General features: G+C 58.7%; 43 protein-coding genes, 4 pseudogenes and 1 riboswitch (1 of these 48 running past the window's edge). Of the genes and pseudogenes, 29 read left to right on the top strand and 18 right to left on the bottom strand.

The features are described from left to right. The 3 genes from ALC15_RS06575 to ALC15_RS06565 all read right to left on the bottom strand — a co-directional run. On the bottom strand, window positions 1-727 hold the 5' portion of the coding sequence (locus tag ALC15_RS06575; RefSeq protein ID WP_128089447.1) for an aminotransferase class III-fold pyridoxal phosphate-dependent enzyme. The gene continues 581 nt to the left of window position 1, outside the view; 727 of the gene's 1,308 nt are visible here — the first part of the coding sequence; it begins with the start codon at window positions 725-727; the stop codon falls past the left edge of the window. Between the two features lie 20 nt (window positions 728-747). Further along, on the bottom strand, window positions 748-2,259 hold the full coding sequence (locus ALC15_RS06570; RefSeq protein WP_063695554.1) for an FAD-dependent oxidoreductase: 1,512 nt from the start codon (window positions 2,257-2,259) through the stop codon (window positions 748-750). A gap of 1,644 nt (window positions 2,260-3,903) precedes the next feature. Continuing rightward, window positions 3,904-4,554 (bottom strand): Crp/Fnr family transcriptional regulator, encoded by a 651-nt coding sequence (locus tag ALC15_RS06565; protein WP_244485955.1) that lies wholly within the window; start codon window positions 4,552-4,554, stop codon window positions 3,904-3,906. Window positions 4,555-5,449: 895 nt separating this feature from the next. Here ALC15_RS06565 and ALC15_RS41525 point away from each other — a divergent pair. After that, window positions 5,450-5,623: a hypothetical protein gene (locus tag ALC15_RS41525; protein ID WP_244485954.1), complete on the top strand. Its 174-nt coding sequence runs from the start codon at window positions 5,450-5,452 to the stop codon at window positions 5,621-5,623. Between the two features lie 163 nt (window positions 5,624-5,786). Further along, complete coding sequence (locus tag ALC15_RS06555) at window positions 5,787-6,032, top strand: hypothetical protein (RefSeq protein ID WP_050404883.1); 246 nt, start codon at window positions 5,787-5,789, stop codon at window positions 6,030-6,032. A 49-nt stretch (window positions 6,033-6,081) separates the two neighbouring features. Here the strand turns inward: ALC15_RS06555 and ALC15_RS06550 are convergent, their stop codons facing one another. From ALC15_RS06550 to ALC15_RS06540, 3 genes are all read right to left on the bottom strand, one after another. Continuing rightward, a complete protein-coding gene (locus ALC15_RS06550; RefSeq protein ID WP_050626563.1) occupies window positions 6,082-7,200 on the bottom strand; it encodes a branched-chain amino acid ABC transporter substrate-binding protein in 1,119 nt (372 codons plus the stop codon). Window positions 7,201-8,002: 802 nt separating this feature from the next. Further along, window positions 8,003-9,715, bottom strand: coding sequence for an MFS transporter (locus ALC15_RS06545; RefSeq protein ID WP_050626562.1), 1,713 nt, complete (start codon window positions 9,713-9,715; stop codon window positions 8,003-8,005). A gap of 612 nt (window positions 9,716-10,327) precedes the next feature. After that, complete coding sequence (locus tag ALC15_RS06540) at window positions 10,328-11,494, bottom strand: acyl-CoA dehydrogenase family protein (RefSeq protein WP_050626561.1); 1,167 nt, start codon at window positions 11,492-11,494, stop codon at window positions 10,328-10,330. 2,180 nt (window positions 11,495-13,674) lie between these two features. Between ALC15_RS06540 and ALC15_RS06535 the strand changes: the two genes are divergently transcribed. Beyond that, window positions 13,675-14,826: an 8-amino-7-oxononanoate synthase gene (locus ALC15_RS06535; RefSeq protein WP_050626560.1), complete on the top strand. Its 1,152-nt coding sequence runs from the start codon at window positions 13,675-13,677 to the stop codon at window positions 14,824-14,826. A gap of 551 nt (window positions 14,827-15,377) precedes the next feature. Then, entirely contained in the window at window positions 15,378-15,626 is a 249-nt protein-coding gene (locus ALC15_RS06530) for a hypothetical protein (RefSeq protein ID WP_050404878.1), read from the top strand. Between the two features lie 691 nt (window positions 15,627-16,317). On the opposite strand, the gene ALC15_RS06520 is transcribed toward ALC15_RS06530, so the two are convergent. After that, the gene (locus ALC15_RS06520; RefSeq protein ID WP_050626558.1) at window positions 16,318-17,061 is read right to left on the bottom strand and encodes a carbonic anhydrase; all 744 of its coding nucleotides are present in this window, start codon (window positions 17,059-17,061) and stop codon (window positions 16,318-16,320) included. An 11-nt stretch (window positions 17,062-17,072) separates the two neighbouring features. Then, complete coding sequence (locus ALC15_RS06515; RefSeq protein WP_050404925.1) at window positions 17,073-17,798, bottom strand: thermonuclease family protein; 726 nt, start codon at window positions 17,796-17,798, stop codon at window positions 17,073-17,075. On the opposite strand from ALC15_RS06515, the gene ALC15_RS43125 reads away from it, so the two are divergent. Further along, window positions 17,761-18,180: a hypothetical protein gene (locus ALC15_RS43125; protein WP_128089446.1), complete on the top strand. Its 420-nt coding sequence runs from the start codon at window positions 17,761-17,763 to the stop codon at window positions 18,178-18,180. The two genes, ALC15_RS06515 and ALC15_RS43125, sit on opposite strands and share 38 nt — an antisense overlap. A 471-nt stretch (window positions 18,181-18,651) precedes the next feature. Next, a complete protein-coding gene (locus ALC15_RS06505; RefSeq protein ID WP_244485953.1) occupies window positions 18,652-18,828 on the top strand; it encodes a hypothetical protein in 177 nt (58 codons plus the stop codon). Between the two features lie 452 nt (window positions 18,829-19,280). On the opposite strand, the gene ALC15_RS06500 is transcribed toward ALC15_RS06505, so the two are convergent. After that, window positions 19,281-20,114 carry a hypothetical protein gene (locus ALC15_RS06500; protein ID WP_050404874.1) on the bottom strand — a complete coding sequence of 278 codons (834 nt, stop codon included), beginning with the start codon at window positions 20,112-20,114 and terminating at the stop codon, window positions 19,281-19,283. Between the two features lie 219 nt (window positions 20,115-20,333). On the opposite strand from ALC15_RS06500, the gene ALC15_RS44035 reads away from it, so the two are divergent. Next, window positions 20,334-20,489, top strand: coding sequence for a hypothetical protein (locus ALC15_RS44035; protein WP_157113598.1), 156 nt, complete (start codon window positions 20,334-20,336; stop codon window positions 20,487-20,489). 782 nt (window positions 20,490-21,271) lie between these two features. Continuing rightward, window positions 21,272-21,473: riboswitch (cobalamin riboswitch) on the top strand. 98 nt (window positions 21,474-21,571) lie between these two features. Continuing rightward, entirely contained in the window at window positions 21,572-23,917 is a 2,346-nt protein-coding gene (gene metE / locus ALC15_RS06495; RefSeq protein ID WP_050626614.1) for a 5-methyltetrahydropteroyltriglutamate--homocysteine S-methyltransferase, read from the top strand. 715 nt (window positions 23,918-24,632) lie between these two features. Here the strand turns inward: metE and hemN are convergent. The 8 genes from hemN to ALC15_RS45410 form a co-directional block, all read right to left on the bottom strand. After that, entirely contained in the window at window positions 24,633-25,985 is a 1,353-nt protein-coding gene (gene hemN, locus ALC15_RS06490; protein WP_050404873.1) for an oxygen-independent coproporphyrinogen III oxidase, read from the bottom strand. Window positions 25,986-26,052: 67 nt separating this feature from the next. Next, window positions 26,053-26,346 carry a hypothetical protein gene (locus ALC15_RS06485; RefSeq protein WP_050404872.1) on the bottom strand — a complete coding sequence of 98 codons (294 nt, stop codon included), beginning with the start codon at window positions 26,344-26,346 and terminating at the stop codon, window positions 26,053-26,055. A 137-nt stretch (window positions 26,347-26,483) separates the two neighbouring features. After that, a complete protein-coding gene (locus ALC15_RS41520) occupies window positions 26,484-27,113 on the bottom strand; it encodes a hemerythrin domain-containing protein (protein WP_050404871.1) in 630 nt (209 codons plus the stop codon). 146 nt (window positions 27,114-27,259) lie between these two features. Continuing rightward, on the bottom strand, window positions 27,260-27,940 hold the full coding sequence (locus ALC15_RS06475) for a helix-turn-helix domain-containing protein (protein ID WP_063781793.1): 681 nt from the start codon (window positions 27,938-27,940) through the stop codon (window positions 27,260-27,262). Between the two features lie 627 nt (window positions 27,941-28,567). Next, complete coding sequence (locus ALC15_RS06470; RefSeq protein ID WP_050404869.1) at window positions 28,568-29,398, bottom strand: universal stress protein; 831 nt, start codon at window positions 29,396-29,398, stop codon at window positions 28,568-28,570. Window positions 29,399-29,678: 280 nt separating this feature from the next. Then, window positions 29,679-30,284: a response regulator FixJ gene (gene fixJ / locus ALC15_RS06465; protein ID WP_050404868.1), complete on the bottom strand. Its 606-nt coding sequence runs from the start codon at window positions 30,282-30,284 to the stop codon at window positions 29,679-29,681. Then, window positions 30,281-31,711, bottom strand: coding sequence for a PAS domain S-box protein (locus ALC15_RS06460; protein WP_050404867.1), 1,431 nt, complete (start codon window positions 31,709-31,711; stop codon window positions 30,281-30,283). Before ALC15_RS06460 ends, fixJ begins: the two co-directional genes overlap by 4 nt. Window positions 31,712-31,819: 108 nt before the next feature. Beyond that, window positions 31,820-32,047 (bottom strand): hypothetical protein, encoded by a 228-nt coding sequence (locus ALC15_RS45410; protein WP_094193710.1) that lies wholly within the window; start codon window positions 32,045-32,047, stop codon window positions 31,820-31,822. Window positions 32,048-33,038: 991 nt separating this feature from the next. On the opposite strand from ALC15_RS45410, the gene ALC15_RS06450 reads away from it, so the two are divergent. The 12 genes and pseudogenes from ALC15_RS06450 to ALC15_RS41500 all read left to right on the top strand — a co-directional run bounded on the left by ALC15_RS06450 (window position 33,039) and on the right by ALC15_RS41500 (window position 43,607). Next, the gene (locus ALC15_RS06450) at window positions 33,039-33,257 is read left to right on the top strand and encodes a hypothetical protein (protein WP_128089445.1); all 219 of its coding nucleotides are present in this window, start codon (window positions 33,039-33,041) and stop codon (window positions 33,255-33,257) included. A 465-nt stretch (window positions 33,258-33,722) separates the two neighbouring features. Next, the gene (locus ALC15_RS41510) at window positions 33,723-33,950 is read left to right on the top strand and encodes an LYR motif-containing protein (protein WP_094193730.1); all 228 of its coding nucleotides are present in this window, start codon (window positions 33,723-33,725) and stop codon (window positions 33,948-33,950) included. 257 nt (window positions 33,951-34,207) lie between these two features. Beyond that, the gene (locus ALC15_RS43115) at window positions 34,208-34,636 is read left to right on the top strand and encodes a hypothetical protein (protein WP_128089444.1); all 429 of its coding nucleotides are present in this window, start codon (window positions 34,208-34,210) and stop codon (window positions 34,634-34,636) included. A 98-nt stretch (window positions 34,637-34,734) separates the two neighbouring features. Further along, window positions 34,735-36,358, top strand: a pseudogene (gene ccoN, locus ALC15_RS06440) (cytochrome-c oxidase, cbb3-type subunit I). Between the two features lie 8 nt (window positions 36,359-36,366). Next, a pseudogene (ccoO, locus tag ALC15_RS44740) lies at window positions 36,367-37,088 on the top strand (cytochrome-c oxidase, cbb3-type subunit II); the annotation flags it as partial. A 22-nt stretch (window positions 37,089-37,110) separates the two neighbouring features. After that, complete coding sequence (locus tag ALC15_RS06430) at window positions 37,111-37,266, top strand: cbb3-type cytochrome c oxidase subunit 3 (RefSeq protein ID WP_050404864.1); 156 nt, start codon at window positions 37,111-37,113, stop codon at window positions 37,264-37,266. Window positions 37,267-37,272: 6 nt separating this feature from the next. After that, a pseudogene (ccoP, locus tag ALC15_RS06425) lies at window positions 37,273-38,141 on the top strand (cytochrome-c oxidase, cbb3-type subunit III). A 76-nt stretch (window positions 38,142-38,217) separates the two neighbouring features. Continuing rightward, window positions 38,218-39,682 (top strand): annotated as a pseudogene (gene ccoG, locus ALC15_RS06420) (cytochrome c oxidase accessory protein CcoG); the annotation flags it as partial. A gap of 25 nt (window positions 39,683-39,707) precedes the next feature. Next, window positions 39,708-39,914, top strand: a complete 207-nt coding sequence (locus tag ALC15_RS06415) for a FixH family protein (RefSeq protein WP_083992268.1) — start codon at window positions 39,708-39,710, stop codon at window positions 39,912-39,914. Window positions 39,915-40,130: 216 nt separating this feature from the next. Then, window positions 40,131-41,309, top strand: a complete 1,179-nt coding sequence (locus ALC15_RS43110) for a hypothetical protein (protein WP_210168579.1) — start codon at window positions 40,131-40,133, stop codon at window positions 41,307-41,309. Further along, window positions 41,216-42,382 (top strand): Ulp1 family isopeptidase, encoded by a 1,167-nt coding sequence (locus ALC15_RS47520; protein ID WP_050626553.1) that lies wholly within the window; start codon window positions 41,216-41,218, stop codon window positions 42,380-42,382. The genes ALC15_RS43110 and ALC15_RS47520 overlap by 94 nt, the downstream gene beginning before the upstream one ends. Window positions 42,383-43,421: 1,039 nt before the next feature. After that, the gene (locus ALC15_RS41500) at window positions 43,422-43,607 is read left to right on the top strand and encodes a hypothetical protein (RefSeq protein ID WP_083992266.1); all 186 of its coding nucleotides are present in this window, start codon (window positions 43,422-43,424) and stop codon (window positions 43,605-43,607) included. Between the two features lie 666 nt (window positions 43,608-44,273). On the opposite strand, the gene ALC15_RS06395 is transcribed toward ALC15_RS41500, so the two are convergent. Further along, window positions 44,274-44,807 (bottom strand): MarR family winged helix-turn-helix transcriptional regulator, encoded by a 534-nt coding sequence (locus ALC15_RS06395; RefSeq protein ID WP_050626613.1) that lies wholly within the window; start codon window positions 44,805-44,807, stop codon window positions 44,274-44,276. 699 nt (window positions 44,808-45,506) lie between these two features. On the opposite strand from ALC15_RS06395, the gene noeE reads away from it, so the two are divergent. From noeE to queD, 9 genes are all read left to right on the top strand, one after another. Continuing rightward, entirely contained in the window at window positions 45,507-46,766 is a 1,260-nt protein-coding gene (gene noeE / locus ALC15_RS06390) for a nodulation protein NoeE (protein WP_050626552.1), read from the top strand. Window positions 46,767-46,997: 231 nt separating this feature from the next. After that, on the top strand, window positions 46,998-47,933 hold the full coding sequence (cysD, locus tag ALC15_RS06385; protein ID WP_283806250.1) for a sulfate adenylyltransferase subunit CysD: 936 nt from the start codon (window positions 46,998-47,000) through the stop codon (window positions 47,931-47,933). Continuing rightward, a complete protein-coding gene (gene cysN, locus ALC15_RS06380) occupies window positions 47,933-49,819 on the top strand; it encodes a sulfate adenylyltransferase subunit CysN (protein ID WP_050626550.1) in 1,887 nt (628 codons plus the stop codon). Before cysD ends, cysN begins: the two co-directional genes overlap by 1 nt. 1,099 nt (window positions 49,820-50,918) lie before the next feature. Next, window positions 50,919-51,974: a HoxN/HupN/NixA family nickel/cobalt transporter gene (locus ALC15_RS06370; protein ID WP_050626549.1), complete on the top strand. Its 1,056-nt coding sequence runs from the start codon at window positions 50,919-50,921 to the stop codon at window positions 51,972-51,974. A 1,329-nt stretch (window positions 51,975-53,303) separates the two neighbouring features. Then, entirely contained in the window at window positions 53,304-54,368 is a 1,065-nt protein-coding gene (locus ALC15_RS06365) for an NAD(P)/FAD-dependent oxidoreductase (protein ID WP_244485952.1), read from the top strand. Further along, the gene (locus ALC15_RS45930; RefSeq protein WP_244485951.1) at window positions 54,365-54,892 is read left to right on the top strand and encodes a flavin monoamine oxidase family protein; all 528 of its coding nucleotides are present in this window, start codon (window positions 54,365-54,367) and stop codon (window positions 54,890-54,892) included. The genes ALC15_RS06365 and ALC15_RS45930 overlap by 4 nt, the downstream gene beginning before the upstream one ends. A gap of 2 nt (window positions 54,893-54,894) precedes the next feature. Beyond that, a complete protein-coding gene (locus tag ALC15_RS06360) occupies window positions 54,895-55,215 on the top strand; it encodes a hypothetical protein (protein WP_128089442.1) in 321 nt (106 codons plus the stop codon). Window positions 55,216-55,368: 153 nt separating this feature from the next. Then, on the top strand, window positions 55,369-56,550 hold the full coding sequence (locus ALC15_RS06355) for an MFS transporter (RefSeq protein ID WP_050626548.1): 1,182 nt from the start codon (window positions 55,369-55,371) through the stop codon (window positions 56,548-56,550). Continuing rightward, window positions 56,537-56,929, top strand: a complete 393-nt coding sequence (gene queD, locus ALC15_RS06350; protein ID WP_050404855.1) for a 6-carboxytetrahydropterin synthase QueD — start codon at window positions 56,537-56,539, stop codon at window positions 56,927-56,929. Before ALC15_RS06355 ends, queD begins: the two co-directional genes overlap by 14 nt. The last annotated feature ends 742 nt before the right edge of the window (window positions 56,930-57,671 follow it).

Here is a 57,671-nt window from a genome sequence, read left to right as displayed (position 1 = left end):
GGCCGACCGCCATGTGGTACCCGCCAGGCGCGTAGCGGAATCCGGTCATCACCTCGTCAAGGACAAGCAGGGCGCCGTGCCGATGCACCAGTCTCTGCAGTTCCTGATGGTATTCTGGCGGGAAGAAGTTGACCTCCGGGGTGACGATCACCGCGGCGACGCGCTGGACACTTGCCAGCTGATCGAGCAAGTCGAGGTTGTAGCGGAAGTCCACGCTGTCGCGGTCCCGATTGGGCAGCCCCATCTCGGGGCGGTCCTGCAACTGCCAGTCATGCCAGCCGTGATATCCGCTGGTCAGTACATGGTTGATGCCCGTGAACGCGCGGGCAAGGCGCACGGCTGCGGTGGTAGCGCAAGATCCGGTGCGGAAAAACATTGAGCGTTCCGCGACGGGGAAGATCTCCGCCAGCCGTTCGGCCAGTTCGACCCGGTGCACGGACAGCGGTCCGGGCAGAATCCCGCCGGTGCGGCGCATCTCAGCGGCTGCGTGCGCCACGACCGGCTCGTATCCGGCCCCAAGCGGTGCGGCACCGCTACAGGAAGTGAAATCGACGTATTGCTTTCCATTGATGTCCCATGCATGCGCGCCTGACGCGCGCGTCATCACGACCGGAAAACGCTTGTTGAGGTCCCACTTCTGCGAAGCGGTGACGCGCAGGGCGCGTCGCAGTGCCGATCCATGCCCGTCGGTCGCGGTCACGGCGGCAGTAGGCGTGCTGATCGACAAAACCCTCTCCGTTGCGCTCGTTACGTCAGCTGCGTGACTATTCTTCGAGCGATCCGCAGCGCGTTCGCCTGAATGGTGAAGGTCGGGTTGACGCCCCCGGCATAGGGGAAGAAGCCGCCATCCGCGACATAGAGATTGTCGATGTCGTGCACGCGGCCCCAAGGGTCAACCACCGATTGTGTCGGATCTCTTCCTGCCCGACAGCCGCCATGCAGATGTCCGCTGCCGAACTGATAATTGGAATCTTGATAATCGACTTGTTTTACCCCTGCCTCGGCCAGCAAGTTCGACGCATGTCGCGACAAGTAGCCTAGTCGGCGCTTGTCGAGGGGGTGGGTCCGGTAATCGAGAATGATCTTGGGCAAACCCAGCCCGTCCCGGCTGGTGGCCAGCCGGACCGTGTTGTTGCGCATGGGCTGATCGGCCGCCAAAAAATGCAGCCGTAGCCTTATCTCGCCGGAATCCGTGCGTTCGGGCTGACTTGCTTCGTAGATCATTCCGCCGAGCCCCGAAGGCGCCTCGTCGTCCAGGTAGTGATCGGACACCGCGACAGTGGAGAAGGGGTGGCCGGACTGGGGCGTGGTCGGCGGATTCAACGTGGTCCTACCGGTCACGTAGCCGCTGATCTTAAACGAGATGCCACTGCCTACCATGCCAGATGCGTTGCCGATGCCGTTGGGCGCTGCCTGTTGCGCCGAGCGTAGGAGCAGGGCGGCAGACTGTACCGCGTTGCCCGCGAGTACAACGCAGCGGGCGCGGACCCGAGCGCGTTGTCGGTTGAGAGTGTCTATCCATTCCACCGCATCGGCGCGACTGACGTTGCCGAGATCGATGCGGACGGCCTTGCTGCCAAGCGCAATCGTCAGCGCGTCCGGCGGCAGGGCGATACCCCTGAACGGCGAGCGTGCGTCGGCCCTCGCGCCGCTCGGGCACAGATGTTCGTTGCATGGTCCCTCGCAGTGACAAGCTGGCCGGCCGCGATATGGGATCGAGTTGATTGCCAATGGAGTGGGGAACGGCAGCCGGCCCAGGCGTGCCCCGGCATCGGCGATCAACTGGCCCTGCACACTGTATTTGTGCGGTGGCAGAACGGGGGGATCGCTCGGCGGCTCGAGCGGATCCGCTCCGGCCAGGCGGGCTACTCCCACGCGCTGTTCCACCTCATCATAGAATGGGCGTAGGTCCGTGTAGTCGATTGGCCAGCTCGGGTCGAGCGCGTCCCTGGCCACATGCGCTCGTGCGTCAAAATCGATGGCGCGACAGCGGAAGGCTATCCCGGCATACAAAGTCATTCCGCCACCGAGCGCGCAGACGGTCCACGGACGCCCGAACGGCGTCAACGTTCCTGCCGCAGACTGCACCAGGGCGCTATCCATGCCATTTTGGACGTTCGCCAGCGAAGCGCCGGGAGGAAGTGTTCGTCCCTGCTCGAGAAGAAGTACTCGCAATCCGCGTTGTGCGATCTCGTGAGCGACCGTCGAGCCGCTGGCGCCACTCCCGATTACACATACATCAACAATATCGGCCGTCATTATCCCATCTTCTGGCAACAAATATCGCCGATGCGCTATCGCGCCGTGTTCATTAGAGAGGAAATGCCATCGAACTAAGTCTCATCGCGGGCGTTGGACGCGCGGCTGATTCATGCGATCGCTCCGGATTTCCGGTTTGGCTTCGCTCGTCCGCTAGGGATCATCGCCGTGAGATCGTACAATATGACGCTGCGTGCGATTCAAGCCCTTCGAGGCAGCAATCGCATAAATATGAGCAAGCGGCTTCCGCGAAATGCGATTTTTGAGAGATCTAAGAGCTCTCAAAGCAAATCGACCCACCAGTGCTCCCGATGCGGGTACTAAACACATATTGTCGTGATCGAGAAGGTGCTCGCAAGCGCAGCTTCGCGACGCCATGTGGAAGTTTTAAGGCCGCAGTCGCTCGAATGCGTCGATCGGTCACCACTGTCGCATATCATCGTACGAATTGTAAGCGGTTTGATCGCGAGAGACTCAGCCGGTCTGATGGACCCACGAGCAATTCAAATTCGTTCTCAACTCTCCGCAATCATTATACGCCGGCTAGAACGCCTCAAATTACGCTCTTCATGGGCAGCAAAAAAAAGCCCGGCCTGATCGATGGCCGGGCGAAGTCCGTCTGGGGGAGCGAGGCTGCTAAGCATCGCGCCAGCTTCCGTCGACAGAGGGAGGCTGCCGACGGATATTTGCGGCAAGGATTTTACCGCAAATTCAAATTGCGAAGGATCATGTCGGGCAGATCTGGTGTCGAGCGTTCCTCCTTCGCGTCATCTCATAGATGATGGTGGCAACAGTGGAGTTGGTCTCTGCTGCACACATACCGATCGCATCAGCGTCTCATCACGGCAGCAACAGGAAGTCCTTTCGGACTCCCTTGTTAGCTACTCTGAGATGATACAACGTGCCGCCGCGTGCGATTCAAGCTCTTTGAGCTGACCCGCATGCAATTCAAGCCGAGGGCCTTTACAATCAGCTAAGTACCTTCGAGAGGAGCAGACGTACGTGTTGCTCTCGTTCTTTGATAGTCGCGTACTACACCGTGATCGAGACGCGTTGTGCGTCATGTTTTCCACGTGATCTCATGCCTTTTGGCCTTTCCAGAAGCTGACGTGCTTGCTGATTGGCGGCAGAGAATCTTCAGAGCAGCGCACTTTTTGAGCGTCTTGTTAGCCGGCCTAATCACACGGTCGGTGTCGACGATCTCAAATGTGCTATGATCATCTTACCAAGATTGGACGGGGGTGGTCCGAGCATGATGGGCTCGGTGCCCGATCCGAGCATCTTTACCGGGGAGTTGCGCGGCGCGGCTCATTCGGCGGGCATATCACAGCCAAGCGCCAAAGCTGTGCTGGCAACACGGAAATCGCTCTCCCGTGGCCGCGAGCTCCCAACGATTGACGATGCAGATTTTGTGGATCTTGCCGGCGTTCCTCGAAATCCGTCGGCGACACACGTTCGCTGCGCGAGATCGCGACGGGGCGCTGGCCGGGCAAAAAAATGCCCTGGGGATTCCGCCCACGAGCAATGCATTCGCCTCAAAGCCAATACATACCAGCGCTCGGTCTTACCTGTCGAAAGGTGAACGCCGCCTGTGATGTCTAGGCAAAGCTGCGCAGGCAGCAACGGCCCAAGAAATTCAGCGCATCAGATAGGAGGGACGGAAATCTGCAAGCAACTCGAGTCGATCTCGCTGAATAAGATCAACAGCATGTCCGTTCCATTCAATGAGCTTCCTGCGCCGAAGCTCCTGGATCGTCCGATTCGCGTGTACCGTCGAAAGCCGCATGCATCGGCGATGTCTTGCTGTGTGAATGGAACATGGAAGCGACCATTGTTCAGAAGCCCGACGAGCTCAAGCCGCGCGGCGATCTCGCAAAGAAGATGAGCAAGCCGGGGCAACGCTTCCCGGGAGCCGAGATTTTCGATCCATTCGCGATAGATCGCCGTGTGAATCAACGTCTCCCGCCAAAACGCATGGGCGAGCGCGGCAGACTTCGCGAGGATTTCCCTGAGGTAGGAGTGGGGTACAAGGGCAATGATGCTGGTGCCGATGCTGCGGAGATCGCGATCCATTTCCGGAAAGTGAAGGGTGTGCAGGTCGGGGATGTCCCCAGGTATATAGAAGGACGTTATCTGGATTCGATCCGATGCCACTCTTTGGCGAGACAGAAAGCCGCCCATCACGACTGCACAGCTCACAGGCCGATCCCCCTGGCGCGCCAGGCACTCGCCAGGAGCGAACCGTTTGATGGTGTGAGGCATGCTTTCGAGCTTAGCTTGGTCTTGCTCGGACAAGCCCGTGACGCTCCGCAGACGCGCAATGAGCATTTGGTGCGGCAAGCAAACCCCGTTCTATCGCCGGGGCACGCCGATATCGACACCTATCCCCACCAGCCATAGCCGCGGCCATTCTGCACGGTTCCCCTTGATGTTCAACGTTTCTCCTACTCCCCTATTCGAGCTTTGCGCGATCTCTAGGGGAGACGCCGGATAGCCCATAAACGCACTGGACGATGACGCTCTGGCTATCCCTGAAAGCTCGACGATAAACCACTTACTTCTGTAGAACGACGAAACATGGTGCGCGATCGCCTGGACCGCCGAGCTGCGGTACCCTCCAACCGGCGTCAAGGCTCACGAGCGTGCAGCCAACGTCGGCTCGACACTGACGCCTTCCGCATCGTGCCTTGGCGGCAGCCGAGCAAAGCAATTGCGGAGCCGGGGCAGCTCATCTGGCTACGCAAGAGTGCATCTGGTTTGCGGTCGATCGTGAGTGAGGGGGGATGCCGTCGAACGGCGGCCGGATCTGAAGCCCCTGAAACACGATCGGCAGACCTTGTCAGCAGGAACGGCGATCGCCTCGTCAGCCTGCGATAGGTTTCGGGGGCGGTGCGCCCTGTCGTCGCCGTGACGTGCAAATCAGGCTGGCAATAGAAATCCGAAGTGATTATTCGCTCCGGCTCCAAGAGGACAAAGCGCGGCCTCCTGGCGCGTCATGCCAGCGAGTTTATGTAAGTACGAAACGGACCGATCTGTAGCGCGGATAACACATTGATCGGCTCGGCGAGACAGTTGGATCGCTTCGTACAGTGTTTCGTGGCGTCGAAAGGCCGATGTTTCCGTACAATTACGGGGCGATAGGGTGTGCTTGAATTGTCGTTCGCGGTTATTTGGTCGGATAGAGGGTCAAATGAATCATGCGGTTGTAAGCCGCTATGAACTGTCGACAACGACAGATGAAGAGCGTGAGCTGCGCTGCAGACGGGAGATAGCGCGTCTCAAACAGCTGGTCGTGCAGCTTTCTGAACTCGTCTTGCGCAATGTCACGCAAAATGCAGAGGGCCGAAAGTCGCAATCCGGCTGACGCGCTCGGCCGTATACCGAATGGTCAATGCGCAGATGATGGACGTTTGACAATAGCCATTATGATCCGCAGCGCGGCGTCCCCCGGGGGAGGGGAGCGGCCCCGCCCTTGTTCTTCTTGGGGCGGGGCCGCGTAATTTCCGGTCGAACCGCTTCATGGATCGATGGACAAGAGTGCGTATCGCACGGAAAATGTGGGTCTGCAGGCTCTCGATCAGCCGTTTCATCTTGTCGATCGCTTGCTCATAGACCTGCGCTATGCAGGTCTAACAAGCTCGATTACCTCCAACCCGGTGGAGGCGTTGAATCTGGAGAGCGCGCCGTGCGTCGATCGGGTAAAGGTCGACGATCAGCGTTTGCAGGCGGTGCCGGCTTTATTTACGGATACCAAGCTGCTCCATCGGCATTGATCATCGCTCCGGGAGACACGCCAGCTTTGATGCGTCGGCCTAAGATGCGTCAAAACGCGCTCGGGTTGGTCTCGCTATAGCCGCCCTTGTCGTCCCACCTGTAAACGACATAGTCGATCTGCTTGATGTCACCCTTGGCATCGTATTCCAGCTTGCCGATCACCGTGTCCCAGGAGCCCGCCTTGATCACGTCCATCACCTTCCTCGGATCCGTGGTGCCGGCTTTGATTGCGGCTTGAACCCAGACCTGCACTGCAGCGTAGGTGTAGAGGGTGTACCCTTCGGGATCGACATTCCTGGCTTTGAACTTACTGACGATGGCAGCCGCCGCTGGCTTGTTGCGTGGGTCTGGCCCGAAAGTGAAAAGCGTGCCCGCTCCAGCTGCGCCGGTGACCGAGGCAAATTCCTTGTCAGCCAGGGCATCACCCGACATCAGTACGGTCTTCAGGCCCTGATCACGCATCTGGCGCAGGATGAGACCTGCTTCCTGATGATAGCCGCCGACATAGACGAGATCGATATTGTCTCGCTTCAGGCGCGAGACAATCGCATTGAAATCCTTGTCGCCCTTGTTATAGGGCTCGTAAATCTTCTCGATGACGCCTGCCTTGTTGAGGGCCCTCTTCGTCTCGTCGGCAAGCCCCCTGCCATAGGTGGTCTTGTCGTTGAGAATGCCGATGTTCTTGCCCTTGAAATGCTTGGCGATATAATCGGCCGCAACCTGCCCCTGCTGGTCGTCGCGGCCGCAGACGCGCGCCACGTTCCATAGCTTGCGCTCGGTGAACAGGGGATTGGTCGAGGCGGGCGTGATCTGCAGTACGTTGCCGTCCGCGTAGGCTTCCGAAGCCGGGATCGACGACGAAGAGCAAAAGTGCCCGGCAACGAATGGAATCTTGGCGGCAGCGATCTTCTCCGCGACAGATCGCGCCTGCTTGGGATCGCAGGCATCGTCCTCGATGTCGAGGACGAGCATCTTGCCGAGTACGCCGCCGGACGCGTTGATCTGCTCCACCGCCATCTCCGCGCCGTTCTTCATTTGCCGGCCGAAGGCGGACTCGCCCCCAGTTATCGGTCCGGCGACGGCGATGGTGATGTCCTCTGCCAATGCCTCGGTGGACAGCGCAATAAGTGCTCCAAGCGCAAAGCCAATCAGCTTGAGTGATGTCATGGATGGTCCTCACAAGGTAAATGCGGCGGCGAGTAAGTCGAGCAAAGCAAAGCGAGCCCGGCGACGGCCAGCGCCTAAAAAGCAGCCGGAGATAAAGTCATGGTCGCGCATCGAACCCCTTCGAGTGCACTGCCATGATGGAGCGACAGCCCACCTTGAGCCGGTGGAGAAACAGTTCCGTCTCGCCGAACCATATAAAGGTTCGAGGAACTATCGGCAGGGAGCTCATCACCCGAAAGCAGTACGAGGACATTTTCCGATGCCGTTCCAGCAGAGTGATAGGCCGGGGCGCGTGCGCAAGGGCGGAGCTAGATCAACGAGCAACGTTAACGTACAAAGCGTCCCGTCTCATTCTCGCAACGCGTTGTCCATTTCATATTGCCCGCCGCTCGTTGAACGCACGGGCTGCCTTGGACGAACACTAGCGGAATCATGCAGTCAGGAAAGTGATAGCTCGGTCCACAACGTACAGAGCCCGCCGCGTCAGGAATGCGTATGCGAGAGGCGGGCTGTCCGGACGGGGAGGGATGAGGCGATCTTTCACACTGTCCCCCATATGAAAACAATCAACATGTGTCACCGATATCGATGGAGGCGGACATAAGCGAGCACAGAGCCGTTTTCGCTGTACTAGCTGCTGGCGCGATCAGTGCTCGAGTGACGCGGCCGGCCTTGGTCATAAGATCGGATTCGCTGGCGGGCCACTCGCACTTTGAACTAGCCGAAGAGCCTGCCCGAAACTCGGCATTCTGCATATTCAAGCACATCCGTTCGCGAAGGTTCCGGGCTTTGGCAAACCGGGTTACTTGGTCGGCCGAAGCGGCCGGCTACGTGCGTTTGCCGCGCTTGCCATCTCGGGCCGCATTTCCGCCCTCGCGTGCTCGGGTGTGTCGTCTTTCCAGCGTACCGAGCCGAATGGCCTTTCCAGCATGCGGCGAACACGTACCGGTGCAGGACCGATGTGGAAGTGAATGGCCCGCCGCTCCAGCGCTCGTTCCGATTGGGTCGGGCGGTTGCGCCAGCGCAAATAATCGAGCCAGGTAGGAAAGTGATAACGTTCGGTCCACAATTCGGGATCAGCGATGTCGCGCGCGATCGACCAGCCATAGGCGCCGTTGCGCTGGCGGGACAATTGCACGTCTTGCATGACGTTGTGAAACGCGCGGGCATTCTCTTGTGCAATCCGGTACTCGACCTCGACGACGAGCGGCCCGCTGCGTCCAGTCAAGGCGAGCCGTACTTCGGGATCGGCGAGCAGCTCGGGCTCTTCGCCGCGCGCGCCGACCCGGGGCATGGGTAGCCAACGGCCGATGAGTGGTGAGGCGAGCATCAGCGCGGCCGACACCAGCAGAGCGGTTTCAACGCCGGCCGCGTCCGTCAGGTGGCCCCACCCCCAGCTGCCGACGGCAATCCCGCCTGAACTCGCCGCCTGATAGGCCGCTAGCGAGCGACCGGTCACCCAGCGTGGCGCCGACAGCTGAACTGCGATGTTGAACACCGCCCATGTCAGCATCCACACGGCGCCTGCCAGGACCAGCGCGGCCGCGGTCAATACCGGCTGACGGCTCAGCGCCACGGCAGCCATCGCCGCGCCCATGGACAATGCACAGGCACGAATCGCAACTTCGCCGCTCATCTGCCTGCGGATCTCGGCAATGTTCAACGCGCCGACCACGGCCCCCACGCCAAAAGCACCAAGCATGATGCCGTAGGTCTGGGCGTCGCCATGCAACACATCCCGCACCACCAGAGGCATCAGCGCTGTAATCGCGCCGGCTCCAACGCCGGTTACAAGGGTACGAAGCAATACGACCTTGATCGATGGCGAATTGCTGATGTAGCGCACGCCAGACACCATTGCGCGGCTCAATCTTTCAGGCGGCAGGCGTGAGGCGGCGCGGACGCGCTTCCAAAGGAACAACGCGGCCATCAGTGGCAGATAGAGCACCGCGTTGAGCGCGAATGCGGCCACTGCACCGGCGCTAGCGACCACGACGCCGCCGATCGCGGGGCCGACGCTCCGTGCGATATTGTAGCTGATGCCATTCAGCGCAATGGCCGCAGGTAGCTGCGCTTCCAGCGGCACTTGTTCGCTTACGGATGATTGCCAGGCCGGTCCCATAAGCGCCATGCCGCTGCCGACCACGAAGCAGAGTACGAGCAAGACGTTCGGCGTCGCCAGGCCAAGCCAGGCGGCCACCGTAAGGCCAGTTGCGCCGGCGAGCGCGATGCCAAGCGAAACCAGTGCCACGATGCGGCGATCGTACATATCGGCGATTGCGCCCGCTGGTATTGAAATCAGCATCACTGGTAGCAACAGCGCGGTCTGCACCAACGCCACCTTGTCAGCTGATGACGTCATCTGCGTCATCGCCCAGGCCGCACCTACGCCTTGTATCAAGCTGCCGACATTGGACAGGAGACTCGCAATCCAGATGCGACGGAAGGTCGCGTGCCGCAGAGGCGCCGTGATACTTTCGGCGCTGTGCGACGGGACTTTGATTGAATCGCTCATGTTGGATCGTGATGATCTATCATGATTTGATTCTGGTGCGGATCACAAGGATGTTCCCGACGTGATATCGCCGCGGAATAAGACGCGTCAATCAGATGGCGACGTTTCGTTGGCTGCCTGTCTTCCATTCCACTCAGCGCTGTTCATTGGTGACTCTATGCTGCATCCAGCGCATAGCTTAATGGACACGTAGAACAGATGCTGTATCGCCCACGCGCAAAACATTGTACGCAGCGTACAAATGGCGAGTTTGACGAGTGCGGAATCGCTTGTCGGTGGGTAGAGTGAACTGTGATCCTCTTTGCTAACAAGCCGAAAGACCCTGTCACAGCACTATCCATAGTTCACGGGCTTCGCAGCGTTTCGGCCCGCGAGTTTTTACCTCAATGGCTAAAAGTTTGTCGCAGTCCGGATGAATTGTCAGCTGCGACATTGCCTCCGTGAACACGCGGATTGTTCCCGTAGCCTGGTTCAAGGCTTCCCGCTTGGCTATCTAGTCGCTCGCATAGGCGTCTCACACTTCCGGACGAGTTCTCGGGCGAGCGAGCATGATGCGAAATTCGGCAATCCGTTGTTGCGGGTCGTGCGGAGGTACTCGTGGATGGCCGGCCCTCATGGAAACCCTGCCGGCGCTAAATTCCCGAGCAGGAGACGACCTACGCTCTGAAGTGTTCCTTCGTTCAAGGCTGCGTGCTGTGCAACCACGAAACTGTCGCACATTGCGCGCGCGAGATTGCTTGTGGTATAAAGTGATTGCGTTCCTGCGAGACCGCTCGCGATCTTGCAGACCTCGGCGCTCTGTCGGGCGGCGTTGGTCGCGGCAAGGCGCATCAGGTTTGTCGTATTCGGCAGGACCGCATCCTGCAACGCTTCGTTCCATAGCTCCTCGGTGGCTTCATAGAAGAAGGAGCGTGCGGAGCGCAGCATGGCTTCGGCTCTGGCGGCCTCCAGCTGGACGTAACCGCGCTCTGCCATCACCGGCGCTCCAGTAATTGAAGCGCGGCTCCGGGCCATGCCGATCACCTCGTCTAGCGCGGAGCGCGCAATGCCGATGCCCACAATCGCATGCGCCTGCGCGGCGAAAGTCACGGAAGGATAACGATGGAGGGGCACGTCGAAAGCCGGTGGACCGCCGCGGATCAGTGTCCATTCCTCTGGTACAATAACATTGTCGACAACGATGTCATGACTGCCGGTGCCTTGCAGGCCGATGACCTCCCAATTGGGACGGATAGTTACCTGGTCGGCTGGCATCACGGCTATACGCGCAAGTCCGCCTGTTGGATCATCGTCTAGAGTGATTCCAACGCCAATTAGCTCCGCGCCGGTTGATCCGCTGGCGAAGGGCCACACGCCGTTCACGACAAACCCGGCAGCACTTCGTTGAGCGGGCTGGAGCGGGAAAACTGCACCCGCGTACACCACGTCGGGTCCGTTGGCATATACGCGGCAAAGCGTGTCTTCGGGGAGAGCAGAGAGGTAGCGAGCCCCGTCGCCGAAGCTGGCGACCCAACCGGCCGATCCGTCCGCTTCGGAAATACGCTCGATCAGGCGACAAAAATCTGCAGGCGTTCTCTCGTCGCCGCCAAAACGTTTGGCGGCCAAAGCCCGGTAGACGCCAACGCGTTTGAATGCCTGAATAACGTCGTCTGGAACCTGCTGCGCGCGGGCAAACTCGTTACGGCGCGCGCGGATATCGGCCAGCAGCGGCGACAGATCATCACTTGTTGCAGCTGAAACGTCCGTTTCTGCTGCGATCGTTTCTGGCGGAGCGTTCATGTTTGTCCTCAGTGATAAGACGACCAGCGGTGTAGCCGGTCATGGACGGAGATTGCGAGTGCATGGCAGAGCCGGCCGTATTGGGTGAAGCCCGAGAAGATCGCCGATTGCCGCAGTTGATATTGATCGTGACCAGCCCGCAAGCTCCTTCCTCTCCAAACCGCTTGCCGAGCGGATCGGGTCAACAACACGGTGTTGAGGGGCCCGAATGCTGAACAACACATGGCCATCGGCGCTGCCCTTGAATTTGGACCGGTAAGCAAACAACTGCGGCGGCAGCATCCGTCCTCACCCGTTTGACCAGGACTGCGAGAGCTGGCGATAGCGCTGGCTTCCCATCTCTTCTCAAACAGGGAGTTGTGAGGCCTCACGAACCTGTTGATCCGTTTATCGTCTCACCAGCAATCGATGTGCCATCAAACAGGGCCTGCTAGCTGTGTTTCCCTAAAAGTAAATCGCGTGATACGAGCCGGGTCAGCGGGGTGTTAGCGCCAACTCTGTCTGGTTCCAGCCACATCGTGTCATCAAGCGGACAGGGCGCGAGGTGAATGCAGCGATTCGCCAAGCAAATGACCGAGGCGGGCGCGTCCTCGGTCGAGATTCATCAACAGGCAAAGGCACCCAAGATACAAACCGAGCCAAGAGACTGCGCGACTGCCCGGTGTCCGACACGGCAGCGTCTGCCGGTCCTTGCTGGTGAGATCAGTGCTATATGACAGCTCAGATAGCGATCGGTGTTGGTGCGTGCGGGTGTCCCTATATGTCGCCGCTGCCCGTTGTAAGGAAGCTCCGTGCAAAGCTAATATTACCGCCCAATGCCAGCACGCGCCCGCATTTGTCGCTGCTTACTCTCGGCGCCAGCCAGAAGAACGACCTAACTCCCGTGCCTCCTCACTGCACGTGCAACGGGCCCTGATTAGAGCTCGCGAGGTGCCCGATGGCAAATGCCAGGCGAGCAGACCTTCAGGCCTCACCATCGGTCAAACCTGTACCGTCGAAAGTCCGAACCCGCGTACCGTACCAACCATTGTACATGCGGCGAGCTCTTCCTTTGCGATTTCCGGAAGCGTTTTGAGTTCGGAAGGAGTGGACGCCTTCCGAATTAATGCGACACATCGGCAGTCAAGTCTGCCAAGTCAGATCATTCGATCTATCCCAGCGAAGCGGTGCGAGTTCCGGTCTGCCGTCGAAACTCGCTTGGATTGAACTCATTCGTGTCGATGAACAAATCACGTCACGAATCCTGAGACATCCGAACTCGCGGCCCAAACCGGTCAGGACGTGACTGTCGCATTGGCTGCACCGCGACGCTGCTCCGGTTGCCGCGATGCTCGCCGCAAGGTTATCAGAGCGGTTGGCGTTAAAATTGGCAGTGGCCTTGGGAACGGTTCGTACGCATCGAACGATTATGATGCAATTGGATCGCACTCACTGTCGTAGTGCGCGGCTGTCCGGTTCGTGCCGAGGTTGCGCGAATGGCAAACGATAATCTGCCAACTTGACTATCCAAGAGTAGAAGAGCGCGCAGCGCAAGGCGCGTCCTCTCATTGGGCCTCCTCGGTGAGGCGTTTTTGGGTGCAAGGGATTAAAGGCACAGGTGTCTTCCTGCGATGTCGCGGATTCAGCTGCGGCGGCAGCAGCGCCGGAGCGGGCGAGCGTACGGAGACCTGGTGGAATGCCGGTTCTACTTGACTGTCGGCGGATGTGGCTCACCTTGAGGGCGGTCATTTGGGAACGTCCTTGAGACATTCGAGCGCGCGCTAGTGGTCGTGATGGTCCATATCGAAAGGTGCCTCAGCAACGCTCCTGGTCATCGCGTCGACCGACCCGACGGAAGCTATCGCGGTGCTTTGCCGTTCTGGCCAGAATGCCGTAGAACGTCCCGCAAATGCGTCGCGCTCCAGTGATCGAGCCAGATTGTTGGACAAAGACTTGATCGATGGCGCGGCCGCGTGGCCAGTATAGCCGTTCAGCGGACAAGATGTAACTTATAGGAGCCGAGACGACGGTGGCTATGTACGTGATCGAAGCGCTCCGAAATCGGGACTGGCGGCTTCGATAGACGGGCTGCAGCCATGGGAAGGCGCAAAGGTCGCGCGTACTCTGCTTGAGGGCAGGCAACTGCGTTCTGCGCGGCGTACCCTCGTCTTCCCGTTCGATGGCATAGGCTGGATCAAGCAATGAACTTAACTCACCAGAGCAAGCTTCATCGGTATTCCGCGGCCGTGGAAGCTATGAGAGAAGAGGGCGGGCGGCCCGGCCTCACGGCACGTGCAGGTGTTGATTTTGCTTCGAGCGATTATCTAGCACTGGCTAGCGCGCCACGTATGAAGGAGGCTCTGTTCGCTGCGCTCAAGGCTGGTACTCCTATCGGAGCCGGCGGGTCACGGCTCCTGCGCCGCAATTGCGGGGAACACGAAGCCCTCGAAACGGAAGCGGCGCGGTTCTTTCGCGCGGAGACAGCGCTATTTTTCGGTAGCGGTTACATTGCAAACTTTGCCATTTTGACAACGCTGCCGCAGCGAGGCGATCTGCTGGTTCTCGATTCGCTCGTGCACGCCAGCATGCATGAGGGGGCGCGCGCGGGCCGAGCTGAGTTCCGGATAGCCGCCCATAATGATCCTCAATCTGTTGAAGACACGATTGGCGATTGGCACGCCAAAGGCGGCGTAGGGCGCGTCTGGATTGCGATCGAGAGCCTCTACAGTTTGGACGGTGACTTTGCGCCGCTTGCAGATCTGGTTGAAATCGCTGAACGGTACGAGGCTTTCCTGGTTGTGGATGAGGCCCATGCTACAGGCATTTACGGCGAGCAGGGGCGGGGGCTCACAGCGCCCTACCAGGGATGCGGATATATTCTGGTGGTCCACACCTGCGGGAAGGCTCTCGGGGCGGCCGGGGCTCTTGTCACTGCATCGAGCGTATTGCGCGATTTCATGGTCTATCGGTGTCGTCCATTTATTTCCGCCACCGCGCCATCGCCCCTGATGGCAGTCGCTGCTCGGCAGGCCCTTTTAATTGTACAGGAGGAGCCTGAGCGGCGGCGACGCCTGATCGATCTTATCGATTTTGCACACCGTCAGCTCGCCATCTGCGGCCGCCCGACCCGTTCGAGCTCACAGATCATTCCTTACAGGGTTGGTGACAACGCACGCACAATCCGGCTAGCCGCTGCGCTGCAGGCGCGCGGTTTTGATGTCCGAGCAATACGACCGCCAGCGCCCCCGGGCAGGGCAAGGTTGCGGATTTCGTTAACGCTTAATGTCGAGCAAGATGATGTATCCGAGATGATCGATGCGCTGGTCGAAGAGACCTGGGGTAAGATACGGTGAGGTCCCACAATCATGATGCTTGTCGGCATCCGGATCGGTCAACGATCTTCCGAGGAATGGGCCGGGGCGCTGCGAATCTTCCCGCCGGTCGGTGATCGCGACGTTCCGTGCGCGTTAGTTCCGCTTTATGCGGCGCAAGTATGAACTCGACATAATTTCGACGAGGTTGCTCTTTCCGACACTGGCGGCTTCGTTGGCTGCCGAAGGAGAAAAAGCATGATGTCGACGCGAGTAGCACTGTTCATATCATCGGTTGGCTGGACAGCCATCTTCGTCGCAATTCTTCTGTATGTAATCTTTAGTCCTGCTTGATAGCCAGGATCGGACGGTACGCATCGTACAGGTTCTGAACCTGTTCGATATTGAAGGCGTACTGAAATCAATATACCCGACCGATCGCCGGATCGTACCCATGTCGCGCGGTCAGCAATCACTTTCACGGCCGCCGATGGAGCAGCGTCGCTGGAATGATCCCTGTTAAGCACAAGTCATCATGCTGCGAAGACAGCCAAGCTCGACAGATGGTTATCATCTGACGATGGAGCAACATCGTGACCGACATCGAGTTCGAGGCCAGTCAGTACGGCGCACTGGAGCAGGTAGAAACGGGTGAGGTTTTGGGTCTCAGCTACGGCGATAGCCAGCAGATGAGCCGCTTCCCCATGTTCTACGAGGCCTTCCACAATCAGATGGTAGCCTTCGATTTGTCGTATCGCCTGTGCTGGTCTTACGAGCCAAATCCGCGCGAATACGATTTTCGGTCATCTCTACAGCGCCTGTCACTACTTGAAGAATCGTGACTTGACCGTAGATTCCCTTTCCATGCTGTTCCGCTCGCTGACGCACTGAAACGGCAGTTCCAAAGAAACGGCCCCAGCGAGGGGGCACACGCTGGGGCGGTGGGCGACGCCTTGGAGGTGGCGAGCGTCACCAGATGAAGAGACAGCTCACACTAGCGATCGGCGCGACGAGTGAATCAGCCAATCCGACGAAGCTGTACTCGACGCCGTCCATGTGATGATCAAATCTGAGCATGTCGTCAGTTTGCGGTGGAGCAGGTGTTCCCGCATTCACTTAGGCACGGCAGCCTACGTGACCTAAAAGAAAACGGCCCCGTAATCGCACGGATAGGCCACCCCAAATCCCATCGGTTACCAAGGAGTGACCGGCGCAGTTTGTGGGGGACGCTCTATGCCGATCAACCGAGCCAAGCATTGGACGCCTGAGGATGACATTGCGCTGATCGCGCTCACCGGCGTACCGGGGCTTACGCTCCGAGAGATAGCCATTCACATGGGCCGCACCGAAGCGGCCGTTAGCTGCCGGCTGACGATTGTCAGGAAGGCGGCTCCATCAACACCGATCCCCCAAGTGTCCTAGTTTGTTCTGTCGAGCGTCCTAACTAGGACAGCACCGTATCCGCGAATGTTGTGTCAGTTGATTGAGGGGGCGAGGGCACACCGGCTGGACGATAGCGCGAAGGCATCAGCGTCAGCCCAATACGTCGACCCTGCCGGTTTCGAGCCGATATAGACCGCCGACGATCGCGAGTGTTTTTTGCTCAACAGCTGGGTTCAGGATCGGGCTGGCGGATTTGAGTTTATTGACGTTATCGATCACATTCTGCCGGATCACATCGGCGGAGCTATCACCTGGTTGGTGGCCGGTCCCTCTTACGGCAGGCGCAAGCGCGCTGACGAGGGAGCGGATATGTCCCGGTGCCGGCTTGCCTTCGTCAAGCGAGTTGATGGTGGCCTCTATCGCGCCGCAGTGATCGTGACCGAGTACCAGGATCAACGGCGTGTTCAGTACGGCGACTGCGTACTCCAGGCTCGCTAGCGTGTCATCGTTGACGAAGTTACCGGCGAGGCGGCATATGAACAAATCACCAAGTCCGCTGTCGAAGGCAAGCTCGGGCGCTACCCGCGAATCGGCGCAGCTCAGAACCGCCGCATATGGATTCTGGCCATCGACTAAAAGTCGGCGCTCGCGTTCCAGATCGCGCCCTCGCGACGCGCTCTGCACATAACGATCGTTACCCTCCATCAGCCGCTTCAGTGCAGCATCGGGCGAGAGCTGATTATCCGGCTTCGGCGGCGCTGTTGCTTGCTTCGCGTCGACAATGTTGCCGGCAAACGGCACGACAAATGCCGAAAGAGCGAACAGTAACAGCGAGCGGCGGGATGGAGGGACCTCGGTCGGATACGGAGTGCCCTGTGGATAGTTTGCACGCATGGATAGGACCTCTATCGCGCGGCTCTATGCCAACCCATGGCTTCGGCCTCGTTTTCGCTACAGAACCAGCGTTCAGCCGGTTTCTTCGTCATGTCGATTTGTCCGTAACTGATTTGTCCCGGAGAGTGATACGTGCGCTCGCCGTTACCGTCGACGGTGCCCTTTATCACGCAGTCGGGGGAGGGCGGGTCAGATAGCAGAGCAGATCCGAGCAGGAGTTCCTGGGCTTTGTTCGGCACCGAGCTCGCGCCGACAATGATCGTGCTCTTGTTGCGGCGGCGCCAGTCCCAAGGGGTGATGAATGCCCCCGACCACAGGCCGGCAAAGGCATTGCTCGCCACCACCTCATTGATGAGGTAAACATGCGCGGATGGACCGGATGACAGTGCCCAGCCGGAGCTTACCATCCAGGCGTTCACGTCCTGGCCCTCGACGAAGCAACTGCCGAGAAACCTGCCGTACTTGTCTACTCCTGCGGTCTGACAATCCCATATTCGTCCATTCGAGTAGTTGATAAGGGCATCACGAGCAGCTACCCCGCAGGCCCATTTCTGACCATGAGTATCCAGGCAAATCTGATCAGTCTCGGGGGCCTCGATACCGGAGAGCCGAATTCGCGTTTGCGCGATCTCTATCGTGTTGGCGTCGAGGATTTGGGGAGCACCGCTCAGTTTCGCCGCGCAAACGGGAGACGCGATGATGGCGAGCAATGCTGCCATCATTACGCGGTACTTCATCCTGATATCCTTTCGCTCTTGGTTCATCGGCTCACAACATCGCAGCGAACTGGTGTCGTCACAGCCGACTGCTGAGCGCACAGGTCGTCGTCTGGTCGGCATCTTTCGACAATGCTTTTGGAAGCGCTTTTGTGGAAGCTTGCTTATACTTTCAGCCTACGACCTGACGCTGGGTGAGATTCAAGAGATTTCTTCGGGGGTATTTTCCGATGCGGCTCTGGGATCCGAAGCTCGCTCCCTCTCTCCCGGACATATTCCCGCATGTTTTCAGCGCTGGACTCACGACCCGGGAAGGGCGCTTGGCACGCTATTTCTCCAAGGGCTCGGAAAAAGCGGTCGTGTGCTAGTCTTCACCGCCGAGCGGAAGAAGCCGCACTGCTAAGTCTCTATCGTTCGACAGGACTGCACGCGGTTAATGGTAAGGAAAGTGGAGGCTTGGCAAGGCACGATTAGAGTGATTGCTCAAAAGAGATCGGCCTCTCGATTGGTTCCACGGCACAGAGCAACCATGCTTCACTTACACGGTGGGCCGCATCCGCGACCGTCATTGCCCTGAAACGCTGCGCGCGAAATGACTTCCATAGGCCTGGCCGGCCGTCGATGCTCGTCGAACGGAAGAAAGCACGGTTCGGCGTAGCGTGCGGAATGATGTGGGACGGCTTTTACGGGCCGCGGTGCAAAGGCGTCCTCGCACTCTTGCGAGTTGCGATCTGGTCGCGATTTCAGAGCGATGAATTAATCCACAACACGTGTCTGCAGTCAGGCATTGCGGCATTCGCGCTGGCGGGACTTGGGCGACTCACGCTAGTCATCATGTTCAACCGCCTCGCCGCACAATGGGATTGAAATGGTTATGGCCACCCCCGAATTGCCGGTCTCTTGTTACGCGCTAGAAGTGGACGGCCGGCTCAAGGCCGAATTCGCAACCAGAGACGGCGCCCGGGCTGGTGGAGCAGAACTAAAGAAGCGTTTTCCCACGCTTCAAATCAAGATCTATGACGCGCAGACGAATGCGCGCGAGGAAATTTAGATTAAGCTCAGTTCGATCTTTCATCCTCGCAGCAAGGCTGCGGAGCTCCTCGCCGGGGGCACTCGGGAAAGGGTCCCGCCGCCATTGAGGATGCCGGCGTCGCTATCACTGCCCCGTTCCCGGGGTCCCTCTTAAACCGGTCTCGTCGCTGCACTCGCTCCCGCGGGTGCTTGTTGGTCGCGCGATGCGCTGCGCGCACGCCGGGTCGGGCTTGGCCTCAGCATCGCCTCGCTTGGTCCGTGAAGCATGACACGTCGCGCTGGCGAGAGCGGATGTGTCTTTTTGTGCTGGTTCCGCCGCCTACTCGTCCGAAGAGGCGAGCGCCATCCTGATGCCTGGCTTTCTCGATTGGGGGCTTGCAGGCCGGAGAAAGACTTGCCTGCTGCTGGCATAGCTGGACGCGTCACTATTTCAGCGTATCGGTCTTGCTGTTGGCCCGACCCGCTCGGTGCTCAAGGAGTAGCGCTGCCGTCCTGATTATTTGCCGAGGCCTTTCGCACCCCCTCCAACGCCTCCCGTTCGTTTGGCTCTATGTGACGGAACCAAGAGCCGGGAGGAGAGGTCGCAATCCTCTTGGCAAGGAAAGATTGCGGCTCCCAATCGTGCCCCTCGCGCTTCTCGAAGGTGATGACGCCATTCTCCGTAAAATAACGCGGGCCTGGTATGTTGCAGTTCACCAACAGCAGAACGCGCCAACGGTTCGCTTTCTCGGTCGGCTTATCATTCGCCGCCGTCACGTAATCCACGACAACAGGTTCGATGATATGACAGCGGCCGCGCCGCAGTAGATCTCCGAGCTTGCCCCGCGCGGTCGTCACAAAGTTGAAATTGACCGGATCATGCAGAAAACGAAGGTTTGCGTCTTTTTCTCCGTCGGTGACTTCACTGGCGATGAGTGAAAGCGCGAGGGCACGCCAGCCGAGTTCGATGGGCTTTGCATAGGGAGACGCAACTTCAATCTTTCCGTCGGTCCCCACCTTCCAGGTAATAACGTAATGTTCGTCTGATATGTTATCCTGGCGTCTGGTCCAGGAAAGATAAACATACTCGGTGTGGTCGATGCCTTCGGCGATTCCCCAGTTTCGAGGGACGAAGTGAGCCACTTTCGAGACTTTGGAAACAATGTGCTCGATTGTCTCACCGTCTCGTGCTCGCCAGGTTGACTTGACTCGCTCGACAAGCGCGTTTTCGCCGGCTCGCGCACTGTTGCCCGTCGCAACCAGGCCAGCAAGGAAAATCAGCAATTGACAGAGACAAAGCGTGGCTCTTGCAGACATTCTCTTCATAGCGGCAGGACCATCGGTTTTGCATCCACACGTCAAAGCGGCAGCCTTCAATGCTATCCTCGATTGGAAGAAGTTAGCGGCAACGTGACGCGGGCGCCTGCCGATGTCCCGCGCGAGCAGGCGCAGCCCACTCGACGTCACGCGCCGCTAACTTCAGTGGGCCAGCGACAACCTCAATTTGCTGTGCTGGACCTGCCCAGGGGGAGAAGCCCGGGCATCTTGAGCCTGCATCCTTCGTGCCAGGAAATACCCGGTAAATCGCGCCGGATTCGTGCAGCGTTTGTCGGCTTTCCGACCTCCGCTCGTTTCAATGTTTCCAATCCGCCGATCAGCGCGGGCTTGCTCAGCTTTGTCGCGCCGATCTTCGAGGCGTAAGCGAAGGGCGCTGCCGGTTTACGGATGAGAAATCGGGAAGCATTTTTAAAGATTGTCGGACCGTCCGGTCGGTGTGGTCACCCGAACGCCCGCGATCTCTACCGGCTCGCAAACGATAATAAGCAAAAAACGCTCATCATCGCCGGGCGTTGGAATCGTTCGGAAGCCTACGCACACGGTCAGTCGTCCAGCTGCCTCGATTACGCATTCATGGTTGGATGAGCCGCTGTTTCCAGTCGCGCCGGCCGGGTAAGCGAAAAGCGATCAAGTCGCGCTAGCTTCCTCTCAAGTTGCTCAACATTCTCGAGAGCGTCTGACTGACGGATTGATTCATGAACGCTGTCAGCAGCCTCCTGAACAGGCTGACCGCAAAGACGGTGACAGCAAATACGCCGACGGCGCTCCAAACAGCCATTTTCATTACGGGCCTCCCCAGTGTGCGTTGAGGCGAATCGATATGCGTGCCCGAGTATTATCGGCATCAGAGACCGCAAGTCGCCTATCAGGATTGGTGGGCTCATAAGTCAACATGCGCGCCGGGCATGCTGATGAATGGTTGCGCAGATGTTTTGCCCCCGGCGGCGATTCTCGACTGTCGAGAGACAGGATGCTGGCGCGTTGGAAGCGCCGCGAATTGCGCCTTCGACAATTCTCTCGACACATGTATCGCAGAGAGCTTCCAATCGTGGTCAACTTTCGGCGTTAAATGGCCATTGGAGTCACCGATGGCGGCATTGAAGTGAGAGTGCCATCTGAGAGGTTGACGGAAGCGGTCTGTAGCCGATAATCCAAGTCGTCGAGGTTCTCCGGTCGCGCTTGATCCGGAGCTAAGAGGGAAGCCGGTGAACAGGCCGGCGCTGCCCCCGCAACTGTAAGCGGCGAGCCGCTGTCCAACAAAGTCACTGAAGCCTGTGCGGCTTCGGGAAGGCCGGACAGCAGCGATGACCCGCGAGCCAGGAGACCTGCCTCGACCACATATACGTCCACGGGCGGGGTGTCCCGGTGGTGCGCCAAGCAACCGCCCTCGGGCGATTGTGCTAGCGTCCGCCATGGCCTTTGCCCCCAACTACGGGGTTAGCGCTATGTCTCTTCTCTCCCTTCCGGTTGCCACGCTTGGAACGCCACGGATCGGTCCAAGGCGCGAGCTCAAACGCGCGCTTGAAAGTTACTGGGCCGGCGCAATCAGCGAACAGCGATTGCTCGAGGACGCAGCTGGCCTGCGCGCTGCCAACTGGGCCCGCCAAAACTCCCTCGGTGTCACTGTCATTCCGTCGAACGATTTCTCGTTGTACGATCAGGTGCTCGACACCTCTGTCATGGTTGGTGCTATCCCGGAAGTCTACGCCTCGGAAACCGAACCGGTTTCGCTCAAGACGTACTTCGAGATGGCCCGCGGTTCACAGTGGGGCCGCCAGACTGCGAGTAGCAGCCACGGATCGGGTGGATATGGCGCACCCGCACAGGAGATGACCAAGTGGTTCGACACCAACTACCACTACATGGTCCCTGAATTTCATCGGGGACAGACGTTCCGCCTGTCCTCGCGAAAGCCTATCGAGGAGTACGAGGAAGCTAAGGCCCTCGGGTTCCAGACCCGCCCTGTGCTGATCGGGCCGGTCACATTCTTGAAGCTTGGCAAGAGCGCGGATCCTGCGTTCCAGCCGCTGTCGCTCCTGGACGAGCTGATACCGGTCTATGTCGAAGTTCTGCAAGAACTGGCCAAACGGGGAGCAAGCTGGGTTCAATGCGACGAGCCCTGCCTGGTCCTTGATCTGGAGGAGGGGACGCGAAGATCATTGCTACACGTCTACGATCGGCTCGCCAGGGAAGTTCCTGACGTCAAGATCATGATCGCGAGCTATTTCGGCGATCTCGGCGATAATCTGGACACGGCTTTGAACATGCCCGTTGCCGGACTGCACGTGGATTTGGTCCGCGCGCCGAACCTGTTGGGCCGAATCATTGCTGCCCGCCGAAGTGACCTCGTCATGTCCCTCGGCGTCATCGATGGGCGAAATGTATGGCGGTCAAACCTGTCGACGCTCCGCCAGCAACTGGATCCCGTGATTGCGAAGCTGGGCAGAGGTCATGTCCAGATTGCTCCGTCCTGCTCGCTGCTTCATGTGCCCGTCGATGTTGAACTCGAGACCGGACTTGAACCCGATCTCAAGAGCTGGCTTGCCTTTTCGGTACAGAAGATGCGTGAGCTTGCGATCCTGGCGCGGGCACTCGCGGGCGATCACGATGTCGCTGAAAGTCTTGCTGAATCGCAGTCGGCCGTGACGTTCCGCCGGACTTCACCAAAGATCCGCGATGCCGATCTCGCGGTGCGGATGCGAGCTATCGACCAGGCCATGGGCCGGCGCGCCAGCCCATTTGTCCGTCGAGCCGACATCCAACGCAAGCGCTTTGGACTACCGGCCTTTCCCACCACGACGATTGGATCCTTCCCGCAAACCCCAGAGGTCCGTAATGCGCGCGCAGCACATGCGCAAGGCGCCATAAGCGACGAGCAATACGACAAGTTCCTCAAGGAGGAGACCGCGCGCGCTCTGCGTTGGCAGGAGGACATTGGTCTGGACGTCCTTGTGCACGGCGAGTTCGAGCGTAATGACATGGTGCAGTACTTCGGCGAGCAACTCGCCGGATTCGCATTTACCAGGAATGGTTGGGTACAATCCTATGGCTCGCGCTGTGTCAGGCCACCGATCCTGTTCGGAGATGTTTTGCGGCCAAAACCGATCACGGTCGATTGGTGGCTCTACGCGCAATCATTGACTAGTAAGCCGGTAAAGGCAATGTTAACCGGACCGGTGACGATCTTGAACTGGTCGTTTGTTCGCGATGATATTCCAAGAGGCGAGGTCTGCCGGCAGATCGCTCTGGCGATCCGCGACGAAGTCCGCGATCTCGAGATAGCCGGTGCGAGCATGATCCAGATCGACGAAGCGGCCCTCCGCGAAGGGTTGCCATTGCGCCGATCGGAGTGGGCGGCCTACCTTCAATGGGCCGTCGATAGCTTCCGCATTTGCTCATCAGGCGTTGCAGATCAGACCCAGATTCATACGCATATGTGCTATTCGGAGTTTAATGACATCATCGACGCTATTGCTGCGATGGATGCGGATGTCATCTCGATCGAGACGTCGCGCTCGAAGATGGAGCTGCTCGACGCGTTCAGGAACTACAAATATCCCAATCAAATTGGGCCGGGCGTATATGACATCCATTCTCCCCGCATTCCCGAGGCGAGCGAAATGAAGGAGCTGATAGCATTGGCTCGGCAGCGGCTGCAGGATTCGCAGCTCTGGGTAAATCCGGACTGTGGTCTAAAGACGCGCAAATGGGAGGAGGTTCGCCCGGCGCTGATCAACATGGTCGCCGCCGCCCGGCAACTGCGCGCGGCCTCCGATCGGACAAGTCATTGATCCTACTCTCTCTCTCTCTCTCCCTCTCTCTTCCCGGACGCTGACCCGCTCATAACGCGTTTGCTCTCTGGATCATCTCGACCGAACTCGGACAAAAGAAGCCCGGCCGCGCTTAGCCGGCCGGGCGAAAGTTAAGTCTGAGGGGAGCGATGCGGACACATCGCCGACTTCCATCGGCGGAGGGAGGACAGCCGATGGTTCGATTGCCGGCGAGGACATCCGCCGTAAATCGCCCCCAAGTTGAAGCACGGATCAGCATAGCTCAATCATGCTGTGGTATGCGACCGATGTCATCGAGTATTGCAACACTAGACTAAGGTTTGCTTGGAGCATCCGGTCATAATGGTTTGTCGAGGCGAGCAAAGACTGCGGCTGGCGACACCCGACCGGCTTAGTACCGACCAAGGCGAATGCAATTGGCGGCGCTTTCTTGCCGCCGGATCAGCGCGACCATGCGAGCAAACGCGACTGCAAGAAGTACTCGAGCAACCGATGCATGATCCTGTCTGGCTGCGCAGGCAATCTGTCCGGTTCCACTGTAACGAAGGTTTGGGAACCTGTTCGGAATGGATGGGCGGATCGATACGCGCGACCATGAAAGTGGTGGACAAATAGGATGATCCACGATCACGAGATCGGCCCGCACCGGGCATAAGCCAGTTCACTGGTGACCGAAGTGCGGATTGCTAGAGTGGCAGGCCCGCCGCTCACACGATTAGACCGCCGCGCTGTGCATAGCCCCGCATCGAGCGAGGTGAGCGTCGAACGCGGAGGCGACGTTCCGGACCAGAAACCGCGCGCCATCGACTACGGAAAGCCGGCCATCTTCGACTACGACGGCGCCATCTGCGATAAGGCTGTCGAGCCCGGGCCGATCGACAACAGCCGAATTCGGATCCCTGCCGTGACGGCGAGACGTCTCGGAGAGATCGATTGTCATGTCGCACATAATTCGTTCGATGATCTCCGCCCGATAGCGATCATCATCAGTCAACAAATAGCCTTTCGCGGCCGCGAGCCGATCCTCGGTGATGCGAGCGAGGTAGTCCCTGGTCGAGACAGCATTCGCGACGAACCCCTGCTGCAGCCGGCCGATGGCGCTAGAACCGAGGCCAATAAGCGCAACTGCGCTATCGTCAGTATATCCCTGGAAATTGCGGCGCAATCTGCCTTGCTTCGCTGCCACAGCGAGATTGTCATGCGGCAGGGCGAAGTGATCGAGGCCTACGCGTACGTATCCAGCGTCAACCAAAGTGTGAGCTACCATCTCGGATTGGAAATAGCGCTCGACACTGTCGGGCAGAGTGGATTCGTCGATCTTGCGTTGATGCTTCTTGAAGGTTGGGACGTGCGCGTAACCAAAAGCCGAAAACCGGTCCGGATATAATTCGAGGCATTTGCCGACGGTATCCAGGCACGAATCGACCGTCTGCCCGGGCAGCCCATACAGCAGGTCGAAATTGATCCGGCAAATGCCGGCGTGGCGTAACCGCTCGACCGAAATTGCGGTCTGTTCGAAGCTCTGCCGGCGGTTGATGGCCTGTTGGACGATTGGGTCGAAGCTCTGCACGCCAAGGCTTGCCCTGTTGACCCCGCTATAGCCCAGGGCTTCCGCCATCGCATTGCTCAACTTGCGGGGATCAATCTCGACGGCGATCTCAGCATTAGGCAGAATGGCGAACGAATAACGCAACGAGCCGACCAAATCGGCGAATGCTTCAGGTGTCAGGATCGTCGGCGTGCCGCCGCCGAAGTGAATATGAGAGATTGCCTGTCGTTGGCCAATGGCATCTGCAACGAGGTAGGCTTCAGTGCGCAATCCAGCTGTATAGATCGCGATCGGATCGTCGCGTTTCGTGACGGATGTATGGCAGCCGCAGTACCAACACATGCTTCGGCAAAATGGCACGTGCACGTAGAGAGAGGCGGACTGCTGGCCATCGAGAGACTTGAGCCAAGCTTGATAGTCGAGCTCCCGAACTGATGCCGAGAAGTGAGGGGCGCTCGGATAGCTGGTGTAGCGCGGTAGTCGGTGCTGCCCGTAGAATTGTGCTAGGTCCGGTCGCATTGCGATGCCTCTCTCGCTCTCTGGGCGCCCGATTATCGGACAGGGGCTTGGTAAGCTTTGCGCTGCCTCAAATATCGCGGTTACTGATGGGCTGGCCGGTGGGGCATGCCAACGGCGCATACATCATATTTTGAATTGTGATGAAGCGGTCCGCGGCAAGGATGAGCTTTCTTGGAAATGCACCTCCCATCATGGTCAGATCGAGCGAGAAAACCGGACGAAACGAAGCAGCAAACGAACCATTAATTGACGTCGGACAGCTCTGCTCAGAAATGTCCGTTCGCGCGATGCCAATGCTCGTGGCCGAGCCTGTTACGGTCACTGCCTTATGCCGAATCAGACCGCCTTTAACGTCGGCCATGCCGCTTGCGCCGCCAGTTAGAGCAAACGATCATCGGGCGGAGAAGCATATCGCCTGTGCTCGATCTGAGAGCCGGCGAGGCGATCTTCATTTGAGCCCCATGAATGATGTCCATTTCCTGCCGAATGCGGCAGCGGTCAGTGTGGCCCCTCCCTCTCCGCATTGTGTCGCGGGTTGCCGGCCAACGCGCTCGAAAACGCAAGTGCGCTCCGTTCGGCCTCAGCTTCTTGTTCCAATTGTAGAATATGCGCTCTCAACGCATCGGAGGCCGCTTCAGCTGTCTCGCTGAATAGCGGATCTCCGTGATCGGTGAGGGCGGAAGCGACTTCGGCCCAATCCTGAGCCGATAAAGCCGCAACGGCGGCGGGGAAGAAGTCCCGTTCTTCCCACATCATGTGGTGCCGCTCGCATACTATAAAGTCGCGTACGATCTTGCCGACGTCTTGCCGAAAGACTTCACGATCTGCCAGGACACCGTCAATTGCGCGAGCGAAGTGGTGCAAGCGGTCGATGACTTCCTGATGCTCATGCGCGAGATCGCCGACCAGTGCGGCCCCATCCGGATCGCACCTCTTGAGCTTGGAAAAGATCAAGTCCTCTTGAGGATGATGGTACACCTCGGGGTAAACCTCAAAATAGCTGATAATCGCGCGAATCACCTCATAGTCCGGACGATGTCCTTCCTCAAAAATCTCCAATTCGCGTTGAAGGGCGACCAAAAGAAGATCGATATTACGATGCTCTCGAAGCAAGCGACCGATGATCATTGCGGTGCTCCATGGAGGAAAATGTAAACTGGCGGCGATTTGTGCCCGGTTTCCCAAGCCGCAGTTGGATGTCCTTCGCTGTATTGTCCAGCCGGCTCGGAGCACAGAGGCGTGCGCCGCCTAGCCTGGAGCCGGCGCAAATCACGTTAGCCAAAGTTCTGCGCAAAGCGGTTGGACAATGTGTCCTTGCGGAGCTCAACTCGGCGCGTGGTCGGCAGGGCGATCGCGCCATTCTGCTCAAGCTGAGTGAAAGTGCGCGACACCGTCTCGATGGTCAAGCCAAGGTAATCTGCAACATCCTGCCGTGACATGGGTAGATCGATGGCCGCGTTCTCCGTGGTGCGGCGGGATATGTCGAGCAGGAACGCGATGACCCGTTCTTCTGCGCTGCTGATCAGGAGCATCGAATGCGCCTGGAAGCGGCGGAGCTCAAGCGCCATCGCGTCCCAGAGCTGCCTAGCGAGTTCCCTCTGGTGGCTGGCGCGAAAGATGACAGCGGTGCGCTTCACCATGAGCAGGTGCGTCTCGCAGATCGCCTCGGCCGAAGAGATATGGCTTTCTTCGGCCTCAAAGCCGAAGATGTCACCAGGCAAATAAAATGCGCCGATCTGACGACGTCCGTCCTCCAGAATTTTGTAGGTTCGCACAGCCCCCGATACCACCTGATAAAGGTATTCAGCTGATTCATCCTCTCCGTAAATCTCGCTATTGCGTGTGAACCGCATCGGTGTCGCAATCATACCAAGCGGTCCACGATTGGATTTCCCACCCAAGGCGTTGGGTGGATGGCGGCTGGTCTCAGGAAAGCTGGCGGCCCAGGCGTGCATGGCGAACTTTGCTTGCGAACGTCGATGACACGCAGATTGGCCGCTCCTGACAAACTGTGAAATCCAGATGTTTTACCTAAGTAGAAGCCACTAGGTAGTTACGCGTAAGCTCATGATTGAGTTCCTCTTGAACGACGCGCGACGCCGGTCCCCTGCTACTCGAACATGCTCAAATCAATTGGGCCAGCTTTGAATCAGAAGGCTGACCTGGCAGGCCGCCACGAAAACAATCGAAAGCGCACGGCCACACCGGTGGAGAGTTCCAAGAGCTATCCCCACCGTCACTCTCAGCCCGGCGCAGGAAGTCTCCTGCAAATCATGACTCTGATCCTGGTCAGCCTTGAGTGGCCAGCCGGGATCATGAGGATCCATGTATGCTCATCGACGTGGACGACGGCCCGGCCGTCACTTCATGTGGTCCGAGTTGGAAATTGAATCATAGAGCTAGGCTCGCGTGACATGTTGTCCTGGCTCAACAGTCCGCTCTGCCGGCACTCCGCAATCGTAGGAACCGAAGGACAATCGTGATCTAGCCTGATGTCGAGGTCGGGCATCGTCGGATGCGCCGATCGCGACAGCATTTTGATGGCATCTTCGCGGATCCGGCGACGTGCCGCCCGTACCGCCTCACTGTGACATCAGGACCGGGATGTTGATCCCGCGGAGCATATGGCTGGCGGTGCCGAGCAGCCTCTCCTGCAGCTGAGAGCAACCGTAGCCTCCCATCACCAGCAGGTCGAGGCTCTCGTCGGTCGCAAGCGACGGGAGAGCGCGCCGCGCTGCCCGGGATGCCGGAAGTGACACGATCCTCGCAGGAAGTCCTGATTTTGCGAGATACTCTCCCAGATGCGCGGTGGAACTCTCTGCGGGGACTTTGTCCGGGGCGGTGGTCGCGATGATGGTGAGGATATCGGCTTTACACAAAAGTGGCGTTGCGTCGTGCAACGCACGCGCCGCACGGCGGCTGCCGTCCCAACAAATCCCTACTCGTCTGATCGAGAAGGCGCCGTCGAAGGTTGGTGGCAGATACAGAACTGGCCCGCCAGCCCGGGAAAGGATCCCCCTGAGTATCAGATTGTCGCAACTATCGTAGCCGCCCTGAGGCTGGGTAACGATTGTCATGTCGTGGACTCGCGCGCTCGCGCAGATGATCCGGCGCGCGTCGGTTGGAAGCGCGCTCAGCGCGCGACTCGTATAGGAAATGCCGGTATTCCGTGCCTGTAGATCGAAGGCATGAAGTGCTGCTTCGGCCCGCTCCAACGCACGCGACTGCTCAACCTCGAAAACAGAAGTAACCGCCGTTACGCCAATTGCAAGAAGCGGAATAATTGTTCTCTCGTAGCCGATGGCTATAACGTCAAGATGCGCGCCGGTACTCTGTGCGAAGGAAATCGAGCCGGTGATTGCAGCCCGCACCGGGAGCTCTGTTGGAAGGTGGACCAGTATGTTCCCGAGCATTGTTGTTCTCCGAAGTCAAAGACCTGCTGCCTCGGAAGAATCCGAGCCCTCAAATGATCCGCATGTTCTTGAGCACGAACAAACTGGCAAGGAGCGGGCCTCATAATAGTCCACGGCCAGGAATAGTACTCGCCTGTGTTGCACGATTTACGCTCCGCAAAGAATCCGCAGGCGATTTAAAGCTCCACCGCATCAGCAACATGACCTTCTCGGCGCGATCTGCTCAGTTGAAACGGACAGCCGGTCGCTTGAATAGGGCATTCCGTCGCTTGCGATGTTGCTAGAGACCGGCGGCGATAGCTATTCGCATCAACTCGGACATGCTGCGAACATTGGTCTTTGCCATGACGTTCGCCCGGTAAACCTCGACCGTTCTCGGGCTGATACCAAGATCATGGGCGATCACCTTGTTGATCTTGCCGGCCAGTAGTCCCTGCAGGACATCACGCTCGCGCGATGAGAGGTCTGCCAGGCGGGCTTCGGCCTGCAGTTTCGCCGTATCGTCCGCTGGCCTGGTTGGCCGTGCTTCCAAGGCGCTATTGATCGCACGGAATAGCACCTCGTCTTCGAAGGGCTTCTCGATGAAGTCGACCGCACCCGCTTTCATCGCTTCGACCGCCAGCGTTACGTCGCCATGACCAGTTATCAGGATGACGGGACAGTCGACGCGATCGGCCTTCAGCTTGCGGACCAGTTCCAGGCCGCTCATGCCGGGCATGCGGATGTCCGACACAATGCAGTCAACCGGACCGCTCGCGGCGTCACTGAGAAAGCCGCTCGCCGTCTCATAGGTTGCCACGTAGAAGCCTTTAACATCAAGCAGAAACGCGAGTGAGTCCCGCATCGCGGCGTCATCGTCGATCACAAGAACGCGCCGCATGGTCATGCTTCTTCATCAGCCTCCGCAAATGGCAGGGTAAACTGAAAGACCGTGCCGCCGCCCGGATTGGCTTCTACAGCGATGTGGCCGCCATGGGACTCGATGATCGTCCGGCAGATTGATAGTCCGACACCCATGCCATGCTCTTTGGTCGTGACAAAGGGCTGGAACAGGCGGTCGGCGATATCAGGGCTGATGCCAGAACCGGTATCGGCGACGGTAAACCTGGCGAGGCCGTCGATTTTGGCAACTCCGACGGTCAATTCGCGACGCGGGCCGGAAGCCATCGCCTCGATCGCGTTTCGTATCAGGTTCAGCGCGACCTGCTGGATCTGGATCTTGTCCACGATCATCGATGGCAGATCGCGATCGCTGTGGATCGTCACCCGCACGCCTTGATCCTTGGCGCCGAGCAAGGCCAGAGCGACCGCCTCTTCAAGCATAGTGAGCGGATTCTCCATTGTGTGCTCCGTCTCGCCTTTGGCGACGAATTCCCGCAGGCGCTTGATGATTTCGCCGGCGCGCAGCGCTTGCTGGGTGGCATTTTCGATGGCATCAGCAATACGATTGGCGTCCGGCTTGTCTGATGCCAGCAGCGTCTTGGCGCCGCGCATGTAGTTTGTGATTGCGGAGAGCGGTTGGTTGATCTCGTGGGCAATAGACGAGGCCATCTCTCCCATGGCGGTCAACCGCGAGACGTGTACGAGCTCAGATTGTAGTTCCTGCAATCGGCGTTCTTGCGCTCGCCGTTCGGTGAGGTCTCGGATGAAGCCGGTAAAGAATCGTTCGCCGCGCACTTTGCCCTCACCGACGGCAAGCTCCATCGGAAAGGTCGAGCCGTCGCTTCGCTCGCCGACCACGATACGGCCGAGGCCCATAATGCGCCGCTCTCCGGTAGTCAGATAGCGTTCAATGTAGCGGTCATGCTCGGCGCGGTAGGGTTGCGGCATTAACCCGGATACATTCGCTCCGACCACTTCGTCCGGAGACCAACCGAATAAACGCACCGCCGCGGCACTGAACGAGCGGATGATTCCTCTCTCGTCAATCACGATCATGGCTTCCGGCACGGTGTCCAGGATCGACTGCAGATGGGCTTGCCGGTACCGTGCCTGCTCTGATTCTCGCCGCAGCCGATCGCCCATGAAGCCGAGCAGGGGGCCAACTATCGCGAGTCCGGCTATATCGATCATGTTTGCGGAATCGGAGATGAGGTTGTTCCCAAGACATGCCGCGCTGATGATGAGGCAGAGCAGCGTGGCGAAGATGGCCGGTCCGCGGCCACCAGCGAAAGCGGCAAAAACGATGACTGGAAGGTAGATGATCGTGGCCGTGCGGTCCTGAAGATACGGATCCAGCGCCGCACGAAGCACGACCGCCAGCGCGGCGGCCGCCGCGGCTGTGACATAGTGGTACCAAATGTGGTCGGACATGTTTCCGGGCAGACCCTCTCGTTCGATCGAGTGTACGTAGCTTGTCTATGTGAGGAGGCCGGATGCAGCTGCGTTTCGTTGCGCTACCTATTGTGCAGGGCGGCGCCGCTATCTCGGCCAGATGCGCCAGTGCGTCGGCTGTACAGCGACGTGCTCTCCGGTCATAGCCTTGATCCAGCCGCCGAAGATCCGTCGACAAGGAAAGACCAGCCGGTGAATGGCATGACCCTCGATCACCGCGATCTCCAGCTCCCGGTCAAAGGGCGCCGTTTCAATTCGCTCCCAGGTCAGTTTGCCAATAGACCCTGGACGGTGTTCATCGCCGCCGACTGACAAAATCAGGTAACCTTCCGAATACTAGCGCCGAGATCGCTCGGCCGCTGCGCCAACAAGCTCAGCCTGATCTCGCCCAAGCGGCGCATGGTCTCGATCAAGCCAGTTATGGTCCGGATGCTTTGAGACGTAGCAACCGCCGATCGGATCGTGCTGGGACGTGATCCGATCGCCAACCGAGGTATGAGGGTTGCGAAGCAGTTCCCGGAATCCGGTCGAGTCAAACCGGACCCGTTCGAGCCAGCGCCGGTTGTTATTGAATTCTGTTGGACAGCAGCTGGAGTGGACTGCAGTTCCCGCCAGCGTGGCCGCGGCGGGACAATTGTCGCCGTGGTCTGTCATGTCGAACATCCTTTGTCGGTCGGACGTTTCCCCGTCCCACGAAGTCAGCGTGGGGCGTGGACTCTTGATGCCGTCGAACGTGCTCTTGCGAGCCAGGCGGCGTGTCCGTGCGGGAACGGTATGACGCCCGAATTCGCTCGATGGCATTCAGATGGACCAGCTGCGCTCGGCCAGAGCATCGTACCGATCCGCGGGTCGATGAAGTGGCCAGCATCACACGCGGCGCAGGCGACCGGGTGCACTTCGCTCGGGTGCGTCCGGCAGTCCTTGAGCCGACTTGCCAGTATTTGTAGGCGAAAAGATGATAGGGCGCCAAGTCTTTCAATCTGCCACGTGTCTGAGCTTGACTGGTACGTCCTTTCTATCTCAAGCCGGAACCGCTGTATTGATGCAGGTCAAAAAGAAGCTGATGCACGTCCAGAACGGGTCAAGGGCGAGTGGCAACTGTCGGTGCGTTGCCGGTAACACGTAGCAAACCGGGTCATCCGGCGGAGGCGCGCATCGATCACACAATACGCCAGCATGTAGCGGGTTTGACGAAAATCAAAATCTAGGACGCGCAATGTGCAAATGTTCAGGCTGCTCAGCGCACGCGCATTGCATCATGACGAGCGCGTGTCACTGAGCTGCGAGAGTCGAAGGAGATGGTAAGTTGATTGCTCGCCTCACATTGTCGTTGGTCTTGCCCGCGCTGATCGTAGTTATCGGGTATGGCGCGGAAGTCTTTAAGCTTGGGCTTATCGAAACCTTGGCTGCGGCCAGCCTGATCATCGGCTTTGCGGTTGCTGCGATAGGATGGACCATCACGAGCGAGATCAAGCCGCTTCGCCTCATTTGCCCACGCGCGAGCAGTTCTAGCCGCCGCCGGTAATCTTCGGCCGCCGGTTCCGGTCGAAAATACCTTTGCCCGCGCTGCCTCGCAATCAGGCGGAGCGGTCGGGAATGCCTTGCGAGACGACCAAGTACCGTGCAAGTTTCGCGGCGGCACAAGCTCCCACATTCTCGGCGATTGAAGTTGGGATCGATCGATCATCGCCATCTGCCCAACCGTCTCATGAGAATATTCTGGATCCGCGCCTCAACTCTGCCGGCCCAACGCACGGGAAGACGAGAGCTGTGGTTCCTGAGCGACCTCAACCAGATGTGATCCGCCAAACCGACGCTTGTTGATTTGGAGCTTCTTCGGACGAAAGAGCACTCATATCACCTGCCCAAGTCTCGACCTTATCTCGATGGAGCGAGAATCTTTTTCGGTGCTGCTTGAGACAAATCACATACTCGCCTGGTGCGGCTGGCAGAATGCAACATGAGGAAACGCACAGGAACAGGGGGTGTCATGCCTTCATTTAACGTTCGGTTCATCAAGACCGTTTGTGACGATACCGGCCACGAGCATCGTGCCTGTCGGGCAGCGTTCCGGGTGGATGCGCCCTCGCTGAGTGCTGCTGCACAGCAGGCAGAAACTGATTTCTGCAAGCAAAAAGGTGTCCGCGATTGGACCATCTTCGCCGATGCGATGGAGCTTCGAACCCCGCTTGCATTGCCCCCGGCATGGGGTGGCTAACCCGAGCTCGGCGAGGGAGGTATACGAATTTTGATCGTATAGACACTCCGCGAATCCGGGCACCAGACTTGCAAAACGTCTTCCCGAGCGGCGATCGAGGCAACAGCATCGCGATGCTGCCGCCAATTGAGCAGCCGGGCCCTCTTGTCCGCGACATCCTCCGCTCCGCCGATTTTCTCCCACAGACGAGCCTTATTTGATGGATGTCAAAAACAAGTCTGCCGCGGGCGGCTATGGTTGCTCTGAGGGGATGACACATGGTTGGCCAATCTGGATATGTCCGTCGCCCTTGGGGGTTCAAGTATCTGCTCACCCGATTCCGAGCGAAGCTGTCCCGGACCGCCGAATTGGCCTATTTGAGCGCGCAGGACATCGACGCGATCGCACGTGAACTTAATCTGTCGACGCCCGACTTTCGAAAGATGGCGCTAAGTGCGGGCTCTCCTGAACTCTTAAGCAAGCGCCTCGCACTTGCAGGCTTCTCCGAGAATGCGCTGGCCGCCCGCTATGGAGACGTGTTGCACGATTTGCAGCGGGTATGCGGCCTGTGTCAGACCAGGATCCGCTGCGCGGCCGACCTCGAACGGTATAAGCCTGTAAATCCCCTCAAAGGTTGTCCCAACGAACATACTCTGCGCGCGCTCGCGCGTGAGATCGGCGGCACTCCGCAGCATTTTGGCGATTGATCGCGCTCGATCAACCCGTCCCCCCGAAATGTGATCTCCTGGCAATCCGTTTTCAAAGAGGCCAAGACATGCCAAGCCCACCCCTCACCGCGAAATCCATGACCATGGGTGAAGCAGGCCTGATGTCGGTATTCGCCGTTTCTGCCCACGTTTGCTATTTCGCAGGGGCGGTGGGGCACGATTCTGCATTTAGCTTCCACGCATTGCTCGCTTCCGCCGCCAGCCTGGCCGCCGCAAGCGTTATCCTCAATCGCTACTATGAACGCCCGGCGCAATTGCCGCCGGCGCAGATCAAGGGCCGGCCGAATTTACAATCTCGCTCCGATCAAAGTTGCCTCAGTGATGGCGATGTTCTGGGGTATCGCAGGCGTTTCAGTCGGCGTTTTTATCGCCTCGCAACTTGCGTGGCCCGCACTGAATTTCGATCTGCCTTGGACGAGCTTCGGCCGACTCCGCCCGCTGCACACGTCGGCCGTGATCTTTGCGTTTGGCGGAAACGTGCTTATCGCGACCTCCTTCTACGTCGTGCAGAAGACCTGCCGCACGCGCCTCGCCGGCGATCTTGCGCCATGGTTCGTGGTAGTTGGCTATAATTTTTTCATCCTGATCGCAGGCACCGGCTACCTGTTCGGCGCCACCCAGTCAAAGGAATACGCCGAGCCCGCATGGTACGCCGATCTCTGGCTCACCATCGTCTGGGTCACTTATCTCATCGTGTTCCTGGCGACATTGGTGAAAAGGAAAGAGCCGCACATTTTCGTCGCCAACTGGTTCTATCTCGCTTTTATCGTCACCATTGCGGTGCTCCACCTCGGCAACAATCCCGCATTACCGGTCTCCGTGTTCGGTTCGAAATCCTAATCGCCCGGGGCGGTGTGCAGGACGCCATGTTTCAGTGGTGGTACGGTCAAAACGCGGTCGGTTTCTTCCTGACCGCCGGCTTTCTGGCGATCATGTACTACTTCATTCCGAAGAGAGCCGAGCGCCCGGTCTATTCCTACCGCCTCTCGATCATTCACTTCTGGGCGCTGATCTTCCTCTCTACATCTGGGCGGGCCCTCACCATCTACATTACACCGCGCTGCCCGATTGGACGCAGACTCTGGGCATGACGTTCTCGATCATGCTGTGGATGCCTTCATGGGGTGGCATGATCAACGGCCTGATGACGCTCTCGGGTGCGTGGGACAAGCTGCGCACAGACCCGGTGCTCCGCATGCTCGTGGTCTCCGTTGCCTTTTATGGCATGTCGACGTTTGAGGGACCGACCATGGCAATCAAGGTCGTCAATTCGCTCAGTCATTACACCGACTGGACCGTCGGCCACGTGCATTCCGGCGCGCTGGGTTGGGTAGGCTTTGTGTCGTTCGGTGCGCTCTATTGCCTGATTCCCTGGCTTTGGAATCGCGAGCTGTACAGCCTCAAGCTCGTCAACTGGCACTTCTGGATCGCCTCGATCGGGATCGTGCTCTACATCTCGGCGATGTAGGTGTCTGGTGTCCTGCAAGGCCTGATGTGGCGCGCTATACCCCGCTAGGTTTCCTCGAATACTCCTTCATTGAGTCGGTCGAGGCTATGCATCCCTTCTACATCATTCGCGCCGCGGGCGGCGCAATGTTCCTGATTGGTGCGCTGATCATGGCCGCCAATCTCTGGATGACCGTGAATGCAAAGCAGACCGATCAAATCAAGGACACTGGAGCGCTCCAAGTCGCGGAATAGGCCATCGCATGTCTCTTTGGAACCGACACAAGATCTTTGAGAAGAACTCGATCATCCTGATCGCAGCATCCTTGCCGTGATCGCGATTGGGGGACTGGTCGAGATCACGCCGCTGTTCTACCTCAAGAGTACGATCGAGGTCGTGGAGGGCGTACGACCATATACCCCGCTTGAGCTTGCAGGCCGCAACATCTACGTGCCGCGAAGGCTGCTATGTTTGTCACTCGCAGATGATCCGGCCATTGCGTGACGAGGTCGAGCGCTACGGACATTACTCGCTGGCCGCCGAGAGCATGTATGATCACCCGTTTCAATGGGGCTCGAAGCGTACCGGCCCGGACCTCGCACGCGTCGGCGCGAAATATTCCGATGAATGGCACGTCACGCATCTGACCAATCCGCGGGCCATCGTCCCGCGGTCGGTCATGCCCGGATACTCGAGGCTGGCGCACACCGAGCTCGACCTGACCGACATGGCCGCACAGCTGCGCACCAACCGGGCGGTCGGTGTGCCCTATACCGAAGATCAGATCAAGAACGCGGTCACTGACTTGAAGACCCAGCTCGATCCTGACAGCGCGGACCGAGCCTCGTTCCAGAAGCGCATCCGAAGGCGGCTGTGCGCAATTTCGACGGAAGCGTTGGCAATCCGACCGAACTCGATGCGCTCATCGCCTACCTGCAGATGCTCGGAACGCTGATCGATTTCAAGCTCTACGACGAAAAAGCAATCTGCGCTGAAGGATCGTGTGATGAAAGCCGTCGAGAACCTGGCGTCAAGCTTCGTCGTAAGTCTCTGGACGCCGTTGTTTGTCGGCATCTTCATGGCCATTGTTGTTTATGCGCTGTGGCCTGGCAATAAGCGGCGTTTTGACTCTGCGGCGCGCTTGCCGCTGTGCCGGGATTGACAGGCCATGACTGACCGCGACTTCGATCAGATTTCCGGCCGCTCCACGACGGGGCACGAATGGGATGGCATAAAAGAGCTCAACACGCCGCTGCCGCGCTGGTGGATCTCGACCTTCTACGCCACCGTTCTTTGGGCGATCGCCTATTGGGTCGTCTATCCGGCCTGGCCGCTCCTCTCTAGCTACACGACCGGCGTATTTCATTATTCGGCCCGCGCGAGCGTCGCCAATGATCTTGCCGGGCTCGAGAAGCTGCGGGCGGAGAAGATGGCAGTTCTCGGCAAAGTGTCTCTGACAGAGATCGAGACGGACCCGGCCCTGCTGGCACTGGCCCGTGCCCGGGGCAAGACGGTGTTCGCAGACAATTGCGCGCCATGCCATGGCAGCGGCGGCGCAGGTGCCAAGGGTTATCCCAATCTCAACGACGATGACTGGTTGTGGGGCGGATCGCTCGATCAGATCCAGCAGACCATCCAGTTCGGCGCACGGTCCGGCCATGCCCAGGCCCATGGGGGGCAAATGCTGGCCTTCGGCCGCGACGGCATCCTCAGGAAAGATGAGATCGCCACGGTAGCGAATTACGTGCGATCGCTGTCTGGCCTGTCAACAGTCGCCACTTTCGATGCCGCGGCCGGCGCAAGGATCTTTGCCGACAATTGTGCGGCCTGCCATGGCGAGAATGCCAAAGGCAACCAGGAGCTCGCGCGCCGAATCTGACGGACCACATTTGGTTGTACGGCTCGGACGAGGAGACGCTGATCGAGACGATCAGTTATGGCCGCGCGGGCATCATGCCGGCCTGGAGCGGGCGGTTCGATCCCATCACGATCAAGGCGCTTGCGGTCTATGTGCACTCGCTCGGTGGTGGACAATAGGTGAGATGAGCCGAGAAGCCACCGGCCCATAGACGAGGCTCTAAGTCAGTCACCCGTGCCAGATGTAAGGTCGGCCATGAAGCTAGCCCTGAACAAGACTGGTCCGCGCGATGACCCGCCGATCGGCGAAGATGGGCCTCTCTATACAGCTCATAAGAAAGTCCATCCGCAGAGCGTCTGCGGCAATTTCCGCACCATCAAATGGCGGCTGATGGTGGTGTGTCTCGGCATCTACTATTTGCTGCCGTTCGTGCGTTGGCGTCGTGGCTTGGTCGCCCCCGACCAGGCGGTGTTGCTCGATTTTCCGAACCGGCGGTTCTACTTTTTCTTCATCGAGCTGTGGCCGCAGGAGCTTTATTACGTCACCGGGCTGCTCGTGCTTGCGGCGCTGGCACTATTCTTGATGAACGCTCTGGGCGGACGTATTTGGTGCGGCTATCTCTGTCCGCAAACGGCATGGACCGACCTGTTCTATGCGGTAGAGCGTTGGGTCGAGGGCGACCGTCGCGACCGGCTGAGGGCTGCTGCACGCCCGATGACAGTGGAGCGGGCGGCAAAGCGCGTGCTAAAGCACGTGGTGTGGCTGATGATCGCTTGGTGGACCGGTGGTGCCTGGGCGCTCTACTTTGTCGATGCGCATACATTGGTGCGCGATCTGGCGACGTTCCAGGCGCCCGCGATCGCCTATATCTGGATCGGGATCCTGACCGTTACGACATACTTGTTGGCCGGCTACATGCGCGAACAGGTTTGCGTGTATATGTGCCCTTGGCCGCGCATCCAGGCCGCGCTCACCGATGAGTGGGCACTCAATGTCACATACAAATACGATCGCGGCGAACAGCGCTGCTCATTGAAGAGGTCATTCGATCTGCGCGCGCGGTGGAAAGATCGGAGACTGCATCGACTGCAATCAATGCGCGGCGGTCTGTCCGACCGGCGTCGATATTCGCAACGGCGCCCAGCTCGGCTGCATCCAGTGCGGGCTATGCATCGACGCCTGCGATGCCGTCATGAAGAGGATCGGGCGCGCAGGTCGCCTGATCGGTTGCGACAACGACATCAATATCAGGCGCCGCATGGAAGGCAAGTCGGAGCTCTTCAAGCCGGTGCGCCCGCGGACGATCGTATATGCGTCTTTGATCTCGGTCGTCTGTGCGATGATGCTTTATGGGTTGTTGTCCAGAACACTGCTCGACGTCAACGTGCTGCACGATCGTAATCCGATGGCGGTCAGGCTCAGCGATGGTTCGATTCGCAACGGCTACACGGTACGCTTGCTTAACAAGCGCGGCTTCGACCGCGTCATAGCGATCCACATCGATGGGCCACCTCAAACGTCCGTGCACGTCGTCGGCGTAGATTCTGTGACCGTGGAACGACCGACGATTGTCTTGGCTCGCGATACTACGACAGAACTGCGGCTATTGGTGACCGCGCCGGCCGACGACACGTCGGAACGGTCGATGCCGGTCACATTTCGGGTCACCGACATCGGCCTCGGTGAGGTCGCCTCCGCAACGGACCACTTCGTCGTCCCCCAAGATTACCGACGGGATCTTACCAATGACCGCATCAAATCCAGTCGCGCGGCCCATCACCGGACGCTTTGTCCTGATCACCATGCTCGCTTTCTTTTCGGTCGTGATCTGCGCCAATTTGATCATGATGCGCTTTGCCATCACGACGTTGCCGGGAACCGAGGTTGACAGCGCCTACAGCGCGAGCCTCGCCTATCAGCGTGAGATCCTGGCGGCGAAAGGTAGGTCCTGAAACCCATGAAGGGTGCGACGATCGAGAGCCTTGGGGGCGGTTTCATTTTGCGGATGTGGCGATGCATTGTTCCGCAAGCGACGGCCTCGTCAGCTTCTGGAAAGCCTATCCAGATAGGATCAGCTCAATTGAGTTCGTGGACGTGAGGCTGGCGTGGACCCGTATAATTCCGATCCATCCAATGTATCCGCTTGGTCCCAGGTGCAGCACCCCGTCTTGGAAGAGCATCAGGGCGGCCATGCCGGGCAAGCGGGCTTTGAGCAGCACTTGGCCGAGGCGCGCCCACCCGATCCGGGTCTTGTCTCTGGTGGCGGCCGCAACCACCATCCTCATCTCTCTGCAGAACATCGGGACATTATCGATAAAGCGATTGCCCAATATGCGGATCAGAAAAAGCCGAACCTGAAGACGGTTAAGCGCTATACTCAGGCGCTTCGCCGACTTGGAAATCATCTTGGCGCTCATCGCCTAACGATTGTTCTGGGGGACCACGAGTCCCTGGTCCGTCAAGTCAAGACTTACTTCCCAAAGGACGAAGACATGAAGAAGGGGGTGAATATCCTTCGTTCGTATCATGATCCGAGCTATGTAGCTTCTGGCGGGCGGCCGCGAACGATCCCCTCAGCGGAAGACGCGCCCCTCTCAGAGCGGCTTAACGCCAGCGGCATGACGTCGGGCAGCGCTGCTCGCCATGATCGTAGTCTTCGCAGATTTTCTAACGCCCTTAAATCTGCGGGCTACTCGATATCCGGATTGGACCACGCTGCGCGCATTGAATTTGCCCAGAAGTTGTTCCCGAAGGACGAGCATCTATTGTTCGCGTTAGGCAAGGTCAGCGATGCCGAGCACGTTTCCGGAGCGCGAGCGTCTCGGAAACCCCGCGGTCATGCTGTCCGGTCGCCCACACTGCATCTTTATCCCGATGACGCCCGCATCATCGATAGCCTGGAAAAGGCAGAGCTGAGCCTGCTCAAACCGGAGGATACGAGCCGGAGAAAAGTTGTTCAAAATCTGGCCGGCAACCAACGCAGATTCGGCGCTTGGCTCCAGGGGAACGGGCGAGGGAGCATAGTAAGCCGGCTCACCGGCACCAGTGAGCAGCAAAAGTCGTTGAACGACGATCACACGGACTTTAAAAAAGCCAGTCGAAACGCTGACATGGGCTTCGATCGTCTTCGGAGCTACCTAAGGCTCGTCGAGGCGAACGCAGCGCTGGGCGTCTCCCCTGAGCAGGCCAGCGGGGAGCCGCGGCGCGAGGAGTCGAGCTTAACGTGGTCGCCGCGCCTGCCGCACGATTTTGAGTGGCCGACGCCGGAAGCGGTACCAGAGGGGTCGTCGGCGATCTACCGAGCATCGACTCTTTCGTCGACCTGCCGTACACTTTGCCGGAAGTGAGAGACGATGCTCAGTCAGCGCCGGTGGGTGGGGCTGCCGCCAAACCGCCGCTCTTCACCGGACCATCGGGCGGGCCAGCTCAGTCGGCAGACACCTTCCGCGGTCTTCGGTCTTTCGTTGATCTGCCGTACACGCCGCAGCAGATGCGCGACGATGCTCAGTCAGCGCCGGTGCTCAGCCCTGCCGGTAAACCCGCGTTCGTCGTCGGGCGGTCGGGCGTACCTCAGGAGCTTGAGGACATCGGATACCGAGTCGACGCGGATTGGCAGGATGGCCGCCAGCCGGTGCCGGATTTCTTACGCAATGTCCTGGATAACATCGGGGTCCTGCCGACCCAGTTCAGCGACCCAACCCAGATCTCCGTCAATGGTAAGGCCCGCTCGATCCCATTGGGGCCGCTAGGACGCCGCGGTGCGCAGGTCATCCATCATCCTCGCCCGTCTCCCGTCCCGGGTGCTCAGATCGGCCCCTCGGCTACCGTTGCCTCTTCCGGCCAGCGCAGCGACGCCGTGCTGGGCCCCACGCAATGGCTGGGTGACGAACATATCCAGCGGGACTATGAGCTCTTGGCGCAGGAATTGTTGCAGAACAATCCGGATCTCGCCGCTCGGACGCGGTTCGTGGATCCCCTGATAGCCCAAATGTTGCGATCCCCCTCCAAGGAGGTCGCCGAACGAGCATTAGGGTGGATTCGCCATGATACCGCCGACTTCCTGTTTCTGCCGGTAAGCGATGCCAGCGATACGGATAGACATCAGCGCGGCAGTCACTGGTCGCTGCTGCTGGTTGACCGCCGCAATTGGGGCCGGCCGATTGCCTATCACTATGATTCCACCCAAGGATACAATGACAGGCTCGCAGCGGAACTCGCAGAACGGCTCGACGCTAACCCGCAACAGGCCCCGATAAGACAGCAGCAGAACGGTTATGACTGCGGCGTCTTCGTCGTCGACGGCACTCGGGAACTTGTAAGACGATTGGCAGCAAGACGGCCGGACCTGGACCTCACCGATCTTGTCATCAGTCGACCGGCACTGCGGGACCGACTAGGTGCTGGTGTCGGCTCCAGCTGAACAGGGCGCGCGCCTGTAAATGCGCTTCTCGCCGATCGACAATCCGCAATCGGTGTGTTCGCAAAGCATCATAGTGTCTCACTTGAAGAACTGAGTACGCAGACGACGAGACCACCTGATCGACGCGTGAACGCGGGCACGGCGAGCTCCATGGATGGCATTGCGTGAAGGTCAGGCGACCTGCTGATCGGCGGGCTTGTCGGCTCGTCCAGGAGCTTCCATTCCCCGGGCAGTAATGCGCCATGATCAGCAACAAATATTCAGCAGCACGTCTGGCTATCGAGACACCGCAAGGTCGTTTGTCCGGCAAGCTTGAGGCCGGCCTCGCGGCGGGGAAAAAGTCGACGTCGGTCAGCTTTGGATGGGTCAGGTTAAGCCATGTATCGCGCCTTGGCCCATAAGGTGGCCGCTTTCTTCGCGACGAAAACTGGAGGAAGATCGCGCCATCAAGGCTGAAGCGGTGGCCGCTCATCCTCATGTCAGCCGAAGCCTCCCTATGAGAGATCATCGCGGGCAGTCAATCGCAGCTATTGCCCTTCTCGCCCCGCGTCAAGCGCGGTGAAAGCTGGCCGTTCAAAGCAACAGACTCGTCCCTCCAACTCTGAGCCGAGACCGGACGACGGGTGCGAAGTGGAGATTCGATCCGGCGTTCTCGCCAGCGCAAGAAGGCTCTGACTGTCTAGACAGCGCAGCGCGCCAAGCTAGTGGGCGACCGTGGTAGGGATTGCTGCGATGTGTCACGGTCATCGAGCGTTAAGCCTCCACGCCTAATACAAATCACGAACATGCCTGATTCGGAGTTTGTTCAAGCTTACCATGCCCTGCTTGCTCGCTTCCTTCCAGCAACATGTTGGTCTGCGGGCATAGCTTCGAATAACCAGGCGAAGCCTCTCGGCACCTGTACTAAGTTTACAATAGTCGAGTGCCTCGTCTTCTGAACACGTATCATGGCGCGAGTTCCTATGATTGCCTCTTTTTTACGGTCGTCGCTCCGAAAAAACTATGTTACAAGCCGATCCTCTCAAAAGGAGCATTCACTGTGAAAAAAGCAACTAAGAAACGCGTTAAGCGGCGCGAGTGGACCAAGGCAGATATCAAAGAGCTCAAAGTCCATTCGAAGGCTCGGACTCCCGTCATAAAAATTGCAAAAATGACCAAACGCAGCGTCGCTGCGTTGCGCCAGAAGGCATTAAATCTCGGAATAGGACTCGGACATCAGCGGTAGCTTACTTGGCAGCGCTGGTAGCCGGCACAAAAGGGTGGCTCGCAGGCCGCCCTTTACGTCCGTTAAAATTGTTTTGCAGGGCCTGCCAATTGCTGTGGAAAGAGCTTTTCACGCGCATGGTTTGTCACTCTCGTGGAACGGGCTCCAGTGCTTCGTCATCTTTGAGGTTAAAGCAGTAAGGCCGCGAAGGCCGCTTTGCTCTTTACGATCGAGAGCGATGAGACAATCTTACGACCGGTCCTGCTTCGAATTGTTCCAGTTTCGATGGTCGCTCGTTCCCGTTAAGGATCGTAGAATGCTGCGGATCGCTTTGAAGGGCTACGATTGTTCTCGGTGACGGCGAGACGGAGTGCTCCAAATAGCAAGCCGCATCCCTGCAAGTCATGACCCGCACGCCGCCGCAGTCGAAGCTCATGCTAGGCTAAAGCTTTGGCGTAGGCGGTGGCCGCGGAGCTTGTTGGTGAACTTGAACTCCCAAGCGATAGGGCGCGCTCAGCAGCAATTGAAAAAGCGCCCTGTTGGCTTGATAGACGGCGGCGGAGCGATTGCGTGCTGAACCCATCATCACCTGCAAGCCTTCGGCGGTGTGAAGGGACCATAACCACCTTCGACCGCGCCGCGTCACGAAATATTCGAAAGCCCGGAGAGTCCGATGATTGGCCAGCTTCATTTCTGACGATTGTTCGTTTTGGTCTTCTGGATTCCAGAGCGGGCCTTCTCCAAGCGATGCCTCACTGCGGCCAGCCCGGCCATGAACTCGCTTGATCCGTCATGGCCGAATTCGTCAAAAGCCTGTACATCCTGCGCTTCCTCTCGAGGCGTCAAACTTGCAAGATGCTTGCGCGTTTTGGCAGTCAGCGACATCTGGACTACTCGCGCATCGGCTGTGGATGGCTTGCGCCGCAAGAATCGCTTTTTCTCCAAGATTTTTGAGTGGGTCGTGACAAAGGAAGGATCGACGTGCATCAAGCGTGACACCAGGTTGACGGACACACCTTTTTCTCTGCCCAGATAGTCCACTGCCATCAGGATCATCCATTGTGGCCCAGTGATGCCAAGCACATCGGCACGAAATTTGGCGAGTTCTTCGAGGCAGGCACTGATCGATCTGATCTCCCACATGAACGGCCGGAATATCTCCTGTCCGTCAGTGGAGATACGATAAGGCGCGGTTGCTGGACTAGGTAAATCCGGCGGCATCGTGGGCCAGGGTTCCATCCTTTACAGACTTCCATTAGCGCGGATTAGAAATCGGGACAACGCCGCAAGAACAAGCAAGTCAGATAGTTGGTACAGTTCGGACCGATGTGGGACTTGCGACGGGCAGGTTGGTAGACGTGCAAAACCCTCATTGTGTTGGCCGAGCAGCGGCAGGCAGTTGCGCCGGGGCCGATATCGCGCGCTGAAAAGATTTGATCCGATCTGCCATTTGAGATGCCCTCGTTCTTTGTTCCGCTCGCCGGCCTGTCCGCTCTATATGTCGAACTTCTCCGGTGTACGCCGAGCACCAGGGAAGTGCATGTTGCATTTGCGTCTTCAATGGGCTGGCAAGCAGAATCGCGTCGACTGTATTTGATATCGCCCCATGCCCCGCGGTCGTTGCCCGGCAAACTTCCGTATAGTTCATTCCATCTTTCCCATATGCGCAGCAAATCTTCGTGCAGTTGCGCTGGTCCTTGACTTCGCCTTAACTGTCGAGCAATCGGGGCGATCACAGCTGTCAAACGCTTCTGCGATCCCCGCCCAACCGATTGAACTTAACGGCTCTCAAATCATGAGTGGCAGCCGAAATCCTCGTAGCAGTAACGCTTGGTATACGAGCGGACGCCTCAACTGAGGCTAGGGCCGGCTTCATTTCGCTCAATCGAACGCGGCTCGCTCTTCGAGAGGACCTGAATTATGAGTTGTGCTTCTGGCCGTTCGCCTGCGGTCTGCTTTCTCCTCGGACTTCCGCGAGCCGGGACGACACTCCTGGCGCACCTGCTCCAACGCCATCCAGACGTCCTGGCTCCGCCTGAACCCTGGTTGATGTTGGCACTTGAAGCTTTTGGAAGGGTGGATCAACGCCACCCGGCAGGACCCTCGTTGATTGAGGTCGCAACCTCCGAATTCCTAGGACGCATCGATCGGACGATTGCGATCCGGGCTTTTGCCGATGCAGCATACGGTCAGTACCTGACAGCAGCGGGCAAGCGGATCATCATAGACAAAACGCCACGCTATTGGACGGCGCTCGAATTCCTTGAACGTGTCTATCCAGAAGCGTCACACATCCTCTTGCTGCGCAATCCTTTTGCCATCGCGGCTTCACTGAAATCCACGTGGGGCATCCCGCTTCGGGCCGAGAGCTCCTATTCGGTCAGCGTCTCCAGCCTCGCCGATCTCATGCTCCGGCTGCCCGATGTCATCATATCTTCACTCGCCGATTTGGTTCTGGGCTTTCCCAGGCTGGCAGCGCACCGCACGCGCGCGCAGACACAGCTGGTGCGATATGAACTCGTGGTGGCGCATCCGGACCAAGAGATTCGGCGCCTGCTATTGGGGCTCGGCTGTGATCCGGCGGCCGCCGCATATGCGAGCATGGGACAAGTAGATTATCTTCGATCCAGCAGCTTCGGAGATCGAAAGATCCTGGAACGAAACGCGGTCGATCAAAGCTCTATCAAGACATGGCAATCCCAACTAAGCGTCGAAGAGATGCAAACTGTGACCGATCTGGTCGGCACCAAGCTTTTGACAGAACTCGGCTATGAGGAGGACCTGCTGCTTGCACAGCAAGCCGGAGTTGTCGATAGGGGACCTCATCTAACTGAACTCTATCGACAGATATTCCAAACCTGGTGGGATTTACGAGCTGGCAAGGCGGCAGCATCGTCCGGGCCGTATCAATCCGCGCAAGTCCACACTGCTCGGCAGCTTCCAGAGAACGTTCGTGCCACGTGCGACATGTCCGTGGTGCAGGCGCAAGATCTGTCCGCCCCCAGCTTTGCCGAAAATGTGCTGCTGGCCGATCCAATGAAAGCGCAGCTGCAACAGGCACTGTTGGCGTCAGAAGCTGATCGAGCTGCAGGGCTCGATGCTATTCGGACTCGCGACGCGGCTATTGAGATTTTGCGAGGCGAGGTCGCGCGGCTTGAGCAGATCGTCAATATGGCTTAGGGTGATCTGGATGCTTGCGATCAAAACACGCTGGCTGATTTAGCCAGACTTCCTACCACTCAACGCGTTGATCTGCGCCAATAACGTGTGAGGCAGGCGCCGGCGGCACCACGGTGGAATGCGACATGCCCCGAGAGTGTCAGTCAGTCAGCTGCGCAACCGGCATTTGATCGCTTGGATAGCGACGCGCAGCGGCGAGCTCGCACCCGACATTCCTCCTCTGGGCCGGGGCTGCAGAACCGAGATCCTGCATCGAAAAGAACACATATGCTGCCAAAACATCTGCGTCGTCTTGAAGCTGAATCGATCGAAATCATGCGTGAGGTGGCCGCCGAGTTCAAAAGGCCGGTCATGCTTTACTCGATCGGAAAGGACTCGAGCGTTTTGCTGCACATCGCAATCAAGGCGTTCTATCCAGCAAAATTGCCTTTCCCCCTGCTTCACGTCGACACGACCTGGAAGTTCCGCGAGATGATCAGCTTCCGGGACGCGACGGCCAAGCGGCTCGGCGTCGAGCTGATCGTCCATGTGAATGAGGAGGGTATTGCGCGCGGCATCAATCCGATCGACTCCGGCTCGGCGCTTCATACCCAGGTGATGAAGACCGACGCCCTGAAGCAGGCGCTCGAGCTTTACGGATTTGATGCCGCGCTTGGCGGAGCCAGGCGTGACGAGGAAAAGAGCCGCGCCAAGGAACGGATACTGTCCTTCCGTTCGGCCGGACACGTATGGGACCCCCGCAACCAGCGGCCGGAGCTCTGGAGCCTGTTCAACACGCGGATACGGACGGGCGAAAGCATGCGCGTGTTTGCGATGTCAAACTGGACCGAGCTCGACGTATGGGAATATATCATGCTTGAAAAAATCCCGGTCGTCCCGCTCTACTTCGCGAAGCAAAGACCGACGGTGCGCCGAAACGGCACGACGATCATGGTCGACGACAGGCGATTGCCGCTCAACTGCGATGAGACGCCGCAAATGCGCATGATCCGCTTTCGCACGCTGGGATGTTATCCCTTGAGCGGGGCCATTGAATCCGATGCGACGACGATCGAAGACGTCGTCGCAGAAATGCAGACTGCATCGGTGTCGGAGCGTCAGGGTCGCCTGATTGATACCGATGAAGCCGCTTCTATGGAGAAGAAGAAGCGGGAAGGTTACTTCTGATGACTTCCATAGCAATATCGAAACCTGTCCACCCTCGTGCAAGGGACCAGCTGCGATTCATAACGTGCGGCTCGGTTGACGATGGAAAATCGACCCTGATCGGCCGGTTGCTGCACGACAGCAAGATGATCTACCAAGACCAGCTTGCGGCAGTGAAACGCGACAGCATCAGGCACGGCAGCGCCGACATCGACTTCGCGCTGCTCGTGGATGGGCTCGAGGCCGAGCGGGAGCAGGGCATCACGATCGACGTAGCCTACCGCTTCTTCACGACGTCGCGGCGCTCTTTCATGGTGGCTGACACTCCCGGCCACGAGCAGTACACCCGCAACATGGCAACCGGTGCCTCGAATGCGCAGCTCGCAATCATCCTGATCGACGCCCGCAAGGGTGCGTTGGTTCAGACTCGCCGCCACTCCTTTATCTGTTCGCTGCTTGGCATTCGCCATGTTGTGCTGGCAGTGAACAAGATCGACCTTGTTGCATACAGCAAGGTTGCTTTCGATCGGAGCGTCGCCAGCTATCTGGCCTTTGCCGCCGGCCTTGGCTTTAGCTCGATTGTTCCGATCCCGATCTCCGCCCGCCATGGCGACAACGTCGTTGATCGGTCCGCTCATACCAAGTGGTATAATGGTCCATGCCTGATCGAGCATTTGGAGAGCGTCGATATCCAGTCCGACACCGCAAGCCAGGCATTCCGCTTTCCAGTCCAATGGGTGAACCGGCCCGACCCGGACTTTCGCGGCTATGCCGGATCGGTGGCTTCCGGCAGGATCTCGGCAGGCGACGATGTCGTTGTCGCCGCATCCGGACGCACCACCCGTATCAAGCGGATCGTGACCCAGGACGGCGACCTTGTCCATGCCGAAGCCGGCGATGCCGTTACCATTACGCTTGAAGACCAGATCGATATCGGCCGTGGCGATCTTCTGTCGCGGCCAACCGAACGCCCCAGTGTCGCCGACCAATTCGCCGCTTATCTGATCTGGATGGACAGCGACCCGCTCGCTCCCGGACGAAACTACATCCTGCGAATTGGCTCGCAGACGGTTGCCGGCAGCGTTACCGCAATCAGGTATCGGATCGATGTCAACACGTGTGAGCACCTGGCGGCCGAGACGCTTTCTCTCAATGAGATCGCGTTCTGCAATGTTGCGACCGCACTGCCCGCCGCATTCGATCCTTACGACGTCAACCGGAAAACCGGATCATTCATCGTCATTGATCGTTTCACCAATCGTACGGTCGGCGCCGGCATGATTGCGTTTCCGCTGCGGCGGGCCACCAATGTTTCCTGGCGGGCGCCTTCGGTGGGCAGGAGTGAACGCGCCGCACTCAAGCATCAGAGGCCTTGCGTCGTCTGGTTCACCGGTCTGTCTGGCGCGGGAAAGTCGACAATCGCAAATTTGGTTGATCAGAAGCTGCTCGCGATGTCGCGGCATGCCATGCTGCTGGATGGTGACGACCTCCGGAACGGATTGAACGCGGACCTGGGCTTCTCGAAGGCTGAGCGGGTGGAGAACATTAGGCGCGCCGGACAGGTTGCCAAGTTGATGCTGGATAGCGGCTTGATCGTGATCTGCTCGTTCATCTCCCCCTACAGGTCCGAACGAGACATGGTTCGCAGCCTGATTGGCAAGGACGAGTTCGTCGAAGTCTTTGTCGATACGCCAATCGAGGAATGCGCAAGGCGGGATCCAAAAGGTCTCTACTCGAAGGCGAAAGCCGGTGAGATCAAGAATTTCACAGGCATCGATGCGTCCTACGAAGCGCCGATAAGGCCGGAAATTCATCTCAGGACGACGGAGCAGACGCCAGAGCAAGCAGCGGAAGTCGTCATCGCCGCCGTGATGGCGCGTACGCTCCTCTGCGATGAGCGGCGATAAGCCTGTCGCCTCGTCGTCGTGGATGCCGCTCACCAGGCTACTGGTCTGGCAAGGGCGACTCGGATTAAGTGGGAGCATCGATCGGATTCGTCGATGCTAAGGGATTAAGATGGTTGCATCCACTCGTCGATTGCCGGCTTCGGGTTATGTGCTCGAAGTCGATGGTCAATTGAAAACCGAGTTTGCGACAAGAGACGGCGCCTGGGCAGGAGCGCAAGAACTTAAGAGGCGCCGTCCCATGCTCCAGGTCAGAGTGTACGACGCCATGACGAAGGACAGAGAGGAAGTCAGCCTTCCAGTCTAAGTGTTTTCAAGCGTCCTTTTTTCTGCGTGGGGCCAGCGCCGCTCTGAGCTGCTGTGCAGGCAGAGCCGCAGTGTCCTGGAGCCTCGATCTCGTCCGCAACACCGAGACTGAGGGGCTAGGTTACCGCTTTTTCCTCAGCCACGGCGTCTCACGCTGTCCGCCGGGACTACTTGACGCGCCCTCAGGCCATTTCACTTTATCATCGGTAGTGTTCGAAAGGCTATTGAGGGCGTTGGCTGGGTTCTATCAGGACAATGCCGGAGCTGCCCTGCGTAACTGTAAGCGGCGAGGCGATGACCATTTCATGCAACCGGTAGTCGCAATCCTGAGAAGGGGCGGTAAGAGCGGCGAACCGGAGCCAGGAAACCTGCTGCCAGCTTTGGTCATGCGCAATGCGTCGGACGGGGTGACCTGAGGCACTGGTTGGCCCGTTAAACTTCACCACGGCGCAGATCCAGATTGCAACGTCAACGCGGCGGCGCAATCGCGCGACACGAGCTGACGCCAGGATAGAAGCCGCACGAAGCGGTCAAGCACGTTAGCCCAGCAGAGCGGCATGAAACCTGCACCGCGAGGGGGCACCAACCCTGATAAGTAGGAAATGCCACCCAACTCCACTGCCGTTGCGACCAGCGCAATTGTCCACCTCGTGCTGCGAATGGCCATGATCATCCGATGCTGTATCCGTCGGTTCGTCTTCAGTCTGAACGGACCAGCTTTGGCGTGCGCGGCGCTTATGCAACAGGAAACGTTCGTGACCAAACTCATGCCTAGACGCGCTACCGAAGCAAGATCATGTTCACATATCTAAAGCTTGCCTTAGACGACGCATCGGCGGCCTCGCGTAGTCGTATCATCTCGCTCTATGCCTTCTTGTTGGTTATCAATTGCTTGGCCTGGACCTGGGCCATCGTAGCGCTGTCCGACAGGCCGACGCTGCTGGCGACAGCCTTGCTGGCCTATGTGCTCGGCCTTCGGCACGCCGTCGATGCAGATCATATTGCGACCATCGACAATGTCGTTCGCAAGCTGATGCAGGATGGCAGGCACCCTCTCGCGGTCGGACTTTTCTTCGCCTTTGGCCATTCCTTGTCGGTTGCAGTAGCGGTCGCCGCGATCGCTGCTGCGGCGCTCGCCCTGCAAAGCGGTTTCCAGGAGTTCCGGGCGGTCGGCAGCATCATCGGCACCGGTGCATCAGCCTTCTTCTTGCTGACGATTGCTGCCATCAATCTTGTGATCCTACGGGATGTCTGGCGGAGCTTTCAGCGTGCGCGGCGTGGCGAACGAATTGGAGAGCATGAGTTCGATCTGCTTCTGTCCGGTCGTGGCTTGCTGTCCCGGCTCTTGCGCCCTCTGTTTCGCATGGTGACGGCGAGCTGGCAGATGTTCGCGGTCGGTCTGTTGTTCGGCCTCGGATTCGATACCGCGACGGAAATCAGCCTTTTCACCGTCGCAGCCGGTCAAGCTTCGGGAGGGCTGGACTTCAGCACGGTGATGATATTTCCGGCTCTCTTCGCCGCCGGCATGATGCTTCTCGATACGACCGACAGCGTCTTGATGGTCGGGGCGTATGGCTGGGCTTTCCTCAATCCGATCCGCAAGATCTGGTACAATCTGACCATTACGGCAATCTCAGTCGTCGTGGCGTTGCTGATCGGCGGCATCGAAACACTTGGCCTGCTCGCCAATAAATTGGCCCTTGAAGGCACCTTCTGGAGCGCGGTGGACGATCTCAACGCCAGCTTGGCCAATTTCGGCTATCTCGTAGTTGGCATCTTCCTGGTCAGTTGGGTGCTGTCATTTGCGATCTATCGCTGGCAAGGACTCGAAAAGCCGCTCAAGCCGGGGTGAGCTCATACGATCGGATAAACTTCGGCTCCAGAAGCCTCCAAGCTTAAGCGCGACTCGATGCGCGAACGCATCTCGGTCGGGGAGTTCCCGCTCGTTGTGATGCAGCATGGGGATTTCCTGAATGATTGATCCCCCTAGTCTCACACTTGACAGTTTTGTGGAGCTGTTCCGCTATCGTTGATAGCAGACGTCATATCTGGTACCTCGCGCCTGCAGGGACACTGGTGCAAACCGACATCGGGCGGATACGCGTTCTGAAGCACAGCAAGGTAGATAGTTGGATCGTGACGGTTGTCATCAAGAAAAATGCCGACCACAAGCGGCTTCGATCACACAAGCTGCGTGACTAGTGTCGCCGGCGCGACCCAAGCTGTGGGCTGACCAGGAAGGCGGGCATGCTAATGCTGCAATCCTCAGCTGTTCGATCGAGAGGAGCAACTGAGACGGTTCGCGGTCGGCTGAGGCGACTATCGTTGCACATGATGACAAGATCAATCCAATCACCGCACTTTTCAGCGTCATCCGCTTCGAGGGTCTGACATCGAACAATGTCGGGTTCAATACCACCGGCACACAAGCGATACGAAATAGCCGATCGCAAGCGTTCAGAAGCGTGAATAGTTTTGCCGCTCTATGGCCAAGCCCACGGAGTTCCTGAGTTCCACTGGTTCGCTGCGTCGGTAATAGCCGGCAAAGCGGCTTGGTCGTGCGGCTAGAACAGCCTCCGATATTGAGTTCGAAAGTCACCATGGAATATCGGCAACACCCTATGACGATATTAGTCATCGTCCGGCCTACTTCACATCTGGGTAGTCCGCTTCTCCGCCTTTCGATGTCATGAAATGTTGGCATCGCTCTTGCTGGTGCACAACAGGGTCAGTCGAGTGCTTAAGAAGCCGCCCAAGTTCTTCCTGTCGCGTGATCAACTGCGTCGCTTTCCATCGGACGGCAAGCGACGCCTCCAGGAATGAAACATCTGCGTCTTCGATGCATCGAGCCCTAATCGACCGCTCGCTAATAGCCGCCAGAGGTGACCGGTCGTTGGTTCATCAACTCAAGTGTACTGACCAGCTCCTGCCCCTGAAGCGACCGCGGATCGGGCTAGCGACCTCAGAATGCCGGTTAGATAGCTATGTTTGGTTTATCGACCAGGAACGACGCGGTACAGGACCAATGTGGGAATGACATGATCGAAAATGACATGATCGAAGACGGTCTCGCAGGCGCACCGCGGCAGTGCGACCAGTCTGCACTGCAATGTGCGCACTTCTTGAAACCGATCGCACGAGCCGTTCGTCTTCGTCGGAACGAGCCGAGGGATGATCGCAGGTGCAGAATGAATCTGTGATCAGGCGGCGGGATTTGCTGGCGCTGATCGGGACCATCGCCGGCAGTTCGGCGATGTATCACGCGATGACGAGCCTCGGCTTCGCATCCGAGTCCGCCTATAAGGGGCCGCTCAAGCTCGCGGGCGACGTGAAGGGCGCTTCGGTGCTGATCCTCGGCGCGGGACTTGCCGGCATGACGGCGGCGCTGGAGCTGCGCAAGGCCGGCTACAAGGTCCAGATCCTCGAATTCAACAGCCGTTCAGGCGGCCGCAACTGGTCGATCCGCGGCGGCGATAGCTTCACCGAGCTCGGCGGCTTCAAGCAGACCTGCCAGTTCGAGCAGGGGCTTTATCTCAATCCCGGCCCGTGGCGGATTCCCTATCATCACCGCGCGCTGCTCGACTACTGCCGCCGCCTCAACGTGACGCTGGAACCCTTCATCCAGCTCAACCACAACGCCTATCTGCACGCGACGCGTGCATTCGGCGGCAAGCCGCAACGCTTTCGCAGCATCAAGGCCGATTTCCAGGGCGGGGTGGCGGAGCTGCTGGCGAAGATCAGCCAGCAGGGCAGGCTCGACGAGTTCGTCACCAAGGAAGATCAGGAGATCCTGCTCCAGGCGCTGCGCGACTGGGGTGCGCTGGATCGCGACTACAAGTACAATGCCAACCTCGGCTCCGCCGAGTTCCGCGGTTATGCGCGCGATCCCGGCGGCGGCTTGATGGGCGATCCGCTGCCGAGCGACCCGATCCCGCTCCAGGAGCTCTTGCGGTCGCGGATGTGGCGCTATCTGCAAAGTTTTGCACGCTACGATTTCCAGATGACGATGTTCCAGCCGATCGGCGGCATGGACATGATCGGCAAGGCGTTCGCGCGCGAGGTCGGCGATCTCATCCGCTACAATTCCAAGGTGACGCAGATCCAGCAGAACGGCTCGGGCGTCACCGTGAGCTATGTCGACACCGCCAGTCCATCGGCGGTGCAGCAGGCGACCGCCGACTGGTGCATCTGCACCATCCCGCTGCCGATCCTGAGCCAGCTGCCGGTCGACGTCGCGCGCCGATGAAGAATGCGATCGATTCCTTGCCCTATGCCGCCTCGGTGAAAGTCGGGCTGCAGTTCAAGCGGCGGTTCTGGGAGGAGGATGAGGCGATCTACGGCGGTATCAGCTACACCGACCTGCCGATCCAGCAGATCGCCTATCCGAACTACGGCTTCAACCGCGGCGGCCGCGGCCTCCTGCTCGGTGCCTACATGTATGGCGGCGCCAATTCGTTCGAGTTCACCGCGATGACGCCGGCCGAGCGGGTCGCCAGCGCGGTCGAGTTCGGCGCCGCGATCCATCCGCAATACCGAAGCGAATTCGAGCACGGCGTCGCGGTGGCCTGGCATCGCGTGCCGTTCACGCTCGGCTGCGTCGGCCAGTGGACCGAGGCCGCCCGCGCCCAGCACTACCGCAATCTGTGCCAGATCGACGGCCGCATCGCGCTGGCAGGCGAGCACGCCTCGCAGCTGCCATGGCAGGAAGGAGCGATCCTGTCGGCGATCGACGCCATTACCCGATTGCACGAACGCGTGGTGAAGACGTGATGATGCGGGCAGACACAGCCGTCGCCGCCGCGCTGGCGTTGCTGCCGACAAGCGCGACCCTTGGAGAGGACAACGCCACGGGCAAGTGCACCTTCTCCTCGGACCGTGGATTTCTAACCAGCGATGACGCTGTCGACCTCCCTGAGGAACTGGAGACGCGCTGGGTCGGCGATGGCTGCGACTGGCGTCCGTCAGGGAGCCTTGCTTGTCAATGTGACGTCGACAGTGCCGTCTACTGGGAAGGCAATTGGGCTCAACAAGATGAAGGGCAGGTGCGGTCTGCATTCATCGAGTATGGCCTGATCCGAACTGATAACGGCTAGCCGCTATCAGTTCAAACCGTTCTCTTAAGGCACGTGCGGAATCGATTTCGGGAGGAATAGGCAGATGGGAAATCGTTACGTGCCACTCATTGGGATGGTTGCGTTGGCTAGTCAGCAGTATCTGGCGATCGCGTTCATCTATTCGGCCATCCCGTGATCCTTCGGGGCAACGGTGCCAGCTTGGAACTGGTCGGCCTATATGGCACCGCTTTCTTTGCATTCACCGTTAACTTCCTTTGGGCCCCGGTGGTGGATCGATGGAGCCTCAATCGTCTCGGGCTGAGACGTTCGTGGATCTTGCTGACCCAAGTCGCCAGTACCATTGTGCTGGCAGCGATGGCGTTCTTGAATCCAAAAACCGATTTTGTCGCGCTTTTCCTTGTTTCCCTGGTACTTGCGACCATTGCTGCCACGCAGCGGATCGCATCTTTGGGCTATATAGCCGAAGCTCTCACTTCCAGCGAACGGCCGCTCGGCGCAGCGCTGCTGGGTCGGGGGCGGGCCATCGGCCATGTCATCGGCGGCGCCGTCTGCCTCCAATTGATCGAGATGGTCGGTTGGCGTCCAGCTTTGTTGGGTTTGGCGATACTGCTAGCCGTTTTCGCTGGTTGGGTGTTCGCTATTTCTGAACCGCTCCAACGCAGCGACCGATGGAGCTCGACGCAGCGCCTCTCGATCTCCGCGATCTTTCGCTACCATGGTCTGTGGACGACTCCCGCATTGATCGTGCCGGCAGTTATCGGGATCGCTGTGGCGTTCGCGACGGTTCAGTTACGGCTCGTTGACCTCGGCTTCGCCGCAGCTGACATTGGATGGATCGGAGCGCTTTCGAACGTATTGACGTATACGGTGGTAGCGCCGCTGACCAGCGCCATCATCGGCCAAATGGCACCGCAGCGAGGCTTGATCGGGGGCTGCGCAGTCATGGCGTTAAGTTTCGGCGCACTTGCGATGGTTGATCGCTACGTCAGCGTTCGCGTAAGCGCCGTCGTGGGCGTCGGCATCGTTTTCGCGGCACTCGCTGTTCAGCATGTTACATTCACGAACTGGTTTCTCGGGCTCGCCCGGCCGGGCAAGGCAGGGACAGATGTCACGTTTCTGACTTCGGTAATGTCGGCGTCAGCGTTGGTGGGCTTCGCAGCGAGTGGGTTTGCCGTGGCGAGGTTTGGTTATGCTGTCACGCTGATACTCCCGGGCCTCGGCTCTGCTCTCTCCGCCTTGCTCGGCCTGGCATTGCTCCGTCAATCTGATAAAGAAGGGCCGGCGAGGGTTAGTAGGCCCTTGCCTGCGGAGCAAATTGTCGGCGCGAGGGAGTTACGGAATGAACGACGATGATGCAGTGATCACGCTGATTGGCCGCACCTATAGTTTTGAATCAGCTCATCGCCTTCCCCATCTCCCCGATGGCCATAAATGCAAGAACCTACACGGCCACAACTATCGTATGGAAGTGGTGATGCGCGGAGGGGTGGACGCGAGGGGCTTCGTGAGGGACTTCGCTGAGATGGATGCCGAACTGGAGCCGCTGTTGAAGCGCGTCGATCACCGACTGCTCAACGATGTCGATGGATTGGAGAACCCAACCGCCGAGATCATCGCCCGTTGGTTCTTTGATCGCATTTCCAATTGCGCGAGTGTGCGGATTTATGAGACCGCCGATTGTTGGGCGGAGGTTGCGGCTTATGGCGGCAGTCTAAAAGGCACGCCGAGTTAGTCGGGGGTGGTGAAACGCCAACGATGCCGGGCAATGTGCCGGTGCTCGGCGGCGTCCGCGTGTGCCTAGGTAAGAACTCGGCCGATATTTCAGCAGCCGTGCCATCGATGTTCTCACCGGGTCCGTCAACGATCACCCGAAACTGCCTCTCGACAGTTTGTTGCCACGGCCCGAGGGAAACAGTTGGAATCAGGTTTAAGTGAACCCATCAAGTGAGCAACAAAACGTGTCATCGAGAATTTTTCTGAGGTGAGACTCGCTTCTCGAAATCGGCTGAGTAAAGCGCTTCCTGGAGAGCCGAAATGAATCTGAGGCCGCGGCCTACGGCACACCCCCGTGAAGGGATCGTGAGAGGCTGGCGCACGAGCCAGCTCCTAATTCGCCGCAAGTACCAGGCGAGCCTCGATTTGTCCTTTCGCCCCCCCAAACCGGCATGCATTCTAATGCATCCTACGGACCAGATGTTGATCTTCTCAGCGCGTCTGTTGCCGAAACTCTCCACCATTAGCGCTTCGGAAAGAAGGCGCGGGTGTTTGAAGGAGCCACCCGCGCCAAGTTTGCTTCGCCAGCTTGGCCGCCTTGGGGGGTGTGAAGATAAACAGCCAAGCCGATAAGATTCGCAATTCATGTGCCAAGTGGGTCACCATGCAAGAGTAGCAAACAGGCAGTACTCGACAGAGCGCAGCGGCTAGTGTTCTGTCCCCTAAGTCCGTAGCATAGTTATTGCATTGGTTTCGGGTAT

The organism is Bradyrhizobium viridifuturi (genome assembly GCF_001238275.1).
Classification (GTDB): domain Bacteria; phylum Pseudomonadota; class Alphaproteobacteria; order Rhizobiales; family Xanthobacteraceae; genus Bradyrhizobium; species Bradyrhizobium viridifuturi.
This window is presented reverse-complemented; position numbering and strand designations above follow the sequence as displayed.

What these genes read in the sequence shown, in the direction of transcription:
- ALC15_RS06570 (WP_063695554.1), bottom strand. Translation starts at nt 2,259, where the DNA reads ATGACGGCCGATATTGTTGATGTATGTGTAATCGGGAGTGGCGCCAGC.
- ALC15_RS41525 (WP_244485954.1), top strand. Translation starts at nt 5,450, where the DNA reads ATGAATCATGCGGTTGTAAGCCGCTATGAACTGTCGACAACGACAGAT.
- ALC15_RS06555 (WP_050404883.1), top strand. Translation starts at nt 5,787, where the DNA reads ATGGACAAGAGTGCGTATCGCACGGAAAATGTGGGTCTGCAGGCTCTC.
- ALC15_RS06550 (WP_050626563.1), bottom strand. Translation starts at nt 7,200, where the DNA reads ATGACATCACTCAAGCTGATTGGCTTTGCGCTTGGAGCACTTATTGCG.
- ALC15_RS06545 (WP_050626562.1), bottom strand. Translation starts at nt 9,715, where the DNA reads ATGAGCGATTCAATCAAAGTCCCGTCGCACAGCGCCGAAAGTATCACG.
- ALC15_RS06540 (WP_050626561.1), bottom strand. Translation starts at nt 11,494, where the DNA reads ATGAACGCTCCGCCAGAAACGATCGCAGCAGAAACGGACGTTTCAGCT.
- ALC15_RS06535 (WP_050626560.1), top strand. Translation starts at nt 13,675, where the DNA reads ATGAACTTAACTCACCAGAGCAAGCTTCATCGGTATTCCGCGGCCGTG.
- ALC15_RS06520 (WP_050626558.1), bottom strand. Translation starts at nt 17,061, where the DNA reads ATGCGTGCAAACTATCCACAGGGCACTCCGTATCCGACCGAGGTCCCT.
- ALC15_RS43125 (WP_128089446.1), top strand. Translation starts at nt 17,761, where the DNA reads ATGGCGAGCAATGCTGCCATCATTACGCGGTACTTCATCCTGATATCC.
- ALC15_RS06515 (WP_050404925.1), bottom strand. Translation starts at nt 17,798, where the DNA reads ATGAAGTACCGCGTAATGATGGCAGCATTGCTCGCCATCATCGCGTCT.
- ALC15_RS06505 (WP_244485953.1), top strand. Translation starts at nt 18,652, where the DNA reads ATGGCCACCCCCGAATTGCCGGTCTCTTGTTACGCGCTAGAAGTGGAC.
- ALC15_RS06500 (WP_050404874.1), bottom strand. Translation starts at nt 20,114, where the DNA reads ATGAAGAGAATGTCTGCAAGAGCCACGCTTTGTCTCTGTCAATTGCTG.
- metE (WP_050626614.1), top strand. Translation starts at nt 21,572, where the DNA reads ATGTCTCTTCTCTCCCTTCCGGTTGCCACGCTTGGAACGCCACGGATC.
- hemN (WP_050404873.1), bottom strand. Translation starts at nt 25,985, where the DNA reads ATGCGACCGGACCTAGCACAATTCTACGGGCAGCACCGACTACCGCGC.
- ALC15_RS06485 (WP_050404872.1), bottom strand. Translation starts at nt 26,346, where the DNA reads ATGGCCGACGTTAAAGGCGGTCTGATTCGGCATAAGGCAGTGACCGTA.
- ALC15_RS41520 (WP_050404871.1), bottom strand. Translation starts at nt 27,113, where the DNA reads ATGATCATCGGTCGCTTGCTTCGAGAGCATCGTAATATCGATCTTCTT.
- ALC15_RS06475 (WP_063781793.1), bottom strand. Translation starts at nt 27,940, where the DNA reads ATGCACGCCTGGGCCGCCAGCTTTCCTGAGACCAGCCGCCATCCACCC.
- ALC15_RS06470 (WP_050404869.1), bottom strand. Translation starts at nt 29,398, where the DNA reads ATGCTCGGGAACATACTGGTCCACCTTCCAACAGAGCTCCCGGTGCGG.
- fixJ (WP_050404868.1), bottom strand. Translation starts at nt 30,284, where the DNA reads ATGACCATGCGGCGCGTTCTTGTGATCGACGATGACGCCGCGATGCGG.
- ALC15_RS06460 (WP_050404867.1), bottom strand. Translation starts at nt 31,711, where the DNA reads ATGTCCGACCACATTTGGTACCACTATGTCACAGCCGCGGCGGCCGCC.
- ALC15_RS41510 (WP_094193730.1), top strand. Translation starts at nt 33,723, where the DNA reads ATGCCTTCATTTAACGTTCGGTTCATCAAGACCGTTTGTGACGATACC.
- ALC15_RS43115 (WP_128089444.1), top strand. Translation starts at nt 34,208, where the DNA reads ATGGTTGGCCAATCTGGATATGTCCGTCGCCCTTGGGGGTTCAAGTAT.
- ALC15_RS06430 (WP_050404864.1), top strand. Translation starts at nt 37,111, where the DNA reads ATGAAAGCCGTCGAGAACCTGGCGTCAAGCTTCGTCGTAAGTCTCTGG.
- ALC15_RS06415 (WP_083992268.1), top strand. Translation starts at nt 39,708, where the DNA reads ATGACCGCATCAAATCCAGTCGCGCGGCCCATCACCGGACGCTTTGTC.
- ALC15_RS06395 (WP_050626613.1), bottom strand. Translation starts at nt 44,807, where the DNA reads ATGCCGCCGGATTTACCTAGTCCAGCAACCGCGCCTTATCGTATCTCC.
- noeE (WP_050626552.1), top strand. Translation starts at nt 45,507, where the DNA reads ATGAGTTGTGCTTCTGGCCGTTCGCCTGCGGTCTGCTTTCTCCTCGGA.
- cysN (WP_050626550.1), top strand. Translation starts at nt 47,933, where the DNA reads ATGACTTCCATAGCAATATCGAAACCTGTCCACCCTCGTGCAAGGGAC.
- ALC15_RS06370 (WP_050626549.1), top strand. Translation starts at nt 50,919, where the DNA reads ATGTTCACATATCTAAAGCTTGCCTTAGACGACGCATCGGCGGCCTCG.
- ALC15_RS45930 (WP_244485951.1), top strand. Translation starts at nt 54,365, where the DNA reads ATGAAGAATGCGATCGATTCCTTGCCCTATGCCGCCTCGGTGAAAGTC.
- ALC15_RS06360 (WP_128089442.1), top strand. Translation starts at nt 54,895, where the DNA reads ATGCGGGCAGACACAGCCGTCGCCGCCGCGCTGGCGTTGCTGCCGACA.
- queD (WP_050404855.1), top strand. Translation starts at nt 56,537, where the DNA reads ATGAACGACGATGATGCAGTGATCACGCTGATTGGCCGCACCTATAGT.